General features: G+C 42.0%; 40 protein-coding genes and 1 rRNA gene (2 of these 41 cut by a window edge). 34 read left to right on the top strand and 7 right to left on the bottom strand.

What is annotated here, in order from left to right; translation table 11 throughout:
• Positions 1-139 carry the 5' portion of a small acid-soluble spore protein O gene (sspO, locus tag V1500_RS11390; RefSeq protein WP_409305647.1) on the bottom strand. The gene continues 14 nt to the left of window position 1, outside the view, so only the first 139 of its 153 coding nucleotides appear in the window; its start codon is at positions 137-139; the stop codon falls past the left edge of the window.
• Positions 140-359: 220 nt separating this feature from the next.
• Between sspO and V1500_RS11395 the strand changes: the two genes are divergently transcribed.
• The 9 genes from V1500_RS11395 (at position 360) to V1500_RS11435 (ending at position 8,795) form a co-directional block, all read left to right on the top strand.
• The gene (locus tag V1500_RS11395) at positions 360-752 is read left to right on the top strand and encodes a hypothetical protein (RefSeq protein WP_409305648.1); all 393 of its coding nucleotides are present in this window, start codon (positions 360-362) and stop codon (positions 750-752) included.
• Between the two features lie 430 nt (positions 753-1,182).
• Positions 1,183-3,894 carry an aconitate hydratase AcnA gene (gene acnA, locus V1500_RS11400; protein WP_409305649.1) on the top strand — a complete coding sequence of 904 codons (2,712 nt, stop codon included), beginning with the start codon at positions 1,183-1,185 and terminating at the stop codon, positions 3,892-3,894.
• Between the two features lie 238 nt (positions 3,895-4,132).
• The gene (locus V1500_RS11405; protein WP_409305650.1) at positions 4,133-4,672 is read left to right on the top strand and encodes a peroxiredoxin family protein; all 540 of its coding nucleotides are present in this window, start codon (positions 4,133-4,135) and stop codon (positions 4,670-4,672) included.
• A gap of 120 nt (positions 4,673-4,792) precedes the next feature.
• A complete protein-coding gene (locus V1500_RS11410; protein WP_409305651.1) occupies positions 4,793-4,921 on the top strand; it encodes an FbpB family small basic protein in 129 nt (42 codons plus the stop codon).
• A gap of 61 nt (positions 4,922-4,982) precedes the next feature.
• Positions 4,983-5,126 carry an acid-soluble spore protein N gene (locus V1500_RS11415; protein ID WP_409305652.1) on the top strand — a complete coding sequence of 48 codons (144 nt, stop codon included), beginning with the start codon at positions 4,983-4,985 and terminating at the stop codon, positions 5,124-5,126.
• A gap of 137 nt (positions 5,127-5,263) precedes the next feature.
• Positions 5,264-5,494 carry a small acid-soluble spore protein Tlp gene (gene tlp / locus V1500_RS11420; protein ID WP_409305653.1) on the top strand — a complete coding sequence of 77 codons (231 nt, stop codon included), beginning with the start codon at positions 5,264-5,266 and terminating at the stop codon, positions 5,492-5,494.
• A gap of 145 nt (positions 5,495-5,639) precedes the next feature.
• Positions 5,640-7,988, top strand: a complete 2,349-nt coding sequence (locus V1500_RS11425; protein ID WP_409305654.1) for an AAA family ATPase — start codon at positions 5,640-5,642, stop codon at positions 7,986-7,988.
• Position 7,989: 1 nt separating this feature from the next.
• The gene (locus V1500_RS11430) at positions 7,990-8,412 is read left to right on the top strand and encodes an acyl-CoA thioesterase (protein WP_409305655.1); all 423 of its coding nucleotides are present in this window, start codon (positions 7,990-7,992) and stop codon (positions 8,410-8,412) included.
• A 56-nt stretch (positions 8,413-8,468) separates the two neighbouring features.
• On the top strand, positions 8,469-8,795 hold the full coding sequence (locus V1500_RS11435; protein WP_409305656.1) for a hypothetical protein: 327 nt from the start codon (positions 8,469-8,471) through the stop codon (positions 8,793-8,795).
• Between the two features lie 325 nt (positions 8,796-9,120).
• Here the strand turns inward: V1500_RS11435 and V1500_RS11440 are convergent, their stop codons facing one another.
• Positions 9,121-9,408: a HesB/YadR/YfhF family protein gene (locus V1500_RS11440; protein WP_409305657.1), complete on the bottom strand. Its 288-nt coding sequence runs from the start codon at positions 9,406-9,408 to the stop codon at positions 9,121-9,123.
• Positions 9,409-9,917: 509 nt separating this feature from the next.
• On the opposite strand from V1500_RS11440, the gene V1500_RS11445 reads away from it, so the two are divergent.
• The 3 genes from V1500_RS11445 to V1500_RS11455 all read left to right on the top strand — a co-directional run bounded on the left by V1500_RS11445 (position 9,918) and on the right by V1500_RS11455 (position 11,183).
• On the top strand, positions 9,918-10,208 hold the full coding sequence (locus V1500_RS11445) for a PadR family transcriptional regulator (protein ID WP_409305658.1): 291 nt from the start codon (positions 9,918-9,920) through the stop codon (positions 10,206-10,208).
• A 159-nt stretch (positions 10,209-10,367) separates the two neighbouring features.
• Positions 10,368-10,808, top strand: coding sequence for an SRPBCC family protein (locus V1500_RS11450; protein WP_409305659.1), 441 nt, complete (start codon positions 10,368-10,370; stop codon positions 10,806-10,808).
• A complete protein-coding gene (locus tag V1500_RS11455; protein ID WP_409305660.1) occupies positions 10,809-11,183 on the top strand; it encodes an ArsR/SmtB family transcription factor in 375 nt (124 codons plus the stop codon).
• A 458-nt stretch (positions 11,184-11,641) separates the two neighbouring features.
• Here the strand turns inward: V1500_RS11455 and V1500_RS11460 are convergent, their stop codons facing one another.
• Positions 11,642-11,794: a YycC family protein gene (locus V1500_RS11460; RefSeq protein ID WP_409305661.1), complete on the bottom strand. Its 153-nt coding sequence runs from the start codon at positions 11,792-11,794 to the stop codon at positions 11,642-11,644.
• Between the two features lie 449 nt (positions 11,795-12,243).
• Between V1500_RS11460 and V1500_RS11465 the strand changes: the two genes are divergently transcribed.
• The gene (locus V1500_RS11465) at positions 12,244-12,384 is read left to right on the top strand and encodes a hypothetical protein (RefSeq protein WP_409305662.1); all 141 of its coding nucleotides are present in this window, start codon (positions 12,244-12,246) and stop codon (positions 12,382-12,384) included.
• A 91-nt stretch (positions 12,385-12,475) separates the two neighbouring features.
• Here the strand turns inward: V1500_RS11465 and plsY are convergent, their stop codons facing one another.
• Positions 12,476-13,063: a glycerol-3-phosphate 1-O-acyltransferase PlsY gene (gene plsY, locus V1500_RS11470; RefSeq protein WP_409305663.1), complete on the bottom strand. Its 588-nt coding sequence runs from the start codon at positions 13,061-13,063 to the stop codon at positions 12,476-12,478.
• A 272-nt stretch (positions 13,064-13,335) separates the two neighbouring features.
• Between plsY and V1500_RS11475 the strand changes: the two genes are divergently transcribed.
• The 18 genes from V1500_RS11475 to V1500_RS11560 all read left to right on the top strand — a co-directional run bounded on the left by V1500_RS11475 (position 13,336) and on the right by V1500_RS11560 (position 35,605).
• Positions 13,336-13,749, top strand: coding sequence for a CoA-binding protein (locus V1500_RS11475; RefSeq protein WP_409305664.1), 414 nt, complete (start codon positions 13,336-13,338; stop codon positions 13,747-13,749).
• Positions 13,750-14,214: 465 nt separating this feature from the next.
• Positions 14,215-16,188: a DNA topoisomerase IV subunit B gene (gene parE / locus V1500_RS11480; RefSeq protein ID WP_409305665.1), complete on the top strand. Its 1,974-nt coding sequence runs from the start codon at positions 14,215-14,217 to the stop codon at positions 16,186-16,188.
• 1 nt (position 16,189) lies between these two features.
• Positions 16,190-18,637 carry a DNA topoisomerase IV subunit A gene (parC, locus tag V1500_RS11485; RefSeq protein ID WP_409305666.1) on the top strand — a complete coding sequence of 816 codons (2,448 nt, stop codon included), beginning with the start codon at positions 16,190-16,192 and terminating at the stop codon, positions 18,635-18,637.
• Between the two features lie 225 nt (positions 18,638-18,862).
• Positions 18,863-20,224, top strand: coding sequence for a cytochrome ubiquinol oxidase subunit I (locus V1500_RS11490; protein WP_409305667.1), 1,362 nt, complete (start codon positions 18,863-18,865; stop codon positions 20,222-20,224).
• Positions 20,225-20,239: 15 nt separating this feature from the next.
• Positions 20,240-21,280, top strand: coding sequence for a cytochrome d ubiquinol oxidase subunit II (locus V1500_RS11495; RefSeq protein WP_409305668.1), 1,041 nt, complete (start codon positions 20,240-20,242; stop codon positions 21,278-21,280).
• Between the two features lie 448 nt (positions 21,281-21,728).
• On the top strand, positions 21,729-22,220 hold the full coding sequence (locus V1500_RS11500) for a staygreen family protein (protein ID WP_409305669.1): 492 nt from the start codon (positions 21,729-21,731) through the stop codon (positions 22,218-22,220).
• 175 nt (positions 22,221-22,395) lie between these two features.
• Entirely contained in the window at positions 22,396-23,004 is a 609-nt protein-coding gene (locus V1500_RS11505; RefSeq protein WP_409305969.1) for a TetR/AcrR family transcriptional regulator, read from the top strand.
• A 76-nt stretch (positions 23,005-23,080) separates the two neighbouring features.
• Positions 23,081-24,223, top strand: a complete 1,143-nt coding sequence (locus tag V1500_RS11510) for an acyl-CoA dehydrogenase (protein WP_409305670.1) — start codon at positions 23,081-23,083, stop codon at positions 24,221-24,223.
• A gap of 84 nt (positions 24,224-24,307) precedes the next feature.
• On the top strand, positions 24,308-25,948 hold the full coding sequence (locus V1500_RS11515) for an AMP-binding protein (RefSeq protein ID WP_409305671.1): 1,641 nt from the start codon (positions 24,308-24,310) through the stop codon (positions 25,946-25,948).
• A 17-nt stretch (positions 25,949-25,965) separates the two neighbouring features.
• Positions 25,966-27,330 (top strand): acetyl/propionyl/methylcrotonyl-CoA carboxylase subunit alpha, encoded by a 1,365-nt coding sequence (locus tag V1500_RS11520; protein ID WP_409305672.1) that lies wholly within the window; start codon positions 25,966-25,968, stop codon positions 27,328-27,330.
• A 12-nt stretch (positions 27,331-27,342) separates the two neighbouring features.
• Positions 27,343-27,555 (top strand): acetyl-CoA carboxylase biotin carboxyl carrier protein subunit, encoded by a 213-nt coding sequence (locus tag V1500_RS11525; RefSeq protein WP_409305673.1) that lies wholly within the window; start codon positions 27,343-27,345, stop codon positions 27,553-27,555.
• A 17-nt stretch (positions 27,556-27,572) separates the two neighbouring features.
• Positions 27,573-28,478, top strand: coding sequence for a hydroxymethylglutaryl-CoA lyase (locus V1500_RS11530; protein WP_409305674.1), 906 nt, complete (start codon positions 27,573-27,575; stop codon positions 28,476-28,478).
• An 18-nt stretch (positions 28,479-28,496) separates the two neighbouring features.
• Complete coding sequence (locus tag V1500_RS11535) at positions 28,497-29,279, top strand: enoyl-CoA hydratase (RefSeq protein WP_409305675.1); 783 nt, start codon at positions 28,497-28,499, stop codon at positions 29,277-29,279.
• 21 nt (positions 29,280-29,300) lie between these two features.
• Positions 29,301-30,830 (top strand): acyl-CoA carboxylase subunit beta, encoded by a 1,530-nt coding sequence (locus tag V1500_RS11540; RefSeq protein WP_409305676.1) that lies wholly within the window; start codon positions 29,301-29,303, stop codon positions 30,828-30,830.
• 344 nt (positions 30,831-31,174) lie between these two features.
• Entirely contained in the window at positions 31,175-32,080 is a 906-nt protein-coding gene (locus tag V1500_RS11545) for a hypothetical protein (RefSeq protein WP_409305677.1), read from the top strand.
• A 159-nt stretch (positions 32,081-32,239) separates the two neighbouring features.
• Positions 32,240-33,712 carry a nicotinate phosphoribosyltransferase gene (locus V1500_RS11550; RefSeq protein WP_409305678.1) on the top strand — a complete coding sequence of 491 codons (1,473 nt, stop codon included), beginning with the start codon at positions 32,240-32,242 and terminating at the stop codon, positions 33,710-33,712.
• Positions 33,713-33,730: 18 nt separating this feature from the next.
• Positions 33,731-34,564 carry an ammonia-dependent NAD(+) synthetase gene (nadE, locus tag V1500_RS11555; protein WP_409305679.1) on the top strand — a complete coding sequence of 278 codons (834 nt, stop codon included), beginning with the start codon at positions 33,731-33,733 and terminating at the stop codon, positions 34,562-34,564.
• Positions 34,565-34,933: 369 nt separating this feature from the next.
• Positions 34,934-35,605: a diphthine--ammonia ligase gene (locus V1500_RS11560; RefSeq protein WP_409305680.1), complete on the top strand. Its 672-nt coding sequence runs from the start codon at positions 34,934-34,936 to the stop codon at positions 35,603-35,605.
• A 409-nt stretch (positions 35,606-36,014) separates the two neighbouring features.
• On the opposite strand, the gene V1500_RS11565 is transcribed toward V1500_RS11560, so the two are convergent.
• The gene (locus V1500_RS11565) at positions 36,015-37,973 is read right to left on the bottom strand and encodes an AMP-binding protein (RefSeq protein WP_409305681.1); all 1,959 of its coding nucleotides are present in this window, start codon (positions 37,971-37,973) and stop codon (positions 36,015-36,017) included.
• Positions 37,974-38,392: 419 nt separating this feature from the next.
• Between V1500_RS11565 and V1500_RS11570 the strand changes: the two genes are divergently transcribed.
• Together V1500_RS11570 and V1500_RS11575 are read left to right on the top strand one after the other, a co-directional pair.
• On the top strand, positions 38,393-39,010 hold the full coding sequence (locus V1500_RS11570) for a VC0807 family protein (protein ID WP_409305682.1): 618 nt from the start codon (positions 38,393-38,395) through the stop codon (positions 39,008-39,010).
• Positions 39,011-39,174: 164 nt separating this feature from the next.
• Complete coding sequence (locus V1500_RS11575; protein ID WP_409305683.1) at positions 39,175-39,459, top strand: DUF3219 family protein; 285 nt, start codon at positions 39,175-39,177, stop codon at positions 39,457-39,459.
• Positions 39,460-39,492: 33 nt separating this feature from the next.
• Here the strand turns inward: V1500_RS11575 and V1500_RS11580 are convergent, their stop codons facing one another.
• Complete coding sequence (locus V1500_RS11580) at positions 39,493-39,690, bottom strand: hypothetical protein (RefSeq protein ID WP_409305684.1); 198 nt, start codon at positions 39,688-39,690, stop codon at positions 39,493-39,495.
• Positions 39,691-39,865: 175 nt separating this feature from the next.
• On the bottom strand, positions 39,866-40,099 hold the full coding sequence (locus V1500_RS11585; RefSeq protein WP_409305685.1) for a small, acid-soluble spore protein, alpha/beta type: 234 nt from the start codon (positions 40,097-40,099) through the stop codon (positions 39,866-39,868).
• Between the two features lie 932 nt (positions 40,100-41,031).
• Between V1500_RS11585 and V1500_RS11590 the strand changes: the two genes are divergently transcribed.
• Positions 41,032-42,500 (top strand): 16S ribosomal RNA (locus V1500_RS11590); it runs 81 nt beyond the window's last position.

A 42,500-nucleotide genomic window follows, 5' to 3' on the forward strand; every position in this document is an offset into this window, starting at 1 on the left:
TGCGTTTTTTATTGTTCTGTCTTTCTTCCTCTAACAAGGGTTCATTAAAATGATCTACATTATAACCAGCCCCTCTGCCCTGGGCTTTAGCGGCATTCATGCCGGGTATAACGTGATTGGCACTCCGTCGTCTAACCATCGAAACACCTCCTCCTTTATAGGATTCCGTTACGGCGTTACAAATATGGGCACACTTCTTTGCTAAAAAATGACTGCAACAACAGTTGTACTATTGTTTTTCATTGACTGAAAGTTAGCAAAATAATCTGTGGCAATTTTCTTACGCTATTAGATGTTCGTCCATGCCTTATCATAAACCGTGAATATAATGCTCATATAAATGAAAGGGGGAGTTATATATGAGTAATCCTTGGTTTCCTGCCAGACGAAGAGATGATGGGGATGACGGCGGAGGAAGCGGATCCTCCAGATCGAGGTCGGATGCAGAGGGAAAAGCACGTTCTGATGTGGACTCTGATATTGATAACCAGCTGGATACCGATATTGACGTAGATAGTGATACGCAAGTAGATAATGATAATGAGGTAAGAAATTCGGACCGCAACACGAACGTTGCTAAAATTTGCAATTCCGGAAACTCGAGAATACATCTTGATATCGATGTGGATTCGGATTCAAATGTCAGAGCTCGGACACGCTCTAATTCGAATTCAGATTCCAATCAAGACCAGGACAACGAACAAGATCAAGAACAAAACCAAAATCAAGATCAGGATTCAGACAGTGACTGAATTGATTGGCGGGATAGGGATACCTGTCCCGCTTTTTTTTGTTTGTGCTTGTAAGGAGTGGGATATATCATATTGTGGAGAAATTTCTTTAACAAAATAAACGAAATTATTATGCTAAAAAACTAAAAAATCTAAGTCGCATGCCAGAACAACATTGATTTATATAGGAAAAACAAATGATATATAAACATAGATAAGAAAAACTTATAAAAAACAATAACTTTCTTGTTATTTACTTATGTATAAATCTATATTAATATTAGTTTGTGAGCAAAATTGGATGGGAGTTTGAAAAAGTTCAAACTTTTCGACAAATGCTAATTTTTTATTTATATTTAAGTTGGCTTGGTTCTTGTGATATATAGAACCACGTTTACTTGTCATGTTCAGATTCTATGAATCTGACATTTTAATAGGGGGTAGCATGTTTATGACAAAAAACGATGTATATCAAGCGCGCTCTTCATTTGAAGTCAATGGAAAGCGCTACAACTATTACAATCTTGAGACTTTAGAAAAAGCTGGGCTGGGCAATATTTCACGCCTGCCATACTCAATTAAAGTTTTGCTTGAAGCGGTTCTTCGCCAGGTTGATGGAAGAGTCATCACAAAGGAACATGTGGAAAACCTGGCTAAGTGGGGAACAAGCGAACAAAAGGAAATTGACGTACCTTTCAAACCTTCACGTGTAATTCTACAGGACTTTACTGGTGTGCCTGCTGTAGTTGACCTTGCTTCTCTTCGTAATGCAATGGCTGCACTTGGTGGTGACCCGGATAAGATTAATCCTGAAATTCCTGTGGAATTGGTTATCGACCATTCCGTCCAGGTAGATAAAGCAGGAACTCCAGACGCTTTAGCTGTAAACATGGACCTTGAATTTGAACGCAATATGGAACGTTATCAATTCCTGAGCTGGGCACAAAAATCCTTTAATAACTACCGTGCAGTTCCGCCTGCAACTGGTATCGTCCACCAGGTTAACCTTGAATATCTTGCAAACGTAGTACACGCAGTTGAGACTCCTAATGGAGACCATGAAGTATTCCCGGATACAGTATTCGGAACTGATTCCCATACTACCATGATCAATGGTATCGGTGTACTTGGCTGGGGTGTCGGCGGAATTGAAGCGGAAGCCGGCATGCTTGGACAGCCTTCTTACTTCCCAGTCCCAGAGGTAATCGGGGTTAAGCTAATTGGACAACTCCCTAACGGAACAACTGCAACTGACCTTGCGTTAAAGGTTACACAAGTGCTTCGCAGCAAAGGTGTAGTTGGAAAATTCGTGGAATTCTTTGGCCCTGGTGTTAAATACCTACCTCTTGCTGACCGTGCAACGATTGCGAATATGGCTCCTGAATACGGTGCTACTTGCGGTTTCTTCCCTGTGGATGAAGAAGCAATCGCCTACTTAAGATTGACAGGCCGTGAAGAGGAGCAAATTCAGATTGTAGAAACTTACAGCAAAGAAAATGGATTATTCTACACTAACGACAAACAAGACCCAACTTATACGGATGTTGTAGAAATCAATCTTTCTGAAATCGAACCGAATCTCTCAGGTCCTAAACGTCCGCAGGATTTAATCCCGCTCTCAAAGATGCAGTCTTCCTTCAAAGAAGCTCTTAATGCTCCAATGGGCAACCAGGGATTTGGGCTTAAGCCTGAAGAAATTAATAAAGAAGTAACAGTTAAATTTGCTGATGGCCGCCAAACTGTCATGAAAACTGGTGCAATTGCAATCGCAGCGATTACAAGCTGTACAAACACTTCCAATCCATACGTAATGCTTGGAGCGGGACTTGTGGCAAAGAAAGCCGTGGAAAAGGGACTAACTGTTCCTGATTATGTAAAAACATCATTGGCTCCAGGGTCGAAAGTAGTTACAGGATACCTTCGAGATTCAGGCTTGCTTCCTTACATGGACCAATTAGGCTTTAACCTTGTAGGTTATGGATGTACTACATGTATCGGTAATTCAGGGCCTCTTGCTGATGAAATTGAGGCAGCCGTATCCGAAGCAGACCTTCTGGTGACATCTGTACTATCAGGTAACCGTAACTTCGAAGGCCGTATCCACCCGCTTGTAAAAGCTAACTATCTTGCATCACCGCCATTGGTTGTTGCTTATGCTTTAGCTGGTACTGTAGACGTCGATCTTCAAAAGGATCCGCTTGGCAAGGATAAGGACGGAAATGATGTATTCTTTAATGATATCTGGCCGACTCAGGAAGAAATTAATGAAGTTGTATTGAATACAGTTACACCGGACTTGTTCCGCAAAGAGTATGAAACGGTGTTCAATAATAACAAGCGCTGGAATGAAATCCAGACAAGCAATGAAGCTTTATATCAATTTGATGAGAAGTCAACCTATATCCAAAATCCTCCATTCTTTGAAGGTCTATCTCCGGATCCTGGAGAGGTTGCTACACTATCAGGTCTTCGTGTAGTAGGCAAGTTCGGTGACTCAGTCACAACTGACCATATTTCACCAGCGGGTGCAATCGGTAAAAATACTCCTGCAGGCATTTATCTGACTGAAAATGGAGTAAGCCCTCGCGACTTTAACTCTTATGGTTCCCGCCGTGGTAATCATGAGGTTATGATGCGCGGTACTTTTGCAAATATTCGTATACGCAATCAAATTGCTCCGGGCACAGAAGGCGGATTCACAACTTACTGGCCGACTGGAGAAGTTATGGCAATTTACGATGCGTGCATGAAGTATAAGGCTGACGGAACTGGACTTGTGGTTCTTGCAGGTAAAGATTATGGAATGGGAAGCTCCCGTGACTGGGCAGCAAAAGGAACAAACCTTCTTGGCATAAAGACAGTCATTGCAGAAAGCTTTGAGCGGATTCACCGTTCCAACCTTGTATTGATGGGTGTTCTTCCGCTTCAATTCAAGGAAGGCGAAAGTGCAGAAGTGCTCGGCCTCACTGGAAAAGAGACCATTGATGTTCAGGTCGATGAAAATGTAAAACCACGTGAGTATGTAAAGGTCACTGCAACTGATGAAGCTGGCAATAAGAAAGAATTCGAAGTACTTGTCCGGTTTGACAGTGAAGTAGAAATTGATTACTATCGTCACGGCGGTATTCTTCAAATGGTTCTTCGCGATAAGCTTAAAGCGTAATTTTATTTAAATTAACGTGAGCAGCCTCAAAAATTGAGGCTGCTTTTTTAATTTGTATCATATAATTAACTATTAATTGAAAATGTGACTGTTTGTTGAACTGATTTTATAGAAAACAGTGTATTTAAATTAAAAACAGGTAAGAGACGTTTTATTTTTATCAGGTGAATCTGGTAAGATAAGACAGGAGAAGCCGGAAGTAAACAGTATGCATTTAAGACTGCAATGGAGGATGATTATGTTTAAGAAGATTTTGGCTGCTGTCGCACTTATCATGTTGTCAGCAATTGCGATTGTACAGGCAATACAGCCGGACAAAGAGACAGCGGCAGTTAATAAGGCAGATGATCCGGGGGGCCTTACCGTAGGTGTAAAAGCACCTGATTTTACATTAGTAAATTTGAATGGACAAAAGGTTAAACTCTCAGATTACAGGGGAAAAAAGGTGCTTTTGAATTTTTGGGCAACCTGGTGTCCGCCGTGCAAGAAGGAAATGCCTGATTTGGAAAAGCTCCATACAACTTCTGGGGAGGATATCGTCGTCCTTGCTGTGAATGATGATCCGCAGAATGATGTCAAAGGTTTTGCGCAGGATTTAAATCTGACCTTTCCTATATTATTGGATAATGAAAAAGCAAGTGAATCCGTTACGGAAGCATATCAAGTCATGAGCCTGCCGACTTCTTTCTTTATCGATAAAAATGGAGTGATTCAGGATAAGTTTGTTGGAGCAATGACCTACGAGTACATGCAGGAGAATTTAAATAAGATCAAATAACAGTCCTTAGTGACTGTTTTTTTAAACAAAAAAATAATCAAAAAATTTAGATAGGTGCGGTCATAATTTGGAGTGAATTTGGAAAAGATGGATATTAGAATAATGTAGAGGTGAAATATTATGAAGAAGAGAAAAAGGTCGTTCGAGGAATTAGTGAATGAAAACAAGCGAGAATTAATGAATGATTATGAACTAATGGAGAAAATTGAGGAACGCCTTGAACAACGGCATTTACAAAAGGCCGAATAAACTGTTATTGCCACTTATGAATCCCCATTTGTCAGCCATATTATTAATAGGAGGGGATAATATGGGCAATCCAAGAAGAGATTCTAAGCATTTCGTACCAAGTCATTTAGGAACGCAGCCTCGTGGCTTTAGTGGAAATAAAGGTAAAAAAATGCAGGATACATCTGGACATCATGCGCAAGTGATCCAGACCAAAGGTGAATAAATAAAAGAAGTCCGGACTTCCGGGCTTCTTTTATTGCATAATTTTATTATGTAAACTTATGTTAGAACTTTCCCTTTATTATATATAAGGTTCCGGGAAAAATAAGGACTCAGGAATTATAACAAGGAGGGAATGGAATGACGAATACAACACCAAAACCGGATGATCGTTCAGATAATGTAGATAAGTTGCAAGAAATGGTTCAAAATACAATACAAAATATACACAAAGCAGAAGCGTCACTTGAATTTACATCCGGTGACCAAGTGTCACAAATACAGGAAAAGAATAATAGGCGGCGAGAAAGCATTGAAACGCTAAGAAATGAAATAAGGGATGAGGCAGAGGCAAAAAGAAACGGTTATTAAAAGCGATTAAGTATAGATTGCAAACTGCTTACGAGGGAAAACATTTTGTTTTTCCTCTTTTTTAACAAGCCTCATACAAGTGTATCAGTGTATTTTTATGTTAAGATAATAAAGAAATAAGAGAATGAAAAGATGTGACTGAACCATGATTCAAAAAAGAAGCCACGCGGCAGATTTATACATAGAGATAAAAAAGCTAGAAGGACAGATATCAGAAAAGGGCGTACTTGAGAATCCCAATGACGCCGTAAAACTACTTGCATCGATAGATAAGCTGCCTGAAAAAACGCAGGAAATCCAGGGGCTAAAAGCGAAGTTATTTATTTTGCTTGCAGTTAGCAGGAGGGAAACCATCGGGGAAGATTCTCTATTTGAGACTTGGCTGAATGCTGCTTTGCAGGAGGATCCACACAATAAGAATGTAAAAGAACTGCTGGCAAAAAAAAGATTAAAACAATACCACTCAATATTGGATAAGCTTGATTTTCCTTTGGTCAGGGAGACGGATAACAGGACTGCTAAGCGAAAAATTGCACAGCAGTATATTAAAACTTGCGAAGAAACTATACCTGTACTTGAGGAAAAGCTTTCAGAATTAGAAAAATTACACAGTTTACCTGATATATCCAGTGAGGCAGCTCCAACATTAACAGATGTGCTTCAAGACGTTATCCAAGGACTCACGGAATTATTAAAAGCCTCACGGGAATATGAAGAGTCCATTTCAGGGGTTTTCCACACTTCTACCTATGCCAATGAGATGAAAGTTCATCTAGACCGGATTGAGCAGCTTAAAACACAATGGTCAGTACTTTTTGCCGATGATGAACAACAACAGTCCCGAGAGGCTCTGAGTGCGCTGGTAGAGCTACAATCTATGGTAGGTATGGAAGATGTCAAAAAACGGGTGAATAATTATTATCACTTTCTCCAGTACCAAAAGAAGCGAAAAGGTCTTGGGCTTCAGGCAAAGGATGAACAGAGCCTCAATATGGTATTGACAGGAAATCCGGGAACCGGCAAGACCACCCTGGCAAGGCTTCAGGCACGTATATATCATGAGCTTGGCATGCTTCCACATGAAGAAGTGCTGGAAGTGGACCGTTCTCAATTGGTCGGGGCGTTTATTGGGCAGACTGAAGAGAATGTAAAAAACATAGTAGAAAAGGCAATCGGAGGTGTATTATTCATAGATGAAGCCTACAGTCTCAAGCGGGCTGATCAAACAGGCAACGACTATGGACAAACAGCCATTGATACACTCGTTTCATTAATGACACATCAGAAATATGCTGGCAGATTTGCAGTTATTTTGGCCGGTTATCCCCAGGAGATGCGTGAATTTTTAGATGCAAATCCCGGGTTAAGAAGCAGATTTCCAAATTCAAATCATATACACCTCCCTGACTACACTACATCTGATCTAATGCAAATCGCACTAAAGACAGCTGAAAATAATGACTACATGATCACAGATGAAGCCAGGGCAGAGCTGGAAAAACGTATTGAAAGAGAAAGAGTGGATGATACATTCGGAAATGCCAGGACAGTGAGATCCATTGTACTGGACGCCATATTTAAAAAAGGGGCAACTGTCGAGTTGTCGGAGCAGAATATCCTTGAATATACTCTTTTGGATAAAGAGGATTTTCTGCTTCCGGAACCTTTTTCATATGATTCGCCGTATGAAAAACTTGAAAGGTTAGTAGGACTGAATGAGGTAAAGGCAGAGGTCAAATCGCTGGCGTCCTTTGTGAAACTACAGCAAATTAGACGAGGGCAGGGTATACCGGTCGTCCCGATTCAGCTACATTCCGTTTTTACAGGAAACCCTGGCACAGGTAAAACTACCGTGGCTAAAATATATTCTGAACTGCTAAAAGAGACTGGCATGCTTAAACGGGGACATGTAATCATAGCAAGCCGTGCCGATTTTGTGGCAGGATACATTGGCCAAACGGCTATCAAAACTAAAAAGAAAATCAGGGAGGCCCTGGGCGGTGTATTATTCATTGACGAGGCATATTCGCTGTTAAGTTCACAGTCAGGGGATTTTGGCAAAGAAGTAATCGACACACTTGTAGATGAGATGACAAAGCATAATGAAAATCTGGTCGTCATTCTGGCTGGATATACCAAACAAATGAATCAACTTCTAGAAAGTAATCCCGGTTTAAGATCCCGATTTAAGAAGTTCCTCCATTTTGCAGACTATGACAGCGCAGAAATGTTAGAAATCATGGAGAGGTATGCTGCACACTACCATTACTCATTAGAGGAAAAGGCCGTTGCATACATCAAAGATTACCTGTTGACCCAAACTGTTTCAGGAAACGGAAGATATGCGACAAATCTAATCGACGAAGCTATTCAAATTCAAGCTGATAGATTAATGTCTGGAAACGATGAAAATCTGGACGAAAAATCATTGACAATTTTGGTAGAGAGCGATATAAAAACAGCGAGTGTAAAGCTTGAAAGAGGAGACATATAGGATGCACATTTCTGAAAAGGCAATTGAAGTAAGGTATGCAGAAACAGATCAAATGGGCGTAGTTTATCATGCTAATTATCTAATTTGGATGGAGGTTGGAAGAACACAGCTCATTAAAGATCTTGGTTTTAATTATGCGGAAATGGAAGAAGACGGGGTAATATCGCCGGTAATGGATATTAATGCTTCCTATAAAAAACCAGTCCATTATGGAGAAACGGTAACAATAAAAACCTGGATTGAAAGCTATGATGGACTAAGAGTTTCTTACGGTTACGAAATCATTTCACAATCCGGAGAAGTTGCTGCAACGGGCAAATCCTTGCATGTGTGCGTTAAAAGGGAAAACTTCAGGCCGATTTCGATAAAGCGCCATTATCCGAAGTGGCATGAAGCATATGAACAGAATAAAAAACAAGTCTGATATAATTTCAACAAATCCAGGCAAGGGCTTTTGCCCGGAAGAAAGAGGATGGAAATATGGCCTTTGGAATTAACCGGGAGCAGCTGGCAGCGTGGAAAAGAAAAATCGATAACGGAGAGATTGCTTTTTTAACGCATTATTGGCTGGATGACCGCTTTCCGGGAACAAAAACTGTTACCAAGGTGGGATGCAATGACCTGGAGAAGCTTGCACAATGGGGAAGGCAATATGGGTTAAAGAAAGAATGGATCGATATTAGGAAAGATGGCTATTCACATTTTGACCTTCTTGGCGAAAAGCAGCTCGAGATTCTCTCCAGGGAAGGTATCCATGAAAAGCTTCTTGGACAGACCATTGGCTGGAAAAAGGACAAGCAGGACTAGAGCTTTTATATAATCCAAAACAAATATTGATACCTTCAATGCCCTCGGGTAAATAAGATTTAAGAACTCCAAAAGGATTATATTTCCTATTTCCGTAAACCAAGGATAGAAAGTACAAATTTAGTGGCCCTCACCCACCCCTCTTCATCACTTCCAATATTGATGACTGCGCATTTCATTATGAAAGGGCTGTTATCAGCAGCTGGATATTAATTTGAAAGCATTCGAATGTTATATAAGAAGCGGAGACTGGATTCCGCTTCTTTTTTATGCCTATGTGCAAAAAAAAAGACCCGAATTTTTCGAAAATCGGGTGTACATGATTTCACTCATATAAAAATTCAGGTTCCTTTGCCTTTTCATTGAAATTAACGAACAGATCTTTACCATCAAAATACCAAGAGTCCTTATCTTCGACGAAGTAGGTAACTCCTTCTTTTTCTACAGTAGCAGCTGGGTTAACTGGAGTTTCCGGAATAATTCCAAGCGAAAATCCTTTTTGAATAGGGCTGTAGCCGCCATACCTCGCATAAAAACGAATAAAGTCTCCACTGGTTAATTCCAGTTCAGTTTTGTACCATTCTGCTGCTTTGTCAGAGATAACAATCTTCATGATAATCTCCCTTCTAGTTTTACAATAATAACATTATAAATGATTTACAAGAAAGAAGCTAATGAAGAGATAATGGTAAGCACCTAGTGGAGAGAACTTCTTTTGCATACAAACGAAACTTTAGATATCACAGAATTATGCGGAAAACGGAGAGAGTCGCCAACAAAATTGGCATAAACCCAGGAATGTCAACCGAGTCTTGAGGAAAGTCAGGATCCTCTTCGCATATTTATCCGTACGTATGAATGATGAATTATGAAGTGTTCGTATCGTGCACATTAAAAAGAACATCCAATAAAAATGAATCTAAAAATACTATATTTATAAATTATATTAATATTTCTTTAAACCTAATTTAATACCGAGTTGAGTCTGTTTCTGGATACGTAAAAATATAGTATATAGCATTACGATATACTTGTGTGGTACTATATTGTTACCCGATATAGCATAAGAGCAAGGTGGTGAGACCGATTAGGAAAACGGAGCTATTTAAAGGAACAACCGAAATGATTTTGCTATCCCTGTTAATTAAGAAGGATTATTACGGATATGAGCTAATCGAAACAATTAAAGAAGAAAGCGGCGGATATATTCAATTTAAGGAAGGGACCTTGTATCCAGCCTTAAAGAAGCTAGAAGAAACCAATCTCGCCAAAAGTTACTGGAAGGATTCATTTGAAGGGCCAAAGCGCAAATATTATTATGCTACAAAAGAAGGTAAGAGGATGATGGATCACTATTTAACCGATTGGGAACAATTCTGTAAGGTTATTAACAATATTGTTCGGAAAGAATAATGAGAAGTCTGCAGTCGGCGGAAATAAGGACGGATGAAGAAAGATCCTCTTAAACCAGGCGTTTTAATGATGGGCAGAAAGATTCATCTTGATATAAAACCAAATGGTGTTATAATAGTGACATGAAACCATTTGGTTTTATTTAAAAATGTAAGGAGAATGAATGTGGAAACAAATCAAAACGGGACTTTAACAGACATTAAACAGACAATTGTGTTTGATTCACCAATTGAAAAGGTATGGGAGAAGGTGTCCACTTCCGAAAATATTGCAGAGTGGTTTATGCCGAATGATTTTGAACCAAAGGTAGGCCATGAGTTCCATATACAATCGCCTTTTGGACCATCACCTTGCAAAGTGCTCGAAATTGATGCTCCTAATAAGCTGTCTTTTGCTTGGGATACTGAAGGCTGGGTAGTAGAATTTATTTTAAAGGACTTAGGGGATAAAACGGAATTTACCCTTATTCACGGAGGCTGGAAACGTCCTGAAGATATCATTGGAAAAGCCAATCAGAAGAGCTCGATCATCCGCGATACCATGGGGAATGGCTGGAATGGTATTGTACATCAACGGCTTCGTAAGGTAGTGGAAGGATAAGTGACGGCAGTCAAGCATGACGTCTTTCAGGCAATAGCCGACCCGACTCGCAGAGAGGTACTCAGATTGCTTGCTGGAAAGGAAATGCCTATTTCGGAAATAACAGCTCATTTCCCGATTAGCAGAACGGCAATAGCAAAACACTTGCAAATACTTTCGGAAGCCGATTTGGTGAATGGACGCAAGGCTGGGAGGGAGAAATTGTACAGACTGCAGCCGGAACCCTTACAAGAATTAAAGAATTGGCTGTCGTTTTATGAACAATTTTGGAATAATAAGTTATCCATGCTTAAACATATGGTTGAAAACGAAGGAAATCATCAGTTGAAAATAGTAAAACCAGCGACAAATGACGAAAAGGAAGGCCACAGTTAATGTGGTCTTTTTTATATTCGGATAATATATTATAACAAAAACCTCGCTAGAATATTTTCTAACACTCAGCATCCCATAGTTTATCATATTAGTCTTTATTAAGCGGCAGCTAAGAAAAATGGCCGATAAGGAGCCGTCATAGGTTTCTCTATGTCCGAGATTAACAGGGAGAGTATCAAGAGTCCTAAATCACATTTATATCCATTATTACATTGCTGGACGGAAAGGAAGTATATTGGCAACGGAAATCGTCTCAAACCAGTCAGCGCAGTCCAGGCTGCAGGGTAACTATGAGAAATCAGGGGCCTTCAGAGTGCAATGGCTTTGTTTCTGATAAGTAAAAAAAGTACAGAAGTATGAAGTCACGCCCAAAAGTTAGAGTTCACAAACTTTTGGGTGCTGTATGTAATTTGACCTCGAAAATAGCACATTGGATAAAGTTTTTTTCGTCAAAAATGCTATTTTTCTTTCATATTATTGCCTGATTTCTGCGCTTCAGCCATTTTGGCAAGCAGGATATGCTGAGGCATATGCATAATTTGCTCTAAAGGCAATTTGAGTGTCTCAGATAATATAAGTGCCGTTTCTGCAGATATTTTCAATGGTCCCATTCAAATGTTCTCCTTAGCTTATTCTTTCTATTAATAATATACCATACTTTTTTGACAAGACTTATTTCGAGATTATAACGACTATTTGTAAGTAGCGGAAGAAAAATCTGGGAAGTTCATATTACTCGGCTTCAAAACCTATTTGTAGATCATTGCGATCAATAAGGCCGGATTGGGAGTTAAACGAAGAAGTATATGATTTGAAGTACAGATAGTAGTTTGCTATTTTTTATATGTTACCAAGTGTGTATGGAGGGTAATGGAACATAAGAATAAACATATAAGAAGGGTGGGAAATCACTATGCTAAAGATGACTTCGATTGCCTATGATAAAATCAACTCCATTCTCCAAGAGGAGCAAGGCCCGGGAGAAAAGCTCTATTTGCGGGTAACGATGGGGATTGGCTGAGGGGGTCCCCAGTTAAAGCTTTCTCTGGATGAGAAGCCATTGCAAAAAGATATAATTCAAAAATTCGAGGATATTGATATCCTGATCCATGAACAGGATATGCCGCATTTCGAAAACGCAACAATAGATGTGGTAAGGGATTTATATGGCAAAAGAAAATTCTCGTTAGTCAAAGACTGAACAGGTTGCTAAACATAATAAAAACAGGACTGGCCGGGGAGGACAGTCCTGTTATTGTCCTATAATAAACATAAAAACAATAGAACATAAATTAGAGCCATTTAATTTTAGGTTCCGTTTTATCAATAATCCTCTTTATGTTAGCTCTGTGCCGGTAAAATATGAATATCGCCAGAATAGATAGTACAATAATCAGCGGGATATCATGATTCCTTGTAACCAGGGCAAACACTAAAGCAACAACCGCTGCGACCATGGAGGATAAGGATACATACTTTGTCAGATATAAAGACAGAAAGAATATCGCAACAAGCAAGAAAAATAAAAGAGGGGCATACGCCAGAAGAATTCCTCCTGATGTAGCTACAGCTTTTCCGCCGCGGAAGCCTGCAAATACGGGGTACATATGCCCTATAACCGCCAGTACACCAGCAAGCAGAAGGTGTATGTCCACATCGAGCAAAACCGGCAGGCTGGTAGCTAATGTCCCCTTCAATATGTCCATGACAGTTACCACCAGACCAGCTTTTACACCCAGTGTGCGAAAGGTATTAGTTGCTCCGAGATTTTTGCTGCCGTGTTCCCGTATATCGGTTTTATAAAATACTTTCCCAATAATCAACCCAGAAGGTATGGAGCCGGCCAGATAAGCCAGCAATAATGTAAGAATGATCATCATATAAAATTGCCCTTTCCCGTCTATGTTAAATCTGAATCATTATGTATGGACACTGCTCAGAAATACGTTCGGAGTGTTATTTTATTTTATCATGTAAATAAAAAAAAACCATGTCTTTATTTGTCATGTGTAAAAACAATGTGCATGGATGAAAAATCACTTGGTTTGGGTTTTTAAACATATAAATGTAAAATAGTAATACATGGCTACAATGACAATGCGGAAAATTTTTGGATGTAATAGTAAACATCAAATATGAGGAGCTGATTAAAATGGTATTGGAATATCCGCCCAGGCAGGAATTAGGGGAAATCTTAAAAAAAGCCAAAAGAGTAGCAGTGGTAGGACTTTCGGATAATCCGGACCGCACTTCTTACATGGTTTCAAAGGCGATGCAGGATAGCGGTTATGATATTATACCTGTTAACCCTGCGGTTGATGAAGTGCTGGGAGTAAGGGCTGTTTCATCGCTAAAGGAAATAGAAGGCCATATTGATATTGTCAATGTATTCCGCCGATCTGAATATTTAATGGAGGTTGCGAAGGAATTTTCCGAAGTAGATGCAGATGTTTTTTGGGCACAGCTGGGGCTCGAAAACGAAGAAGCATATCAATTTTTGAAAAATAAGGGCTACACAGTTGTCATGGACAGATGCATTAAAGTCGAGCATGCACTTACAAAATAAACGGCACGCAGGAGCAAACACGCTCCTGTTTTTTTACGGTCTCTGAAGAAGTTTTGTTTTAGTGAAATTCGATTAAGGATTCTCCGTTATTTGTTAAAAAGACCTCAAATATGAGCGAAATGAATGGATTTTTAAAATGCGTATTTGCCAAATAAAAAAATATCGCTACAATAAGTCATAGACCAATACTATAAAGAGACACAAAAAATAAACGTAGAAATACGGCAAAAGTATGAAAATCAATCGAACATTTGTTCTTTCTGGATAAATTGATTATACTTATCTTAGTAAGAGTGAATAAATATGATTGTTAATTCTAATTTTTAAAAAAGGATTTATAAGACTTTGCTTAAAGTGTTTAAAACAGAACGCCAGAAGCATCTTAATTTGCTGCTGCGAGCGTTGGAGCCCTGCCCTGATTGGTAGGGCGAGGCAATTGTGTTTTGCAACGAAAGGGGAATATCTGTGGCAAGAAACGTAAAAACAATCGAATATAACGATGATGCGATTCAGGTACTGGAAGGCCTTGAGGCAGTAAGGAAACGGCCGGGGATGTACATAGGCAGCACAGATGCGAGAGGCCTGCATCATCTTGTATATGAGATTGTAGATAACTCCGTGGACGAAGCTTTGGCGGGGCATGGGGACCACATTATCGTCAAGATCCATAAAGACAATAGCGTGAGCGTGACTGATAAAGGCAGGGGTATGCCTACCGGAATGCACAAAATGGGCAAGCCAACTCCGGAAATCATCTTGACTGTTCTTCACGCCGGCGGAAAATTCGGCCAGGGGGGCTATAAGACAAGCGGAGGGCTGCATGGGGTAGGTGCATCGGTCGTAAACGCCCTATCGGAATCGCTCGTCGTAACCATAAAAAGAGACGGCTTTATTTATGAACAAAGATTTGCTGAGGGAGGCAAGCCTCAAACCACATTAGAAAAATTAGGGAAGACGAATCAGACCGGCACAAAAATTCACTTCAAGCCGGATGCATCTATTTTTTCTGTTACCACGTTTAATTATGATACGTTGTCCGAAAGATTACGGGAATCAGCTTTCCTGCTAAAAGGCATGAAGATTGAATTGATAGATGAACGATATGACCAGCATGATATTTTCCATTATGAAAACGGCATCGAAGCCTTTGTTCAATATTTAAATGAGGAAAAAGATACACTCCATTCTGTAATCAGTTTTGATGGACAGCAAAATGGCCTTGAAGTGGATTTTGCTTTTCAGTTCAATGATGGATATTCGGAAAATGTGTTAAGCTTTGTGAATAATGTCAGGACCAAGGATGGCGGAACTCATGAAGTTGGTGCAAAAACAGCAATGACGCGGGCGTTTAACGACTATGCTAGAAAGACTGGCCTATTGAAGGAAAAGGATAAAAACCTGGAGGGGTCTGACATTCGGGAAGGATTATCAGCCATCATCTCCGTCAGGATTCCTGAGGAATTTCTCCAGTTTGAAGGACAGACCAAGAGCAAGCTTGGCACAAGTGAGGCAAGGTCGGCAGTCGATGCCATCGTTTCAGAGCATTTGGCGTATTTCTTTGAGGAGAACCCAAATACAAGCTCTCTTTTAATAAAGAAAGCAATTAAAGCCTTCCAGGCCCGGGAAGCAGCACGCAAAGCAAGGGAAGACGCAAGAAGTGGAAAGAAGAGGAAGAAATCAGAGGCTGTTCTCTCAGGGAAACTGACCCCGGCACAATCCAGAAATCCACAAAAGAATGAATTATACCTGGTAGAGGGCGATTCCGCAGGTGGGTCAGCTAAGCAAGGGCGTGACCGCAGATTCCAGGCAGTGCTGCCGCTAAGGGGCAAGGTAATAAATACAGAAAAGGCCAAGCTGCAGGATATCTTCAAAAATGAAGAAATCAATACCATTATCCATGCGATCGGCGCCGGTGTAGGGCCAGAGTTTGTTGTGGATGATGCCAATTATGACAAGATTATTATTATGACTGATGCGGATACAGATGGCGCCCATATCCAAGTCCTGTTATTAACCTTCTTTTACCGTTACATGAAGCCGTTGATTGAGGCCGGCAAGATTTATATCGCATTGCCGCCGTTATATAAAGTAAGCAAAGGTACAGGCAAGAAAGAAGTCATTGAATACGCATGGAGCGATGACGAACTCCAGGGAGCTATCAAAAAAGTCGGCAAAGGGTATATCCTTCAGCGTTATAAAGGACTGGGGGAAATGAATGCGGACCAGCTCTGGGAGACTACGATGAACCCTGAGACCAGGACGTTGATCCGTGTCAAGATCGATGATGGCGCACGGGCCGAAAGACGTGTTACAACCCTGATGGGGGACAAAGTAGAACCGCGTCGTAAGTGGATTGAGTCGAATGTAGCGTTTGGTCTCGAAGAGGAATCGAATATTTTAGATAATGAAAATATATCGGTTACAGAGGAGGTCAAATAAGATGTCATCTTTAGAAAAATATAGGGATTTGCCTCTTGAAGAGGTTATTGGCGACCGTTTTGGCCGTTACAGTAAATATATTATCCAGGACCGCGCCCTTCCTGATGCACGGGATGGATTAAAGCCAGTTCAGCGGCGGATTTTATATGCCATGCATGTCGAAGGGAATACACACGAAAAGAACTTCCGCAAAGCTGCCAAGACAGTCGGGAATGTAATTGGTAATTATCATCCCCATGGCGATTCGTCTGTTTACGAAGCCATGGTGCGCATGAGCCAGGACTGGAAGCTTAGGAATATCATGATAGAAATGCACGGCAATAACGGAAGTATCGACGGGGATCCTCCTGCTGCCATGCGTTATACCGAAGCGAGGCTATCTGCCATTGCTTCAGAATTGCTCAAAGATATCGATAAAAGGACGGTAGATTTTGTTCCGAACTTTGACGATACCTCCAATGAACCGGTTGTTTTGCCTGCTATATATCCGAACCTGCTGGTGAACGGCTCTACTGGGATTTCTGCGGGTTATGCAACGGAAATTCCACCGCATCAATTGGGTGAGGTGATTGATGCTGCCATCTTGAAAATAGACAAACCTGATGCGACTGTCGACGATTTGATGACAGTAATTAAAGGGCCAGATTTTCCGACAGGTGGCATTATCCAGGGCATAGAAGGCATCAAAAAAGCCTATGAAACTGGAAAGGGAAAAATCATTATCCGGGGCAAAGCTGAAATCGAAGAGATTCGCGGTGGAAAACAGCAGATAGTAGTCACTGAGATTCCATATGAAGTGAATAAGGCTAACCTTGTAAGAAAGATAGATGAATTCAAGATCGACCGCAAAGTTGAAGGAATCGCCGAAGTAAGGGACGAAACCGATCGGACGGGCCTTCGGGTGGTGATTGAACTGAAAAAAGAAGCAGATGCAAACGGGGTATTACACTATTTATATAAAAATTCCGACTTGCAGATTACTTATAATTTCAATATGGTTGCGATCTACAAGAAGCGTCCAACCCTGATGACCCTTCCAAAAATGCTGGATGCCTTCATCGATCACCGCAGGCAGGTCATTATCAACCGCTCGCGTTATGAGCTACAAAAAGCACGTGATAGAGCTCATATTGTAGACGGACTGATGAAGGCTTTATCCATCCTCGATGAAGTCATTGCTACCATTCGAGCTTCAAAGGATAAAAGGGATGCAAAGGACAATTTGATAGCCAAGTTCCAATTTACGGAGCCTCAGGCAGAAGCCATCGTTTCTTTGCAGCTATACCGTCTGACCAACACGGATATAACAGCGCTCCAACAGGAAGCCGAGGAATTGCACAAGAAAATTGAAGAGCTTACAAGGATCCTGGAAAGTGAAAGAGCGTTGCTTTCAGTGATAAAAAAAGAGCTGAGACAGGTGAAAAGGGATTACAACGATCCACGCCGTTCGAAAATTGAAGACGAGATTGAAGAAATCAAAATTAATCTTGAAGTACTCGTTGCCAGTGAAGATGTGGTAGTTACCGTAACCAAGGAAGGGTATGTGAAACGGACATCTCTTCGTTCATATGCTGCTTCGGGCGGCCTTGATTTTGGAATGAAGGATTCTGACAGGCTGCTGCAGAAGCTTGAGATGAACACCACAGATGTATTGCTGCTATTTACCAACAAAGGCAATTATCTATATTGTCCGGTTCACCAGCTCCCAGATATCCGCTGGAAGGAAACGGGCCAACATATTGCCAATATCATACCGATAGAAAGTGATGAACAAATCGTAAAAGTACTGCCAGTTAAGGACTTCGAGCAGCAGAATTATCTACTGTTCGTTACAAGAAATGGCATGGTGAAAAAGACGGAGTTAAAAGCATATAAGGCAACTCGTTATTCAAAACCGCTTGTCGCTATAAACTTAAAAGGCGATGATCAGCTGACCGATGTCCACCTTACCTCTGGCAATGCTGACATCTTCATGGTAAGCCACTACGGCTTTGCATTGTGGTTCAGTGAAGAGGAAGTGGGACTGGTCGGTGCCAGAGCTGCTGGTGTCAAAGGAATGAACCTGAAGGACGGAGATTTTGTAGTCGGAGGAAAACTGCTTCATCATGCCGCTGGCGAAGCAATCTTTATTGTTACTCAACGCGGTGCTGTAAAAAAGATGAAGCTTTCGGAATTTGAAAAAACCAGCAGGGCAAAGAGAGGCGTTGTGGTCCTGCGTGAATTAAAATCAAATCCACATCGGATTACCGGCTTTGAAACGGTACTTCCTACGGATACGATTTTTGTAGAAACGGAAAAAGGTGTAATTGAAAGTGTGCAGGTATCTTCCACAAGATTCAATGACCGATATACCAATGGCTCTTTTGTTGTGGATGAGTCGGAAAGCGGCAAATTGCATGCATTATGGAAAGTAAGTGTAGAAGAGCCTAAAACAGATATCGACCAATAATATGTAAGCGAGCCAGGTCAATAATTTGACTTGGCTTTTTTGCTGCTTTTAAGATGGCTATACTCAATTATGGTTAATTCTGTATTGATATAAACTGCCATGTTCGGAAATAGTATGACCGACTATTTTTTATTAGCTTAACTGAAACAAGCGAAAAATAAATCAATAATTTAGTTATTCATGGAAATAATAAGAAACACTTATTTCTATGAAGGGAAGATCACGATGGATGATTTATTAATTGCACGTTCAATGTTTGGAACGAATATGGCTTTCCATATCATCTTTGCAACAATAGGAGTAGGCCTTCCCCTGATGATTCTGTCTGCAGAATTACTGTACCAGAGAACGAAGGATTATCAATATGTCGTTATGGCTAAGAGGTGGACTAAGGCTTTCGCTGTCTTGCTGGGCGTGGGTATTCCTACTGGGACTATAGCAGGGGTTCAGTTATCATTGCTCTGGCCAGGTTTCATGGAAGTAATCGGCCGGGTGATGGCACTCCCTTTCCAGATTGAAATTTATGCCTTTTTCATTGAAGCATTGTTCATGTCCATTTATGTGTATGCTGCTGAGCGCATACCCCCCTGGGCGAGGATCGTAAGCCTGCTGCTTGTCGCCTTGGGGGCCCTGTCTTCAGCGGTATTAATTACAAATGTACATGCTTTCCAGAGCACGCCAGCTGGATTTCGGGTAGAGGATGGGCGCATTGTTGATGTAGATCCATGGGCTGCCTTCTTCAATCCTGGTTTTTTTGTCACAGCAGGTCATGTAGCTGTGTCAGCATACACTACCGGCGCGTTTGTTGTGGCATCTGTAGCTGCTTATAAAATGTTGAAGCTGGGACCTTCAGCTAAACTTTACAATTTCCACAAAAAGGCATTGATGCTAAGCGTAATCATCGGTGGAGCTTTTTCATTGGCCACAGCCTTAAACGGACATGCAACAGCACAACATCTGCATGAGTATCAAAAAGAAAAGCTCGCTGCCGCAGAGGGATTATTCGAAACACAGACACATGCGCCATTAACTATTGGTGGTTTTACTGATAGAGAAACCAAAGAGGTAAAATGGAGTATAGAAATTCCCTGGGCTCTCAGTTTCCTGGCTGGGAATAGCTTTGATACGAAGGTTACCGGCCTTAACGATTTTCCTGAGGAAGAGTGGCCTCCATTATTTGTCCATACCCTTTTCAATGCGATGGTTGGAATCGGCTCACTGTTAATCTTACTCGCCTTGGCAACGATTATTTGGAGCAAGTGGTTCAAGCGTGATACATTCCCGAGAATCTTATTGTGGCTTCTTGTAGCCTCAGGACCCCTGGCTGTAATCGCAATCGAATGCGGCTGGATTTTTTCCTGTACAGGACGCCAGCCGTGGACAATATATAAGGTGCTAACCACGGCGAATGCGGTCACTTCAGCCCAAAACCTGGGTACTTTGTTTATCCTGTTCTTGCTCGTATATGTAATTTTGGCCGCAGCAGTCATCTTTGTACTTCTTTACTACTTTAAAAGAAATACAATTGAGGATGATTTGAATCGCGCAGAACAAAAAGGTGTCCCGCTATTTGGAGCTAATTCGTAAAAAGGGGAGAAACATATGTCAGATGCAGTCATAGCCAGTCTTGTACTATGGGGATTTGTGTTTATATACTCTGTTATGGCAACGATGGATTTCGGGGCAGGCTTCTGGTCCATGCTCTATATCAACCGGGAAAAGAATAAGGCAACCAATATAGCAAATCGCTACCTATCCCCGACATGGGAAGTAACTAATACTTTTATCGTTGCCCTCGTAGTTGCCATTTACAGCATGTTTCCGGGTGCGGCTTATACATTGGGAACAATCCTGATCATTCCTGGCAGCATTATATTGCTTCTGCTTGCCTTGCGAAGTGCTTTCCTGGTATTTTCACATACTGCTCACGAATACAGAAAAATACTTACTTATATCACTGGGATTACAGGAATCATTATTCCTGGACTCCTGATCAGCGTGCTGCCAATCTCACATGGCGGCTTTGTGGATGCAGTTGACGGAGGCCATATGCTGGATCTAGGAAGACTCTTTACCAGTCCGAATGAATATGCATTTATAGGTTTTGCGATCTTTAGCAGCCTGTTTCTGTCATCTCTATTACTTTCAGATTATTCACGCGCTGCCGGTGAACATGATGCGTACCTTATATACAGGAGAGATGCTATGTTCACAGGTCCTCTTTCTTTAGGCACGGCGGTCATTGTAATGCTTACATTAAAGGATGAAGCCAATTGGCTATATGACAGGATGATGGATGATTTTCCATTGCTTCTTGTTTCTGTAGGCTTTTTTATAATTGGAGGAGTAGCACTATATTTTCCGTATTTTACAAAAAAGGAAACTACAGGTTTTCCAAGAATTGCCGTAATTGCGATCACCATTCAATACATGATAGCTTCACTCGTTTATGGAAGGGCACATATGCCGTATTTAGTGTATCCGGATATTACAATCCAATCTGGTTTTACTGATCCTAACTCATTTCGGGCAGTTTTTGTTACGTATATAGTCGGTTTTGCGATATTATTTCCGGGCTTTGTTTACTTTTGGTCCATTTTCATGAAGGACAGCCGACTTCGCCAAAAAGCGAAAGGCAATTAATGGGGATCTGGTGTGAAAAATAGACTTATGTATATGTCTGAGTCTGTGTAAGTTTCCCTGGTTCTTATAGATCGGGTTCAGTAAGCCTTGCCACAACATAATAACAAAGGTTTGTGAGGGATATCGTAGATGGAAAGTACTTGGAGGGGCATTCCGCATTTTCTCATTCAGACGGCAGGCTAAAATAAACTGACCGATCCGGTCTGATGTCAATGAGGGATACAGACTATAAATGTATCAGGCAGTCCTCTATAACATGGAAGGTTGGTGGCAGCCTTATTCCCACCTCAGTTTTGCGAATGGGTTTTTAGGCTGATGATAAGATTCCAGATTAAAAAATATGGCATGTAACAAGTTTTCTATCGATCTTAAAGAATTCACCTTTAATAGGCAAATAACATACAATATGGCAAGCAAACACGACATAGTCGGAAAGGAGAAGCTTGCCATGTCTAAGTTTAATCCGGAGAAACTGACAGTGACCTATATTCCCCCTGTAACGGAAAGTCATCCTGCTGATGGAAGAAAATACACTTTAACGCATTCCGATCTTAGTGGCGATTTATTTTTAAGCATTGGTCCGCATTATGATTATGCTAAAATCAATCAGAAAATGAGGGATGAGGTACTTGGTGAGTGGCATACCCATCTGGGCCAGTATTACCTTTCCATAAAAATATATATCAGTGGTGGGGAATATGATGAGAATATATCAAAAGTAAGGTATTTGATTTTCCAAAAGGACCTCGAACTTGCACTCCAAGCCATGATGTATGGCGACCGAAAGTTTTTCCGCCATTTCCCCTGGTTATTAGATAGTCCAATTGCTGTCTGTTTTGAATCAGTGCATCCTAATTTTAGCCATACAGCATATTATGGAACTCCAAGGAGATATCTGGACAGAAAAAGATTGGCTGAACTTGGTGAATTGAATGTGTAAGAGAAATGGACTGATTCTCATAAAAAGAGATCAGTCTATTTCATTAGGGAACGTTTTTGACAGCGCTTTCAAAATTAAGTTTGACAATTTCAAATTTTTTACATAAAATCGAATCGAAGCTGCTATCTTTCCCTAAATCCGAAAGGGGTGTTGAAGCACGGATCTTAAGGACAAAATAATAGAAACCTCACTCACGCTTTTTGAGAAACATGGCTTTCATGGTGTCACAGTCAACCAGATTGTGAAGGCAAGCGGCACGTCAAAGGGCGGCTTTTATCATCATTTTCAATCTAAGGATGAACTTCTATTTGTAATCCATGACTATTTTATTTCATATGTTGTAACGAAGGCCAAAGAAGCTATTGCCACATGCAAAACACCTACTGATAAACTTCGGAGAATTATTAAATCTTTCGTCAAAGTATTCGACCTCTATAAATCCCACATCTCAGTATTTTACCAGGAAAGCATTTATCTGAAGCCCCAATATGCCAGTGCAATTCGAGAAAAGCGACAATGCTATAAGAATATATTATTCCAGGTCATCCGGGAAGGAATAGATGCAGGTGAATTCCGGGAAGACCTTTCTGTTGAGATAACTGGAATGTCTATCTTGGGAATGGTGAACTGGACATATAAGTGGTATAAAAAAGACGGCATAAACTCAATTGATGAAATCGCTGATATATATCTGGACATAATCCTGAGGGCTATAGCATCTGACGCAGCACTCAACAGTAAGCGCTTACAATATGATTGTTTGCAAGACTATCAGAAAAAGTAACGGCCCCTTCAGAAATACAACAGACCAACCAGTCGGTCCGCGCAAAGCTTTTGACTATTTTTTAGGAGGCTTTTATATGGATTTTGAACTTACAAAGGAACAGAAAATGATAAAGGAAATGGTTAGTGAGTTCGCAGAAAAGGAAATCAAGCCAATCGCCATCGAGCTTGATGAAAAATCAAAGTTTGCTGAAGATGCGTTTAAAAAAATGGGTGAACTAGGGCTGCTTGGAATACCTTTCCCAGAGGAATACGGGGGTTCAGGAGGCGATACGGTATCTTATGCTATTGCTGTCGAAGAGATAGGAAAGGCATGCGGCGGGACAGGATTGAGCTATGCGGCTGCCGTTTCACTCGGAGCAAGTCCAATCTACTATTTCGGTACCGAAGAACAGAAGCGGAGGTTCCTGGTTCCACTTGCAAAGGGAGAATCGCTCGCATCCTTTGGACTGACAGAAACGAATGCAGGCAGTGATGCTGGAGGAACGCGAACAAGGGCTGTTCTGGATGGTGATGAATATGTGATAAATGGGGAGAAATGCTGGATCACCAATGCCGGCTATGCAAGTGTGATTACGGTCACGGCAGTATCGGGAAAAGATGAACGCGGCAGGAATATCATTTCAGCATTTCTGGTTCCGGTGGATACTCCGGGTCTTACCATCAATTGCAGCTATGAAAAGATGGGAGTGCGTGCATCCAATACATGCGAGATTATTCTAAAGGATGTGAGAGTCCCGAAGGAGAATATTTTAGGTGACCCAGAAAAAGGATTTAAACAATTTTTGTATACACTTGATGGCGGAAGGATTTCCATTGCCGCACTTGCTGTGGGGCTGGCCCAGGCCGCTTTCGAAAGGTCGCTTGCTTACTCAAAACAGCGTGAGCAGTTTGGGCAGCCAATCTCGAATTTCCAGGCAATCCAATTCAAGCTTGCAGATATGGCCATGGAAATTGAATTGGCAAGAAATATGGTATATAAGGCTGCATGTCTTAAAGATAATAAAAAACCATTCACCAAGGAATCTGCCTATGCGAAGCTGTTTGCTTCCGAAATGGCTTTCAGGGCATGTAACCAGGCAATCCAAATCCATGGAGGATCAGGCTACATGCGTGAGTATGAAGTGGAGCGCTACCTGCGTGATGCTAAGCTGCTGGAAATCGGTGAAGGTACATCGGAAATACAGAGAGTCGTGATAGCGAGGCAGCTAGGCTGCTAGTTTGATATTGACCCCTAAGCGTATTCATCCAGGCTTAAGAAGAGATATGTGTGTGTATCATTTTTTCTTAGTAGGAGGAGTGCCATGTCGGATTTATTGACAGTGACTGTTGGCAGGCTGCTGGAGAAAACAGCTGAGGCTGCTGGAGAAAAGGAAGCGGTTGTGTATCATAAGCTAGGACTTCGGTATACGTATAAGGAATTTGAACGAATCTGCCGTGAAGCGGCACGCGGTTTTATGTCAATCGGCATTGAAAAAGGTGAACACGTTTCCATATGGGCAACAAATAAACCTGAATGGCTGATTACTCAGTTTTCTACAGGCAAAATGGGCGCGGTGCTTGTTACGGTAAACACAAATTACCGTGCAGGCGAGCTTGAATACCTGTTAAAACAATCTGATTCCACTACTCTCATTCTGATGGAAAAATTCAAGGACCATTCCTATATTGACACTCTTTATGAAATCGTTCCTGAATTGAAGGACTGTGAACCAGGTAAGCTAACCTCTTCGAGGCTCCCAAAGCTTCGAAATGTTATCATCCTTGGGGAAAACAGGTACCCAGGCACTTACGCGTGGGCAGATGTGATGGACGGAAAAGATAAAGTGTCGGATGAAATGCTGGATGCGCGCATGGATGCCATGGACCCCATGGAAGTCATTAATATGCAATATACTTCCGGAACAACAGGATTTCCTAAGGGGGTTATGCTGACACATTCCAATCTGGTGAATAATGGCTTCAATATCGCTTCATGCATGAAGCTTACATTAAATGACAGGCTTTGCATTCCTGTACCATTCTTTCATTGTTTTGGATGTGTGCTTGGAACGATGGCATGTGTATCGGTGGGGGCCACGATGGTTCCTCTTGAGGAGTTCAATCCAAAAGAGGTTCTCCAAACGGTCGAGGCAGAAAAATGTACGGCACTTCATGGCGTGCCAACGATGTTTATTGCCGAGCTGAATGTGGATGATTTTGATACCTATGATCTTTCAAGCCTCAGGACAGGGATTATGGCTGGCTCCAACTGTCCGATTGAGGTAATGAGAAACGTAGTCGGCAAAATGGGCGCTTCCGAGATTACCATTGTATACGGGCAGACGGAATCATCCCCGGGGATAACCCAGACGAGAACAGATGACCCTATTGAACTGAGGGTTTCGACGGTCGGACGCGCCTTGCCCCATGTAGAAGTCAAAATAGTAAAGCCCGGTACCGCAAATGAAGTGGAGCGGGGAGTACAAGGGGAATTGTGTACCAGGGGCTACCATGTAATGAAAGGGTACTATAACAATCCCGATGCAACAAAGGATGCCATTGATCCTGATGGCTGGCTCCATACAGGAGATTTGGCTGTGATGGATGGAAATGGCTATTGCCGTATTACAGGACGTCTCAAGGATATGATCATTCGTGGAGGGGAGAATGTGTATCCAAGGGAAATCGAAGAGTACTTATATCAGCATCCGGCTGTCCTGGATGTCCAGGTGATCGGGGTACCGGATGAAAAGTACGGAGAAGAAATTATGGCCTGGATTATTCCTAAGGACGGGCAATCCTTAACTGCTGATTCCATTAAAGCTTATTGTGAGGGGAAAATAGCTAGGTTTAAGATTCCGAGATACATCGAATTTACAGACCACTACCCAATGACAGCTTCAGGGAAAATCCAGAAATACAAACTAAAGGAGAAGGCAATGGATTTATTGGCGAGGACGTAGAGAGGAGGGATTAGTCAATGTTTAAGAAAATATTGATAGCGAACCGCGGCGAGATTGCAGCAAGGGTAATCCGAACTTGTGAAAAATTAGGGATAAAATCGGTGGCTGTATACTCCGAAGCTGACAGGGAGGCTCCATTCGTTTCCATGGCGGATGAAAGTTATTTGTTGGGCGGGCCAAGAGTGCAGGAAAGTTATTTAAACGTTGATAAAATTATTGAGATTGCGAAAGAGACAGCCTGCGAGGCAATTCATCCAGGTTACGGATTCTTAAGTGAAAATGCTGGATTTGCCGAACGCTGCCAGAAAGAAGGAATTACCTTTATCGGGCCAAGTCCAAAGGTGATCAGCCAGATGGGCAGTAAAATCGAGTCAAGAAACACAATGGAAAAAGCCGGTCTTCCTTTAGTTCCCGGGTTATCTAGACCATTGGGGAACGTGGATGAGGCAATTATCGAAGCTGAAAAAATCGGATACCCCATTATGCTAAAGGCTTCCTCCGGTGGCGGTGGCATAGGTATGCAGGCTGTAACGGACAAGGAAGAACTAATCAAGGCTTATGAAGGAAACCAGAAAAGAGCTCAAATGTTTTTCGGCAATGGCGACATGTTCCTTGAAAAGCTGATAGAAAAGCCCCGTCATATCGAAATACAGGTGCTGGCGGACGAAAAGGGAAATGCGGTCTATCTTTGGGAGCGGGAATGTTCCATACAGCGAAGGCATCAGAAGGTCTTAGAAGAAGCCCCATCCCCCTTTTTGGATGAAGAAACCAGAAACAGGATGGGTGAAGCAGCCGTAAGGGCAGTTAGGGAGATTGGTTATTCAAACGCTGGAACGATTGAATTCCTGGTAGATAAGGATAAGAACTTTTATTTTCTTGAAATGAATACAAGACTTCAGGTGGAACATCCAGTTACAGAAGAAATTACCGGCTTAGACCTAGTGGAACAGCAAATCAGGATTTCATCGGGCGAAGAGCTTTCTTTTAGACAGCAAGATATTAAAAGAGAGGGACACGCCATTGAAGTCAGGATTTATGCCGAAGATCCGAACACCTTTTATCCGTCTCCCGGTAAAATCACAGCTTTGCACCTTCCACAGGGTGAAGGAATCCGGCATGAAATGGCAGTTCATGGACAATCCCATGTAACTCCATATTATGACCCAATGATAGCGAAACTGGTAGTAAAAGGGGAAAACAGGGAGGCAGCCATTGCGTGCTTGGCATCGGCTCTTGCAGATTACAGAGTGGAGGGAATTAAGACCAACATTCCGGCCCTGTCGGAAATAGCTGGCCTTGACGCCTTTAAAAAGGGAGAGACAACAACAGATTTCATTGAAAAATATTATAAAAATTCGAACCAGAAAATGACAAAGGCATAGGAGGATCAGAGTATGGCAGAAATTAAGGCGAGCATGGCAGGAAGTGTATGGAAAATAACGGTTTCAGTAGGAGAAAATGTGACTGAAGGGCAGGACCTTGTTATTCTCGAATCTATGAAAATGGAAATTCCAATTGCAGCAGAAAGTGACGGGACAGTGAAAGAAATAAAGGTAAGTGAAGGGGATTTTGTAAACGAGGATGACGTTTTAGTCATTGTCGAATAGAAGTATGGAGGAATTGGATGAGTTATCCTGATAAAGTCACGATTAAGGAAGTCGGGCCAAGAGACGGTTTGCAGAATGAAAAGGAAATTCTTGACGCTAAAAATAAAATAGAGTGGATCAATCTCCTTTCACAATCAGGCCTCTCTTATATTGAGATTACTTCGTTCGTTCATCCAAAGTGGATACCCCAGTTAAGTGATGCAAAGAAGGTAGCCAAAGAGATTTCGAGAAAACCAGGAGTAACATATGCGGCACTTGTGCCAAATATGCACGGACTGGAAGCGGCACTTGAAGCAAATGTAGATGAGGTCTCCGTGTTCATGTCAGCGAGCGAAAGCCATAATCTAAAGAATATAAACAAATCCATCGGAGATACATTTCCTGTACTGGAGAAAGTCGTCCAAACAGCGAAGAAAGAGCACAAAATGGTCAGAGGCTATGTTTCTACGGTTTTTGGATGTCCTTATGAGGGGCGTGTAGCGATCGATCAAGTATTGAAAGTATGCGATAGTCTTTTTGATATGGGGATCAGCGACATTTCGCTTGGAGATACAATTGGAGTTGCCAATCCGCGACAGGTCGAGGAGATGCTGAACATTCTGTTGAAAAGATACGAAGCAAGCCTGCTTGCCCTTCATTTCCACGATACAAGGGGAATGGCCCTTGCCAATATTATAAAGAGCCTGGATTATGGCATCACAACTTTTGATTCCTCTATAGGAGGGCTCGGAGGGTGTCCATATGCTCCTGGAGCAAGCGGCAATGTTGCTACAGATGACCTTGTCCATATGCTGGAGAAGATGGGCATTGAAACAGGGATCGATTTAGACAAACTGTTGAAAGCAGCTTCCTATATACAGGAGACATTGAAAAAACCACTGCAAAGCCATTTAATGTCAATGTACAACCAAACCATTACTTGAAACCGCAAAGGAGCTGCCATGACGAAGGTTATCGATATAAACAAAGATCATAAGGAAATCGCTGTTATTACGCTGAATAGGGAGGAAGCAGCCAATGCGCTGTCAGTCGGGCTGCTCCACCAATTAGGTGATGCGATAGCCGGTCTGCAGGATGAACCGGCTGTCCGCTGCATAATTGTCACTGGAAGCGGTCAAAAGGCTTTTTGTGCCGGCGCAGACTTAAAAGAGAGGGCCGGAATGGCTGAAGGAGAAGTCAGAAGAACAGTTAAGCTGATCGGCGATACTATATCTGCTCTGGAAGCCTTGCCCCAGCCCGTCATAGCAGCCATCAATGGTTCTGCTTTTGGCGGGGGACTGGAGCTTGCTTTGGCATGTGATATCAGGATTGCCTCCGCCCATTCTAGATTGGGCCTAACTGAAACATCGCTGGGAATCATACCCGGTGCCGGCGGGACCCAGCGTTTACCGCGTTTAATTGGTACGGCAAAAGCAAAGGAACTGATCCTGACAGCTAGAAGAATAGATGTCAACGAAGCGGAAAGATTAGGGATCATAAGCAAAGTTACCAGCCAGGAAGAGCTTATGCAGGCAGCATGGGCCATCGCAAAGGAGATAGCCAAAAATGCCCCATTGGCGTTAAAAGCTGCCAAAAAAGCGATCAACCTGGGAATGGATACGGATTTGCAAACAGGATTACAGATTGAGGGCTTATTCTATGGAACTACCATTTCCAGCAAGGATCGGTTAGAAGGGCTTAAAGCATTTAAAGAAAAACGGAGCCCGGTATACACAGGCGAGTGAGGCTGAAGGGAGGATATTTTCGTGTCTTTACAGGAAAAACTGATACAAACGGTGGAAACAATTAAAAAAGGCGGTTTACAGAAATACCATGAAAAGAATGCGGAGAAAGGGAAGCTTTTTGTCCGCGAGAGACTGCAGCTGCTTTTCGACGAGGACATTGAAGTAGAGGATGCTTTTTTTGCCAATTGCATGAATGATGGCTTGCCGGCAGACGGAGTTGTAACAGGCCTGGGTAAAATTAATGGACAGACTGTTTGTGTCATGGCCAATGATTCGACTGTTAAAGCGGGTTCATGGGGAGCGCGGACAGTTGAAAAAATTATCAGGATACAGGAAACTGCTGAAAAGCTGCAGGTACCTATGCTTTATCTAGTGGACTCAGCGGGAGCAAGAATCACTGACCAGGTTGAAATGTTTCCGGGCCGCCGGGGAGCTGGCAGGATTTTTTACAATCAAGTGAAGCTTTCTGGAAAAGTTCCCCAAATTTGTTTATTGTTTGGTCCATCTGCTGCAGGTGGTGCTTATATCCCGGCATTCTGTGATATCGTGGTCATGGTGGACGGGAATGCATCCATGTATCTTGGTTCGCCAAGGATGGCCGAAATGGTGATTGGAGAAAAGGTTTCAGAGGAGGAGATGGGCGGAGCAAAAATGCATTGTTCCGTTTCAGGATGCGGTGATGTGCTGGCAAAGAACGAACAAGAAGCAATCGAGTTTGCCAGGCGTTATCTGGCTTACTTTCCGGCAAATTACCAGGAAAAACCGCCAGTTATAGAGGCTGAACCAGCGGGTGAATTTGAAAAAACATTGGAAGACCTCATTCCTGCCAACCAAAATGCACCTTTTAACATGTATGATTTTGTTGAGAGAATCATCGATACAGGTTCCTTCTGTGAAATAAAGAAACTATTTGCTCCTGAGCTTGTAACTGGCCTTGCGAGGTTAAATGGGCGTTCCATCGGGATAATCGCAAACCAGCCTCGGGTGAAAGGGGGAGTACTTTTCCATGACTCCGCTGACAAGGCAGCTAAATTTATCACCCTATGCGATGCATTCAACATTCCATTATTGTTCCTGGCTGATATTCCAGGCTTTATGATCGGTACAAAAGTAGAGCGCGCTGGCATCATCAGACATGGTGCCAAAATGATTTCTGCCATGAGCGAGGCCACTGTCCCGAAAATATCAGTGGTTGTAAGGAAAGCATATGGTGCCGGATTATACGCGATGGCGGGGCCGGCATTTGAACCGGATTGCTGCCTGGCATTGCCTTCAGCCTCCATCGCTGTGATGGGACCGGAAGCCGCTGTGAATGCAGTTTATGCAAATAAAATAAAAGAGCTGCCTCCTGAAGAAAGATCTGAATTCATTGAAATGAAGCGAGAAGAATATAAAAAGGATATTGATATTTATAGACTGGCTTCCGAGATGATTGTTGACAGCATCGTACAGCCGAATGACCTGCGCAGGGAGCTGATCAGCCGTTTTGAAGCCTATATCAGCAAACAGCAAGTATTCACACACAGGAAGCATGGAGTTTATCCTGTATAAAATCTTTCTGATCAAGGAGATGAACACTGGAGGAAATATCCTCCGATTTAGTTCATTTCCTTTTTTGCTCCCGGTGGTGCTTTTTTTTAAACAAGGTTTGGGTAAGGTCCCTTCATTCAAGAGTGCATATTATTTGAGGAACTTTGTAGAAAGATTAAGTAAGTTTAAATTAAAAAAGTGCTGTGATTTGGAATATATGAATATATTGGTAGTTTTTGATTGAAAATAAAAGAGGCGAGGATTAAGATTATTATGAACGCAACAGATGATTATCTGTAATGAATAGTTTGTGAAATATTATACATACAGCAGACAAAATTATGACCTGGGCAAGGGGGAAATTCATGAAGACACCGTTTAGTCAAATTGTTGATCTTTCATCCATCGGGGGACCTAATCCCAATACACTGAACCATTTATATAAATTTGCAAATGAAGAGGTAATGTCGCCTTCAAGTTCTGATCAGCAAAAAGTATTATTCTTAGGGATAGATATCCAGAATGACTTTATGGAAGGCGGGGAATTAGCTGTACCAAATTCCCATAAAGATGTGAAAAATATAACGCAATTCCTCTATAAAAATTTAGAAAAAATCACGACTATAGCTGTTTCTCTTGATACTCATACGCCTTTGCAAATATTCCATCCGATATGGTGGATAGATCGCGATGGAAACCACCCAGAGCCATTCACTATCATTTCAGAAGAGGACGTTAGGAAAGGCACATGGAGAGCGGTGGAAAAACAGGAGGAAAGTCTGGAATACATTCATCAATTAGAGCAGCTGGGACGAATGCAATTATGCATTTGGCCGTTACATTGCATTGAAGGGACGCATGGTGCTGCATTAGAGGCACAATTCTCAAACCTCATTCATTTTCACTCTTTAGCCAGAAAATCGCCAATCCATAAAATTGTGAAGGGCAAGGACCCGCTAAGTGAAATGTATGGAATCATAAAACCGGAGTTCGACAGGAATAACTATGTGAATTTGGAGTTTTTGGAGCTGTTAATGAACTTCGATAAAATCTTGATTGCTGGCCAGGCAAAATCTCATTGCGTATCAGAGTCATTGAGGCAAATCCTGGAGCACTTTGAAGATCAGAAAGAAGTAACCTCCAAAATTTATATCTTGAATGATTGCATGAGCCCAATTGCAGGCTTCGAGCAAGAATCTGAAAAACGGTTCCAGGAATATCAGGATCAATATGGCATTAATATAGTAAACTCAACAGAGTTTTCTTTATAAAGAGATAAACAAGTTTAATAATTTAAACTAACGGATAAAAGTACACAACTGAAAGACATCAGTTTTTGCCGTCCCTTGCCATTATTTTAAACCCAATCTGCAAATACTGAGATTATTAACTTTTGAAACAGTTTTCTTATTTTAGCAGGAGGAAATTACATGTATACAAAATATCTTGATGATAGTTATGGCCTGCATACAGATCTATATCAAATCAATATGGCACAAACCTACTGGCATGATAAACTTCATACCAGAAAAGCTGTATTCGATTTGTTTTTCAGGAAGCTGCCGTTTAAAAGCGGATATGCCATCTTTGCCGGCCTGGAAAAAATCATTCATTATATAAGCAATTTTCGCTTTTCGGAAACGGACTTGGAATATCTTCGTTCGGAACTGCATTATGAAGAAGGTTTCCTATCCTATTTAAAGGATTTGCGCTTTTCAGGGAATATTCGTTGTATGAAAGAGGGGGAACTTGTCTTTGGCAATGAACCAATCCTCCGGGTAGAAGCTCCTCTTGGGGAAGCACAGTTAGTGGAAACTGCTTTATTAAACATTGTAAATTATCAGACATTAGTTGCTACTAAGGCATCCAGGATCAAGCAGGTTATTGGGGAAGAATCGGCCCTGGAATTCGGCACCCGGCGGGCACAGGAGATGGATGCGGCAATCTGGGGAGCAAGGGCAGCCTATATAGCGGGGTTCGATGCCACCAGCAATGCCCGGGCAGGGAAATTATTCGGGATCCCTGTAGCCGGTACACATGCACATGCCATGGTACAGGCTTACAAGGACGAATATACCGCCTTTAAGAAGTATGCTACTACTCATAAGGACTGCGTCTTCTTAGTTGATACATACGACACTTTGCGTTCTGGTGTCCCAAATGCTATTCGTGTCGCGAAGGAAATGGGGGACAAAATAAACTTCATTGGTATTCGTCTGGATAGCGGCGACCTTGCTTACCTGTCAAAGGAAAGCCGACGCATGCTTGACGAAGCAGGCTTTACGGAAGCGAAAATAGTGGCCTCTAATGACCTTGATGAGTACACGATCGTCAACCTAAAATCTCAAGGTGCGCGCATTGATGTATGGGGAATCGGAACAAAGCTTATCACAGCTTATGACCAGCCTGCTCTTGGCGCAGTTTATAAACTAGTTTCAATTGAAGATGAAAATGGGAATATGGTTGATACGATCAAAATCTCCTCAAATCCGGAGAAGGTAACTACTCCTGGGATAAAAAGGGTTTACCGGATTATTAACAAGATCAATGAGCATTCTGAGGGCGATTATATTGCGTTGGAAGGTGAATCGCCAAATGATGAAGAAAAATTAAAAATGTTCCATCCAGTACACACATTTTTAAGTAAGTATGTAACAGACTTTCATGCGGTGGATGTGCATGAAAATATATTCAAGGATGGAAAGCTTGTCTACGATCCGCCAAGCATGGAGGAAATCCGGAGCTTCTCTTCCGAAAGCCTGCGGAAGCTATGGCCGGAGTACCTCCGTGCCTTAAATCCTGAGGAGTATCCGGTGGACTTGAGCCAAAAATGTTGGGATAATAAAATGAGGAATATTGAGGAAGTTAAAGCAAAAGTCGAATCAATGAAAATTAATTCGTAACAAGAGGAGGAGAACCAAATGCGGCCGCTGCAAAAAGAAATTATCGAAAAATTGCTTGTAAAGCCTGACATTGATCCAGAACAGGAATTTAGGAGAAGTGTAGACTTTTTAAAGGATTATTTAAAAAGATATGATTTCTTGAAAAGTCTGGTCCTTGGCATTTCTGGAGGTCAGGATTCCACGCTCTGCGGCTATATAGCCCAGACCGCAGTAAATGAATTGAATGAAGAGAGGGGTTCCGGCCACTATCAGTTTATCGCAGTGAGCCTTCCTTATGGGGTACAAGCAGATGAAGAGGACCGCCAGACGGCCCTGGAATTCATTCAGCCTAGCAGAAATGTTACAGTTAATATAAAACCCGCAGTGGACACAAGCGTTCAAGCTGTTGAGCAAGCCACAGATGATAATCTCTCCAACTTTCTGAAAGGGAACATAAAGGCGCGTGAAAGGATGAAAGTGCAATATGATCTGGCCGGTATGTATAAAGGAGTCGTATTGGGAACGGACCATGCTGCAGAAGCAATAACAGGATTTTTCACTAAGTTTGGTGATGGAGCCGCTGATTTAGTGCCTTTATATCGCCTGAATAAAAGACAGGGACGTGCCATTTTAAAAGCGGTGGGTGCTCCCGAGAAACTCTACTTGAAAGTACCGACTGCCGACCTCGAAGATGATAAACCACTGATCCCTGATGAAGTCGCCCTGGGTGTCACGTATGATGAAATTGACGATTATTTGGAAGGGAAAGAAGTCAGGGAGGAAGCAGCTGAGCAAATAGAGAGCTGGTACATGAAAACAGAACATAAACGGAATCCGTCCATCTCTGTGTATGATAATTGGTGGAGGGATTAAGTGTTGAGGGGGCTGCAAAAAATGCAGCCTTTTATTTTGTTTAGACATAAAAGCTATTCCTGCTGTTGCTGGTGAGTTTTACGTTCTTTTTGCCAAAACTTTTTGATCCGGTATAACAGAAAAACTTTTTTAAGAAATACTGGTAAAATGCGTTAATATAAATCTATAGAAGAAAAGTCAGATATGTAAACCCTGTCGGATATAGGTGTTTCAGGGATTGTGTATGTTACTGACAAACACTCCTGTTCAGTATCCAAACTTCTGTTCCGGTTGTACTTCTGAACTATATTGGTGTAACAGTGAATCAAGGAAATTCTGGCTGCTAAGCAATGTTAACAACCATTCTATAAATCATATGGAGGTAAAATAATGAAGAATATAGCTTTATCATGGAGTGGGGGAAAGGACGCTTGCATGGCATTGCACAGATTAAAAGAACAAGGCTATCATATTTCCTTTTTGATGACGACATTGCCGCCCGGCATGGATGGCCGTTCCTTCGGACATGGAGAGAAGAAGGATTCGATCGAAAAGCAAGGGCATGCATTAAACATTCCGGTAGAATTTGTATATTGCAGTTTTGACACCTACACAGATGATTTCAAACAGCAGTTAAGAAAACTAAAGCTTAAATATGGGGTGGACACAGTAGCATTTGGAGACCTATATTTGGACGAACATCGGGTATGGGGAGAAAACGTCTGCAATGAAGTTGGACTTGCAGCCATGTATCCTCTATGGATGGACAAAGGTGAGTCTTTGCGAGCCTTAGAGAAATTTATCAGTTCAGGCTACAAGGCGAAAATCATCAAAGTGATTGATGCTAAGCTGCCTCAATCCTGGCTTGGACGGGAAGTGGATGAAAAGTTTTATCTTGAAATCAAGGACAGGGATGTGTGCCCTATGGGTGAAAGCGGAGAGTATCATACCTTTGTTTATGAGGGGCCATTGTTTCGGGAACAGCTGATGATAAAGCTTGGCGGGGTCAGAGCGTTTGAGACGAGCAGCAGACAGGAAATACAGTTAATTTCTCCATCATAAAAATCAGGGAATCGAACAAAGTAACCACATAGCGATATCATAGTATCAACCCGGGATATGTGGTTTTTACGTAATTCGATGAAATTTATGACGATTGGTGATTCATTTCATTCAAAAAGAAAAAGATCTAGATAAAACCAAGTCACATTAATAGTTTACAATTGACGGGCTACGCTTGGCATCCTGGATTTATGAAGAGCAATTCAGAGAGTCAAACAGCTATACATAGTCATCCCATGATTTTAAAATCTGCCTTATACTAGGTTCTTTACTTCTCAAATTAAATTACAATGGCATGCATGCTGTTGCAAATAAAAGGGATGATCACTCCAAAAGCTGGTATGATTTGTTAGTCTATTAGACTGAAGCCTCACATTTCTTTTGAATGTGAGGCTTTTCAGGGATATATTTACGGAGTAACTGTTCCTTTATTTAGCTGACGGATATTCTTCAAAGCTTCCGGATTTTCCAAAGATGAAATATCTCCGGAAGGCTGATTAAGATAGGCAGCTTTTATTACACGGCGCATAACCTTTCCATTTCTGGTCTTAGGCAGATCCTTGATAAAATATATTTCCTTCGGCTTTAATGCTTTCCCTAAATGTTTTGCTACAAGCAGGTTAAGTTCCTGCTTCAATTCGTCAGTTTCAATTGTGCCTGCCTTCAATACCGCAAAACAGATGGCGGTTTCGCCTTTTATGTCATCAGGGACTCCGATGGCTGCAGCTTCGATAACGGATTCATGTTCGACAAGTGCAGATTCCAATTCCGCAGGGCCAAGCCTTTTCCCCGCGACGTTTAAAATGTCGTCTGAACGGCCGGTAATCGTCCAGAACCCATCCCGATCCTTAATGACCCAATCTCCATGCACCCAAGTGTCCTTCCAGCGGTTCCAGTAGGTTTCTTCATAACGTGTATTTTCTTGCCAGAACCCGTTTGTCATGCCAACCCACGGCTGCAGGATGACCAATTCTCCCACTTCATCTAATACCGGGCTGCCATCCTGAGAATATACGTGGACATCCATTCCAGGAATGGGTGAATTAAAGGTAATAGGTGAAATAGGCTTTAGAAGGACATTCCCTAAAATTCCTCCTGATATTTCAGTACCTCCGGAATAGTTCACAATAGGAATGCGGCTCTTTCCTACTTTTTCAAATAACCACATCCATGGTTCAGGGTTCCATGGTTCCCCGGTAGACCCGATCATTTTCAGCGTCGATAGGTCATGCTTATTGACCCAGTCCGTACCATGCTTCATTAGGCTTCGGATCAATGTTGGGGATATTCCTAAATGTGTAACTTTATGGCGGCTTACTATATCCCAAATGCGGTCTGGCTGAGGAAAGTCTGGTGTACCTTCAAATAACAGAATACCCGCTCCATTCACGAGACCTCCAAAAACAAGGAATGGCCCCATCATCCAGCCCATATCCGTATACCAGAAGAAAAGATCGCCTTGATTTACATCCATGCATATACCGGCGTCAAATGCTGATTTTAACGGAAAACCAGCATGGGTATGTACTGCTCCTTTCGGTTTCCCAGTGGTCCCAGAAGTATATATAAGCATGAAAGGATCATTAGCATTTGTATGCTCTGTTTTGAAAGTGCTTTCATTTTGCAGTATAGAAGACCATTTGATATCCCTGTTTTCAACCCATGCAGTAATACCTCCAAGCCGCTCTACCACGATCACTTTTTCTATTGAGGTTGATAATGCTACCGCTCGATCTGCTTCTTCCTTCATTGCTACTTTTTTTCCCCGGCGGTGGTAACCATCCGCAGTTATTAAATATTTTGCGCCGGCTGCGTTGATTCTTGTAGCCACTGCTTCTGCTCCATATCCAGAGAAAGCGGGAGAAAAGATGGCTCCGATTTTCGAAATGGCAAGCAAAGCTACTACTGTTTCTGGAAGCATAGGCATATACAAGGTCACAATATCACCCTTTTTGATGCCTAAACGGGAAAGGCCTTCAGCAGCACTTGCTATTTGTCTGCTTAATTGTTGAAAGGTATAGATTACGGATTCCCCGTTATCGCCTTCCCATATAATGGCCTTGGCATGGCGGGTTTCTTCATTCTTAGCCCACTTTTCTACGGCATTTTCCACAATGTTCATCTTAGCACCAGTGAACCAATCTGGAAATTTCATCCCTTTTGATAGGTCAACTGTTTTTTGGTACGGGTGATTCCACAAAATGTCCATTTCTTTCACTGCTTCATCCCAAAACCAGGAAATATCTTCAATGGATTTATTGTAAAAGTCATCATATCCCGAGAATCCTAATCTGGAAATCCACTTGTACATACGCGTGTTCTTGATGAATTGTTCCTCTGGGAACCATACTGGCTTTAATTCACTCATGAAATAACCCCTTTTAAAACGAATTTGTTAAAATTCGCAAAGTTTTGATAAATAAATTATATAGAAAAAAATCCAAGGAGCGCAAATGTTGTAGGGATATGGCTATGAAAAAATTAATGATTAGATGGGATTTCCTCATTTTAGTTAAAAAACTGTGGTTAAATTGAGGATAAATATTTGAGCAATTACCTCGGTAGAATAAATTTTCTAAAACAATATTAATCATTAAGCGAAAAAATCCATGTTAAACACATTAAACAAAAGAAACAAAAAGTAAGCATGATATAATAAGGAAAATGCCTGATAAAGTGGCCGGCTACATTTTATTGTTACTTCTAGCAGAGGAAGTAACATATATACAATACAAAGTTACGGTTAAAGTTGCATTCGGGACGCAACTTTTATGGGAGGATAAAAAAATGAAAAAACATATAATGGTCCTGGACTTATTGTTTTATGTAGCTATTCCGCTCGTGGTATGGAATCTGGGACGGGACTATATGGGGGATTACTATGCAATGCTTTCTTCCTCCATTCCCGGAATACTATATAGTATTTATCGATTTTATGAGATCAGGAAGGTGAATTTCACAGGAATATTCATATTAAGTACATTAGTCATTGGGACTCTGCTCGATTTTCTGGCAGGCTCGGCGATACAGCTTCTATGGAATAATGTGTATTATTCAATCGGGATGGCTTTATTTTTTGTAATGAGCATTCTGATAAATAAGCCAGCTGCGCTTTTCTTATCACTCGATTTGGTTGAACTGCAGGGCAACGACCGCAAAAGTATGAAGGACCTGTTTTATGATAAGAAGGTTCTGATGATCTTCAAGCTGATTACCCTGCTTTTTGCTTGCCGTGAAAGTGTTTTGACAGTCATTCGCGTTTTGCTGATACATAAGTATGGAGTGGATGCTTTCGATCAGGGAATTGTGTACAGACAGATCATCAGCTGGGGTTTCACTTTTATCAGTATGTTCGGTTTCCTTTATATAGCCAAGATTATTAACAACATGAAACCGGTCGATTAATTCACATCTTGCTGAAAACAAGACGGGTTAGAACCGGGCCGATAGGTAAACGCTATGCATACCATATTTGTGGCAAGCTGAAATGTGGCGGCAGCGGCATAGAATTGTTATATTGTGTGTACAAGACAGCGCAGCTGTAAGTCTATAGTGAGGTGAGTGGGCCTATGGCAGAATCCATCATTTTGGATGCCCGAATGATAAAAATCACAAATTATGAGGAAATGAAAATTGACTCCTCAGGAAAACTTCGAATCAGCTTTGATTTTAGGGTGACCAGCGAAGAGTACCATGACATTACTACTCTTTTGTATAGAATGAATTTTTTGGTGAGGGTTCCTGACAGAAAATTGGAGTTTAATGGTACAATACACCAGTACTATACATCCGTTACTGACTTGTATAAAGAAAATCAAGTGGGCGATTTCCATTTAGTCATTGATGAAAAGTAAGTGTAAAAAGGGTGCTACCATTGGCACCCTTTCTTAACTTATTTCTATAAGCCATGTTCCAAGCTCATCGTCAAAATAGGGGGTGGACGCAGCAGACAATAACTCTCCATGAATTGAATCAAGAAAAGGGCTACCATCTTCCTGATACATTCTAAATTGATCTCCTGCGTTTAAATCCGCAAAACCGATTTCCTTCCATGAACCTTCTCTAAACACTTCAATTCGATTCATACTATGTCATCCCTTGTAAATTGATCATATCCATTATGTCCGAAAAGTGCTTAATTATATTCGTAGAGATAGCAGAGGAATGAATAATGTCGAGCGTTAATGAGATAATATTGAAAGGCTGCCTGTTGAACACAAGCAGCCTATAATCCATTCGTATTTAATTGGTTTTTTTTAATTAACGGGAACCTTGAGCTCCACCACTTAATCCAGCTAGTTGAGATTGAGCTGTAGCTACAAGGCGCTTTGTAATTTCACCACCAACAGATCCGTTAGCACGTGATACTGTTTCTGCACCAAGCTGTACACCAAATTCTGCAGCAATTTCATACTTCATTTGCTCTAGTGCTAATTCAGCACCTTGAACTAAAAGACCTCTGTTGCTTCCGCTTTGACGACGTCTTCCTGACATGTGTCTCACCTCCTTGCTCTGTTGTACTATTAATTTGTGTTTTTTTAATTAATTGATACTTTGTAAATAATGGGTTGCCGCTTAAAAAAGTCCACTTCCATGAACCATTGTTTTGCAATTGTATCAATGTTATTTCTGGCTGTGGCCATCTAAACAACGATAGCAACCGCGCCCGAAATCAATAAGCATGTTTTTCAAAAATTTTATTACCATCAAGACCAATTGGTAACTTGGGATGCTGGGTTTAAATGAATAATAAAGCCTTGTAAAGTTCGCTAATATAAAATTGTAAGTAGCATACAAGTGAAAAAAAGTAGTCCCAAGGGAAGGATGGGAAGGGAAAACTGTTTTTAAATTGACTTTAATAGGAAATCTCCTGGCAAGCCTTCTGTTGAAAAGTGACTTATAAATGCCACCTTATGCAAGAGGGAAAGCTGAAAAGGGTGATACCAGTATACATATTCGTGCAGGCAAAGGAATCGCTGATAGCGAAAGAGTTCCAAAGTTGAAACATTAAGACTCAGAAGAAGTGTAAAATTATATAGATCTTGGTACAGGGAAACCTAGAGAGAAGAGAGAAACGCTCGTATCCCAATTGAGTTTCATACCTTTTAATAAAAAAGATTTTGCAGAGGTTGACACCTTCTAAAATCCATTGTATGATAACTGAGTCGCTTTTCTAAGTGACATAAACAAAAGGCATTACGCTTAATGTTCTTACGAAAAAAAATAAAAAATTTTTCGTAGAAGTTGACAACTAATAAACGACATGTTATATTGATATAGTCGCTTCTGAGAGAAACGGCATTGAGATTGCTCTTTGAAAACTGAACAAAACAAGCGCCAGATTCTTATTTCTTCTATATAGGAACTAAGACGTCTAAATGATAGTGAGTAAACACTGAAAAAACAAAATGAGCAAGTCGAACATTTCTTCGGAGAGTTTGATCCTGGCTCAGGACGAACGCTGGCGGCGTGCCTAATACATGCAAGTCGAGCGGACAGAAGGGAGCTTGCTCCCGGAAGTCAGCGGCGGACGGGTGAGTAACACGTGGGCAACCTGCCTGTAAGACTGGGATAACTTCGGGAAACCGGAGCTAATACCGGATAGGTTCTTCCCCCGCATGGGGGAAGATGGAAAGACGGTTTCGGCTGTCACTTACAGATGGGCCCGCGGCGCATTAGCTAGTTGGTGGGGTAATGGCCCACCAAGGCGACGATGCGTAGCCGACCTGAGAGGGTGATCGGCCACACTGGGACTGAGACACGGCCCAGACTCCTACGGGAGGCAGCAGTAGGGAATCTTCCGCAATGGACGAAAGTCTGACGGAGCAACGCCGCGTGAGCGAAGAAGGCCTTCGGGTCGTAAAGCTCTGTTGTCAGGGAAGAACAAGTGCCAGAGTAACTGCTGGCACCTTGACGGTACCTGACCAGAAAGCCACGGCTAACTACGTGCCAGCAGCCGCGGTAATACGTAGGTGGCAAGCGTTGTCCGGAATTATTGGGCGTAAAGCGCGCGCAGGCGGTCCTTTAAGTCTGATGTGAAAGCCCACGGCTCAACCGTGGAGGGTCATTGGAAACTGGGGGACTTGAGTGCAGAAGAGGAGAGTGGAATTCCACGTGTAGCGGTGAAATGCGTAGAGATGTGGAGGAACACCAGTGGCGAAGGCGACTCTCTGGTCTGTAACTGACGCTGAGGCGCGAAAGCGTGGGGAGCGAACAGGATTAGATACCCTGGTAGTCCACGCCGTAAACGATGAGTGCTAAGTGTTAGAGGGTTTCCGCCCTTTAGTGCTGCAGCAAACGCATTAAGCACTCCGCCTGGGGAGTACGGCCGCAAGGCTGAAACTCAAAGGAATTGACGGGGGCCCGCACAAGCGGTGGAGCATGTGGTTTAATTCGAAGCAACGCGAAGAACCTTACCAGGTCTTGACATCCTCTGACTTCCCTAGAGATAGGGCGTTCCCCTTCGGGGGACAGAGTGACAGGTGGTGCATGGTTGTCGTCAGCTCGTGTCGTGAGATGTTGGGTTAAGTCCCGCAACGAGCGCAACCCTTGATCTTAGTTGCCAGCATTCAGTTGGGCACTCTAAGGTGACTGCCGGTGACAAACCGGAGGAAGGTGGGGATGACGTCAAATCATCATGCCCCTTATGACCTGGGCTACACACGTGCTACAATGGATGGTACAAAGGGCAGCGAAGCCGCGAGGCCGAGCCAATCCCATAAAGCCATTCTCAGTTCGGATTGCAGGCTGCAACTCGCCTGCATGAAGCCGGAATCGCTAGTAATCGCGGATCAGCATGCCGCGGTGAATACGTTCCCGGGCCTTGTACACACCGCCCGTCACACCACGAGAGTTTGTAACACCCGAAGTCGGTGAGGTAACCTTTTGGAGCCAG

It is taken from the genome of Peribacillus sedimenti (genome assembly GCF_046237635.1).
Lineage (GTDB): Bacteria > Bacillota > Bacilli > Bacillales > DSM-1321 > Peribacillus > Peribacillus sedimenti.

Excerpts from the sequence above, each read along its gene's own strand:
- V1500_RS11395 (WP_409305648.1), top strand. The coding sequence starts at position 360 with ATGAGTAATCCTTGGTTTCCTGCCAGACGAAGAGATGATGGGGATGAC.
- acnA (WP_409305649.1), top strand. The coding sequence starts at position 1,183 with ATGACAAAAAACGATGTATATCAAGCGCGCTCTTCATTTGAAGTCAAT.
- V1500_RS11405 (WP_409305650.1), top strand. The coding sequence starts at position 4,133 with ATGTTTAAGAAGATTTTGGCTGCTGTCGCACTTATCATGTTGTCAGCA.
- V1500_RS11410 (WP_409305651.1), top strand. The coding sequence starts at position 4,793 with ATGAAGAAGAGAAAAAGGTCGTTCGAGGAATTAGTGAATGAAAACAAG.
- V1500_RS11415 (WP_409305652.1), top strand. The coding sequence starts at position 4,983 with ATGGGCAATCCAAGAAGAGATTCTAAGCATTTCGTACCAAGTCATTTA.
- tlp (WP_409305653.1), top strand. The coding sequence starts at position 5,264 with ATGACGAATACAACACCAAAACCGGATGATCGTTCAGATAATGTAGAT.
- V1500_RS11425 (WP_409305654.1), top strand. The coding sequence starts at position 5,640 with ATGATTCAAAAAAGAAGCCACGCGGCAGATTTATACATAGAGATAAAA.
- V1500_RS11430 (WP_409305655.1), top strand. The coding sequence starts at position 7,990 with ATGCACATTTCTGAAAAGGCAATTGAAGTAAGGTATGCAGAAACAGAT.
- V1500_RS11435 (WP_409305656.1), top strand. The coding sequence starts at position 8,469 with ATGGCCTTTGGAATTAACCGGGAGCAGCTGGCAGCGTGGAAAAGAAAA.
- V1500_RS11440 (WP_409305657.1), bottom strand. The coding sequence starts at position 9,408 with ATGAAGATTGTTATCTCTGACAAAGCAGCAGAATGGTACAAAACTGAA.
- V1500_RS11445 (WP_409305658.1), top strand. The coding sequence starts at position 9,918 with ATGATTTTGCTATCCCTGTTAATTAAGAAGGATTATTACGGATATGAG.
- V1500_RS11450 (WP_409305659.1), top strand. The coding sequence starts at position 10,368 with ATGAATGTGGAAACAAATCAAAACGGGACTTTAACAGACATTAAACAG.
- V1500_RS11460 (WP_409305661.1), bottom strand. The coding sequence starts at position 11,794 with ATGGGACCATTGAAAATATCTGCAGAAACGGCACTTATATTATCTGAG.
- plsY (WP_409305663.1), bottom strand. The coding sequence starts at position 13,063 with ATGATGATCATTCTTACATTATTGCTGGCTTATCTGGCCGGCTCCATA.
- V1500_RS11475 (WP_409305664.1), top strand. The coding sequence starts at position 13,336 with ATGGTATTGGAATATCCGCCCAGGCAGGAATTAGGGGAAATCTTAAAA.
- parC (WP_409305666.1), top strand. The coding sequence starts at position 16,190 with ATGTCATCTTTAGAAAAATATAGGGATTTGCCTCTTGAAGAGGTTATT.
- V1500_RS11490 (WP_409305667.1), top strand. The coding sequence starts at position 18,863 with ATGGATGATTTATTAATTGCACGTTCAATGTTTGGAACGAATATGGCT.
- V1500_RS11495 (WP_409305668.1), top strand. The coding sequence starts at position 20,240 with ATGTCAGATGCAGTCATAGCCAGTCTTGTACTATGGGGATTTGTGTTT.
- V1500_RS11500 (WP_409305669.1), top strand. The coding sequence starts at position 21,729 with ATGTCTAAGTTTAATCCGGAGAAACTGACAGTGACCTATATTCCCCCT.
- V1500_RS11510 (WP_409305670.1), top strand. The coding sequence starts at position 23,081 with ATGGATTTTGAACTTACAAAGGAACAGAAAATGATAAAGGAAATGGTT.
- V1500_RS11515 (WP_409305671.1), top strand. The coding sequence starts at position 24,308 with ATGTCGGATTTATTGACAGTGACTGTTGGCAGGCTGCTGGAGAAAACA.
- V1500_RS11520 (WP_409305672.1), top strand. The coding sequence starts at position 25,966 with ATGTTTAAGAAAATATTGATAGCGAACCGCGGCGAGATTGCAGCAAGG.
- V1500_RS11525 (WP_409305673.1), top strand. The coding sequence starts at position 27,343 with ATGGCAGAAATTAAGGCGAGCATGGCAGGAAGTGTATGGAAAATAACG.
- V1500_RS11530 (WP_409305674.1), top strand. The coding sequence starts at position 27,573 with ATGAGTTATCCTGATAAAGTCACGATTAAGGAAGTCGGGCCAAGAGAC.
- V1500_RS11535 (WP_409305675.1), top strand. The coding sequence starts at position 28,497 with ATGACGAAGGTTATCGATATAAACAAAGATCATAAGGAAATCGCTGTT.
- V1500_RS11545 (WP_409305677.1), top strand. The coding sequence starts at position 31,175 with ATGAAGACACCGTTTAGTCAAATTGTTGATCTTTCATCCATCGGGGGA.
- V1500_RS11550 (WP_409305678.1), top strand. The coding sequence starts at position 32,240 with ATGTATACAAAATATCTTGATGATAGTTATGGCCTGCATACAGATCTA.
- nadE (WP_409305679.1), top strand. The coding sequence starts at position 33,731 with ATGCGGCCGCTGCAAAAAGAAATTATCGAAAAATTGCTTGTAAAGCCT.
- V1500_RS11560 (WP_409305680.1), top strand. The coding sequence starts at position 34,934 with ATGAAGAATATAGCTTTATCATGGAGTGGGGGAAAGGACGCTTGCATG.
- V1500_RS11565 (WP_409305681.1), bottom strand. The coding sequence starts at position 37,973 with ATGAGTGAATTAAAGCCAGTATGGTTCCCAGAGGAACAATTCATCAAG.
- V1500_RS11570 (WP_409305682.1), top strand. The coding sequence starts at position 38,393 with ATGAAAAAACATATAATGGTCCTGGACTTATTGTTTTATGTAGCTATT.
- V1500_RS11575 (WP_409305683.1), top strand. The coding sequence starts at position 39,175 with ATGGCAGAATCCATCATTTTGGATGCCCGAATGATAAAAATCACAAAT.
- V1500_RS11580 (WP_409305684.1), bottom strand. The coding sequence starts at position 39,690 with ATGAATCGAATTGAAGTGTTTAGAGAAGGTTCATGGAAGGAAATCGGT.
- V1500_RS11585 (WP_409305685.1), bottom strand. The coding sequence starts at position 40,099 with ATGTCAGGAAGACGTCGTCAAAGCGGAAGCAACAGAGGTCTTTTAGTT.